Source organism: Arthrobacter sp. ov118 (genome assembly GCF_900116495.1).
In the GTDB taxonomy this organism is placed as follows: domain Bacteria; phylum Actinomycetota; class Actinomycetes; order Actinomycetales; family Micrococcaceae; genus Arthrobacter.
Genome location: NZ_FPAY01000004.1, coordinates 54,685 through 110,731, shown reverse-complemented (window position 1 = coordinate 110,731; position 56,047 = coordinate 54,685). Strand labels below are relative to the sequence as shown.

Genomic DNA, 56,047 nt, shown 5'->3' with positions numbered 1-56,047 from the left:
CTTGTGGGTAGTGCACTGTTAGTAAGTGGATAACGTGCTCGGAACGCCGGGAGCAACGTAAGGCTCCAGGGCGTGGCATACCTGCATCCGTCCGGTTGCGCGGGGCCGGCGAGGTTGGCTGAGTCGTTTACCCGCGTTTTCCACAGCCAATCCACACTGTTAATTACTTTCCGGTCTGGGATTCCCCGCACGCAGATGCTTCCAGTGTCCGGCTGGCGCGGGCTGGGGCCTCAGGACTGGCCGCGGGGCACATTTGGTCTTCTACTTATGAACAGTGTGGATAAGTTTCCCCAGACTTGTGCACAGCTGTGGATAAGGTGGCCCTGCCTGTGCATGGGATGCCTGTGGTGCTGCCGGAATCCTCCCTAGCCAGGCCCAATCCCGCCTTAGTTAGGCCCAAACACCGGAGGATCCGCGGCGGTGGCTGTCCAGCAGATGGGTATCCACCATGCCCACCGCCTCCATGAGCGCGAACATCGTGGTGGGCCCGACAAAGGCGAAGCCCTTCTTCCGCAAAGCTTTGGAAAGCGCGATGGACTCCGCCGAGGTGGTGGCAATCTGGTCAAGCGCGGTGGGCTGTGGCGTGGTGGCCGGCTGAAACGCCCAGACGAAGTCAACCAGGCCGCCGTCGTCCCTCAACGCCACGGTGGCACGGGCATTGGTGATGGCCGCCTGGATCTTGAGCCGGTTCCGGACGATGCCGGCGTCCAGCATGAGCCGCTCCACATCGGCATCGGTGAAGGTGGCCACCGTGTCCGGCTGAAAGTCTTTGAAGGCAGCGCGGAAAGCCGGGCGCTTCCGCAGAATCGTGGCCCAGGACAGCCCCGCCTGGAACCCCTCGAGGCTGATCCGTTCGTAGAGCCCCTGCTCGTCCCGGACAGGCATGCCCCACTCGGTGTCGTAGTACTCCCGCAGCATCGGGTCCGCGGCGGCCCATGCGGGTCGCGCTAGTCCGTCGTCGCCAATAATCGAGCCGCTTACCGCCGGGGTCATCTGCAGTCCTTCTCCTAGGTTCGTGCCGCTCCCAGCATTATCGGTCAAGGGGCCGACGGCCGGATGCCGGGTTTAACGGGGACGGGCCGGCACACCGTGTGTACCGGCCCGTCAGGGGCTTGCGCGGATCAGGAGCTCGCGCCCCGTTATCGGCTTGCGCTGTGCGCCGGGTCAGGAACGCCAGCGCGTGGTCATCAGGAAGCCGATGATCGCGATGCCGAAGCCGGCGACGATGTTCCAGGAGGCCCATGCCTGCACCGGGTAGGCGCCTTCGGTGATGTAGAACGTGATGATCCACAGCAGGCCAATGATCATCAGGCCAAACATGACGGGCTTGAACCAGACCGGGTTGGGCTTGTACGCCTGCGCAGCAGAAGTCGGCGGGGCTACACGGGCAGTCCTTTTACGCGGCTTCGACTCGGGCACTGATCCTCCTTGGCGGGCTGACTCAAGAGCGGCAGCGTTGCTTGATATCCTGCAGGAACTGAGCCCCCGGGCGACCAACGCGCTCTTAGTCAAGTTTGAATTCTTTTGCTCGCACAATTCTAGCTTGTAGATCAGGGCACACCGTTGACCCGCAACCGCCTTGAGGAGAAACGCCTTGCCGCAGTTGGACCAGGAATCCGGCCGGTCCGGCCGCCGCCCGGCACTGCTCGGGCGCGGCGCCCAGATCGCCGGGGAGCTGCTAATGACGGCCGGCGTCGTGCTTCTACTGTTCGTGGCCTGGCAGTTGTGGTGGACGAACGTGGATGCCGACGCCCGGCAGCACGACGTCGTCAAGAACTTTGCGCGAGGGACGGGCGCTGCCGCGGTGGCCGGTTCACCAGCCGCCGTCGGACCGGACACCGTTGGACCGGGTGCCGCAGGCGACTACGGTCCGGCCGCCGTTGCCCCGGAACCGGCCGAAGGCGCGACAATCGGCATCCTGTATGTTCCGCGGTTCGGTGCCGGGTACATACGTCCGATCGTTCAGGGAACCACCCCGGCGCTGCTGGACACCCTGGGCATCGGGCACTACCAGGGCACTGCGATGCCGGGCGCCGTCGGAAACTTTGCCGTGGCCGGCCACAGGCAGACGCACGGCGCGGTCCTGGACAATATTGATGCACTGGTCCCCGGAGACCGGATCTACGTGCAGACCCGCGAGGGCTACTATGTGTACGTGTTCCGAAACAGCCAGATAGTCCTCCCCTCGCGGGCGGACGTACTGCTGCCGGTGCCGACCCAGCCAGGCGTCGCGCCGACGCAGAGCTACCTGACCATGACCACTTGCCACCCGCGGTTTGGCTCCCAGGAACGCTTTGTGGCCTACGCCCTGCTGGAGCGCTGGAAGCCTGCTTCGGCAGGCCCGCCGGCCGAGATCGCTCCGCAGGCAGCCCGCGCGGCCGGGGAGGGCTAAGGCATGTACAGCTGGCTCTTCCGCCACCTTCCTGGTCCCTTATGGCTCAGGATTGCGGCGGCGCTGGTGCTGGCGGCCGGAGCACTGGTATTGATGGTTCAGTTCCTTTTTCCCTGGCTGGCGCAATTCACCCAGTTAACAGATTCAACGATTGGTTCAGCAAGGCATCCATGAGCACAACCAAGATCCTGGTCGTCGACAACTACGACAGCTTCGTCTACACCCTGGTGGGTTATCTGCAGGAACTCGGCGCGGAGACCACTGTGGTCCGCAACGACGACGTCACCCTTGCCGAGGCGATCGACATGGCTGAGGCACGCGACGGCGTCCTCATCTCGCCCGGCCCGGGCAATCCGGCTGAGGCCGGCGTCTGCATTGAGCTCATCAAATGGTGCGGCGGCCACGACAAGCCCATGCTCGGCGTGTGTCTGGGCCATCAGGCGCTGGCGGAGGCCTACGGGGGAACCGTGACGCACGCGCCCGAACTGATGCACGGCAAGACCTCGCTCGTGGAGCACCACGGTTCCAGCGTCTTTGCCGGCCTTCACTCTCCCCTGACGGCTACCCGCTACCACTCGCTGGCCGCAGTGCGCGAGAGCATCCCCGAGATCCTGGAGATCACCGCGGAAACAGGCACCGGCGTTGTGATGGGCCTCCAGCACCGCAGCGCCCCGCTGTGTGGTGTCCAGTTCCACCCCGAATCCGTCCTCACCGAAGGCGGCTACCAGATGCTGGGCAACTGGCTGGAATCGCTGGGCATGACCGGGGCCGCGGAACGGGCAGCCGACCTGAGTCCTCTCATCAAGCACTGACCCGGACGATCAAGCACTGACGCGGACCTTACTAGGGAAACAACCCGTCCAGGACGGCGTCCTCTTTGGCCGTTGTCTTCGTGGGGCTTGGCGTCGGTGACGGGGTGGGCGACGGTGCGGGAGGTGGGGCCGGTGCCTTCGCCACTGTCACCGTGATGGTTTTACCCTGCTCCACGAGTGAATCCGCGGCATCGGCCTGGCCCGTCACCTTGCCCGGGGCCACTTGGGAATTCTCCACTTCGGTGACGTTGAGTTTCAGGCCCTGAGCCGTGAGTTTCGCTTCGGCCTCCGCGACCGGCAGCCCGATCAGCTGCGGCACAACCACTTTTCCGGTGGAGACGACGATTTCCACGGCGTCGGCTACAGCCACTATCTTGCCCGGGGCCGGGTTGGTGGTGATGACAATGCCACCCGGGACCGTGGCGTCGTTTGACAACTTGGTGGTGAGGGCGCCGGTCAGTCCCTTTTGGTGCAGGAGATCCCGGGCTGCCGCCTCCGTCCGTCCGGGCAGGTCCGTCGGGATGGTGACAGAACTGGGGCCCTCGGAGATGTTCAGGATGATGTCCGAGTTGGCTTCCAGGGAGCTTCCCGCCGTCGGCACGGTGTCAATCGCAGTGCCTTTCGGGATGGTCTCGTGCTCCAGCCGTCTGAGTTGCGGTTTGAAGCCGGCATTGTAGAGCCGTTGCAGGGCATCCGATTCCGACATGGAAGTCACCGTGGGCACCAGCACCCTGGTTGCCTGCGGCGGGGCCTGGTTCATGAGGTTATAAAGCCACAGGCCGCCGCCGGCCAGCACCAGCAGCGTGAGGACCACCAACGTCGCGATCCAGGTGTGCCGGCGCGACTTCTGCCCCGGCGTTTGCTCGCGCTCGGCCGGCAATGCCAAGGGCAGGCTGCCGGTGTCCGTGGTGCCATAGAGTTCGGTGCCGTCGGGCTCCAGCAAAGCGTCGTCGTCGGGCGTTTCGGCGGCCGGCCGCAACCGGCCGCCGGGGGCCTCGTCGAGGAACTTCGCGCCGGTCAGCGAGAACGCCGTCGGCGCCGAGGGATCGTACTGGGGAACTTCGTCGGTGGGATCGGTGGGTGCCTCACTGGCGGACGGTGGGGTCACCGGGATGCCGTTGCGGGCGGCCCGCAGGGCGCGGCGGAAGGCCCCTGCGTCCTGGAAACGGTCCGCACGGTTCTTCTGCAGGGCCTTCATCAGCACCGTGTCCAGCGCCAGGGAGACCTCAGGGTTGAGGCTGCTGGCGGGGTCGGGAATCTCACGGACGTGCTGGTAGGCCACAGAAACCGGGCTGTCGCCGATGAACGGCGGCCGGCCGGTCAGCATTTCATACAGCAGGCAGCCAGCCGAGTAGAGATCGCTCCGTGCGTCGACGGTTTCGCCCCGGGCCTGCTCCGGCGACAGATACTGGGCGGTGCCCACCACCGCCTGCGTTTGCGTCATGGTGGCCGCCGAGTCAGCCATGGCGCGGGCTATCCCGAAGTCCATGACTTTGACGCTGTTTGAGTCCGGGCAGAACATCACGTTGGCAGGTTTGATGTCGCGGTGCACGATTCCGGCTTTGTGACTGTAATCGAGCGCGGAGAGCACGCCCAGACTGAAGTCGATGGCCTGGTCTATGCTGACGTCCTTGGCCCGGATCAGGTCACGGATGGTCTTGCCGGAAACGAACTCCATCACAATGTACGGCACGCGGACGCTGTCGTTATGGTCACCGGGAACCGCGTGGTCCCCGGTGTCAAAGACCGCCACGATCGAGGGATGGTTTAGGGCGGCGACAGCCTGAGCCTCGCGCTTGAACCGAGCCTGGAACTGCGGGTCCCGGGCCAGGTCCGGACGAAGCAGTTTGATGGCGACAGTTCGTCCCAGCCGGGTGTCGACGCCGCGGAAGACGTCCGCCATGCCGCCGCGGCCGATCAGTTCACCCAGCTCATAGCGTCCACTGAGGACGCGCTGCGTGTTCACCGGGCGGTCCTCTCTGGACGGCGGTGTGAGGGGTGCGTTGTTCATGGTTGCTTAGGGTCCGGACTTGGTAGTTGAAGGTGACGGCGAAGGTGTTGTGGCCGGAACCTCGGCCAGGTGGTAAGTCACCACGCTGCCGGCGGCCACCTTGCTTCCGGAATCCGGGTCCGAGCTCACGAATGTCCCCGGATCCTGCTTCTTGCTCCGGGGAGTAACGTCCGCTCCCTTGGCCCAGCGCAGTCCGGCGTTCTGGATAGCCTGCTGGACCTCAGCCTCGCTGGCGCCAACGGAAATTGACGGCACCGCCACCAGTTCCGGGCCCTTGGAGTAACTCACGGTGATGGTGGTTCCGGGCTCTACCGAACCGGAGGGGTCAATGTTGGTGACGGTTCCGGGTGTGGCGTCATTGAAGACTTCTTCCCCCTTGACCCCCAGCCCCTTGCCAATCAGTTCGCTGCGGACCTCGTTGTAGGGGCGGCCCAGGTAGGCGTCCGGGATCAGGTTGACGGCTGCCGGGGTGGACTCGGTGGGCGTCGCCGAGCTGGCGGTGGGGGTGGGTGTCGCCGACGCGGACGCGGACGACGCCGACGGGGTGGCGCTGCTCGGCTTCGCGCTGCTGGAGGGGGCAATGCTGGTTGCCGGTGCCTGGGAGGGAAAGAGGTTACCGGCTTGGCTCAGGACCACGCCGGCCAGGGCGAAGACCACCAGCAGGATCAGGGCAATCAGCGGCCAGGTCCACGGGCTGCGCTTGCGGCGCTGCGGCTCCTCTTCCGGCTCGTCATACTCCGGCTCCTCCTCGTCCTGGACCCAGGTGCGCTCGGCCGCCAGGGCATCCGCGCGGTTCAGCGCGTTGCGTGCCCCGTAACCGCTGGCCGCAGCCGCGCCGGCCGCCAGGCCTGCCGCAGCGCCGGCACCGGCGGCGCCGAGGACGGGTAGCGCGGAGGTTGCCGACGTCGACTTGTCCGCCGCGGCGGCGGAGCCGATAACGCTGGTGGCGGCCGTGGGGACATTGACGGGGGCCGTGATGGGTCCGGTTGACGCATCGAAAAGAAGCATCCCCGGGACCGCCGCGTGGGCCGCGGCAATGTCACCATTGCGGATGGCCTCCGCCGCCTCGGACAGCTTGATGGCGTCGGCAGGACGGTTCTTGGGATCCTTGGCCAGCATGGACATCAGGAGGGCCCGGACGGGCCGGGGCAGCGACTCCGGAAGCGGCGGCGGCGCGTCGTTGACCTGGGCCAGGGCGATGGCGATCTGGGATTCACCGGAGAACGGCCGGTGGCCCGTTAGGCACTCATAGCCGATGACGCCAAGCGAGTAGATGTCCGAGGCTCCGGTGGCGGTCTGCCCCGTGGCCTGCTCGGGTGCCAGATACTGGGCCGTCCCCATCACCTGGCCGGTCTGGGTCAGGGGAACCTGGTCGGCCAAACGGGCGATGCCGAAGTCGGTGACCTTGACACGGCCGTCAGGGGTGATGAGAAGGTTGCCCGGCTTTACGTCGCGGTGCACAAGGCCCTGGGCGTGGGCGACGGCGAGGGCGCGCGCCGTCTGGGCCATGATGGAAAGGGTCCGGTCCGGCGAGAGCACCTGTTCGTGTTCGATGATGCTGCTCAGGGGCTGGCCGGGAACAAGTTCCATGACGAGGTAGGCTGAGCCCTCTTCCTCGCCGTAGTCGAAGACGTTGGCGATGCCCACGTGGTTCAGAAGCGCTGTATGGCGTGCCTCGGCCCGGAACCGCTGCAAGAACCCGGGATCGCCCGTGTATTCCTCCTTGAGCACCTTGATGGCGACGATGCGGCCAAGGATCAGGTCTTTGGCCTTCCAGACTTCTCCCATGCCGCCGATCGCTATGCGCGTGGTCAGCTGGAACCTGCCGCCGAGGGTGATTCCTGAAGTAGGCCTCACTTATTCAACACCGCCTCAAAAATCTTCTTCGCGTTCGGACTGGTTAAGTTTGCGCCGGTGGTGATGTCTACGCCTTCCATGACGATGGTGACAGCCACCTGCGGGTCATTCGCCGGGGCAAACCCGGTAAACCATGAGTTGTTCAGGCCATCGCCGAGTTCCGCGGTACCGGTTTTGCCGGCCACCTGCACACCGGGGACGGCCGCCCGGCCGGCGATGCCGTCGTCGACAACGCTGACCATCCACTCGTTAATCTGGCGCGCGATCTCCGGGCTGGTGGACGTGCGCAGGGCCTGGGGCTTCGGCTCGCTGATGGCCCGCAGGTCCGGGGAGCGCACGGTCTTGATCAGGTTCGGCTGCATCTGCACGCCGTCGTTGGCAATCGCGGCCGTCATCGTGTTGATCTGGAGCGGGGTTGCCCGGACGTCCCGCTGGCCGATCGAGGACTGCGCCAGCCCGGCGTCGTCCAGCGGATCCGTCGGGAAGAAGCTCGGAGCGGAGTCCAGCTTGAGCTGGTCGCCGAAGTCCTGCCCGAAACCGAACTTCTCCGCCTGGTCGGCAATGGCCTGCTGCTTCAGGTCCAAAGCGATGCTGGCGAACGGCGTGTTGCACGACTGCTGGAGGGCGAAGGCGAACGACGCCGTGCTGCGGGTGTAGCAGTTGCCTCCGGCATAGTTGGGGAGCTTGTAGTCGATGCCGGGGAAGGGCATCTCCGCCGGGTTGGGCAGGACGCTGTCCTTGTTGTATTTGCCCGAGTTCAGGGCAGCGGCCGTGTCGATGAGCTTGAACACCGATCCGGGGGCCAGCAACGCGCCGGTGGGGCCGCTGACGTTCTGATTCAGATTGATCCCGGGGATCTGGTTCAGCTCAGTGTAATTTGCCTGCTCGGCCGCTGGGTCCTGGGTGGCAATCAGGTTCGGGTCGTAGGACGGTTTGGAGACCATGGCCAGGACGGCGCCCGTCTTCGGGTTGGTGACCACGATGGAGCCGCGTTGGCCGTCCGGGATGAGGTCGTAGGCCAGCTTTTGGATCTTCGGGTCCAGCGTCAGTTCCACGGACGCGCCCTTGGGCTGGTTGCCGAGGAACAGCTGGCCCACGCGGTCCAGGAACTGCTGGTCCGAACTGCCGGCCAGGACGTCGTTCATCGACTTCTCAAGTCCGGTGAGGCCGTAGTTCTTGGAGAAGTATCCGGTGATGCCGGCGTAGAGCTCCGGCTGGGAGTAGGTCCGCTGGAATTTGCAGCTCTCCGTGGCCGGCACGGATTCTGCAACCGGCGTGCCGCCGACAATGATGGCCCCGCGGTCGTTGCAGTAATTCTGCAAGATGGCGCGCCGGTTCCAGGCATTGGCTTTAAGCTCGTCGGCGCCCACCACCTGGACATAGCTGAGCGCACCGAAAACCAGCACGAACATCGCGATGGCGGCGAGCCACGAGTTGCGGATGGCCTGGTTCACAGCTGCTTCACCGCCTCGGTGGGTGCGTCGGTACTGGTTGGGGGAGCGGGGGACTTGGCCGGTCTCGCCGGGAGGTCCTTGTGGAGGCCCGGTTCCTGGCCGGGCGGCAGCGGCGTCGTATCCACCGGGCCGCGTGCCGTGTGCGAAATCATCAGCAGCAGGCCCACGATGATCCAGTTCGCCAGCAGCGAGGATCCGCCGGCGGCGAGGAACGGCGTGGTGAGTCCCGTGAGCGGGATCAGGCGGGTAACGCCACCAATCACCACAAAGCACTGCAGCGCGACCGCGAAGGAGAGCCCGGTGGCGAGCAGCTTGCCGAAGGCGTCGCGGGTGCCCAGTGCGGCGCGGAAACCGCGGGTGAACAGCAGCAGGTACATCAGGACGATCGCGAAGACGCCGATCAGCCCGAGCTCCTCGCCGAAGGAGGCAATGATCATGTCGCTGTTGGCGAAGGGGACGAGATTGGGGCGTCCCTGGCCGAGGCCGGTGCCCACGAGGCCGCCGCTGGCCATGCCGAAGAGGCCTTCGACGATTTGCAGGCTGCCGCCGAACTGCCGGCCGTAAACCTCATCGGTGAAGGCGTTGAGCCAGCCGTCGATCCGCAAGGCGACGTGCGAGAACACGCGGGCGGCCACGAAGCCGCCCACCGCGATCAGGACCAGGCCGATGATGACCCAGCTGATGCGGCTGGTGGCGACGTAGATCATGACGAGGAATAGCCCGAAGAACAGGATTGAGGAGCCGAGATCCCGCTGGAAGACCAGCACCCCGATGCTGACGAGCCAAGCTGTGATCATGGGACCCATGTCCTTGAACCGCGGGAACTGCAGCGGGCCGATCTTGCGGCCCGCCAGCAGGATCAGGTCCCGGTTCGAGGACAGATAGCCGGCAAAGAAGATGGCCAGCGTAATCTTGGCTATTTCACCGGGCTGGAAGGTCATGGAACCGATCTTGATCCAGACGCTCGCGCCCAGCACTTCACCGGCCGAGATTCCGGGGACCAGCGGCAGGATCAGGAGCACGGCACTGATCGCCAGGCAGATGTAAGTGAATCGGCGCAGGATGCGGTGGTCCTTGAGGAACCAAATGACCGCGATCGCGACCGCCATGGCAACCAAAGTCCATCGGAGCTGATTGTTGCCGGTGTCTTCGCCCACCCGGTCGAGCCGGTGAATCATGGCAAGCCCCAGCCCATTGAGGGCGACCACCAGCGGAAGCATTACCGGATCGGCATATTTGGCGCGGATCCGCAACACTACGTGGAAGGCCAGGGCCGCCGCTGCCAGGAGGCCGGACTGGAACCAGAAGTCAGTGTCGAAGGCCTTTTGCCGGTCAACGCCCACGAGCGCCTGGGCGCCGATTCCGACCGCGAGGGCCAGGACCAGCAGGACCAGCTCTACGTTCCGTCGCGGCCGGGCCACGGGATCGATGGGTGTCATTTGGCCACCTCGCAGGTCGTTGTCGGGGTGGCGGAGGGCGAAGGCTTTGCCGCTCCGGAGGACGCCGCGGCGCCGGGGGTCGCCTTCGTGGTCGCCGTCGGGCTTGCGCCGGCCTTGGCACTTGGGCTGGCCGTCGCGGTGGCGGTGGCCTTGGCGCTTGGGCTGGCCGTCGCGCTTGCGGTGGCGCCCTTAGCGCTTGGGCTGGCCGTCGGTGTGGGGGTTGGCGTGAGACACTCGTCCGCCGGCGCGGTTGTGCCGGTGAGCTCAAGGTTCTTGACGATCCGCTGCGCGTCATAGAGATCACGGGCGGGCACGGTCTGACGCACCCGCTGCTGCGAAAATTCGGGAAGGTCGGACATCTTGATGTCAGTCACCGCTTCGAGGGTTGAAAGCTGAATGGGCCCGAGCTGCTGGGAAACCCCGTTGAAGATGGCCACGTGCTGGTCATGCTCGCCGATGTAGTAGCGCGTCTGGGTCCAGGCGTAGCCGATCCACAGTCCCACTGCGAGCAGCGCGACGATGGCGGCGGCAATCGACACCGTCAGCCACCGGCGCGGCCGCCCGGCGGCCTTGAACTCGTCGTCGTCTCGGGCCTGCTCGGACTTGTGCGTCAGGACAGTTGCGGCTCGCCGGGCCACGGTGCGTCCGGCGATTGACGGAATGGACCCTGATTCCGCGGCTGCGACGGCAGCTCCGACCAGTTCGTGAGGGCGGCGGGAAAGTTCGTCGCGCAGGACTTCAGCGGAGAGATGTTCGCCCAGATGCGGGTCGGTGCTGGTCTCGGGCTCCTTGCCGCCGGCAGGCTTGTCGGCTACCTTGCCGTCGCCGGCCGAACCCGGCCCCGGGGCGCCCGGGTTTCCCGCCGTCGCGGCGGCTGCGGACGCGGCGGTGTTGCCAGCGTCGTTTTTGGCGCCTGCCTCACCTGTGGTCCCTGTCTCGCCGGAGGGCTTCTCAGCACGGACCGGGCTGCCGGTCACGGGTCCGGCAGAAGCCGCGGGAGCCGACGGCGCGACGGCAGGGGTTGCCGGCGGGGCGACGACGTCGACGGCGGCGGTCCGGACGTCGTCGGGCGTCTGCTCGGCGATGTCCAGCACTACGACGGTCACGTTATCCGGGGCGCCCGCCTCCAGGGTCAGCTCAATCAGCAGGTCAGCGCATTCGTTCCGGTCCTGCGTCTCCCGCACCGTGCGCTCCACGACGTGGCCCGCCACATAATTCAAGCCGTCCGAGCACAGCAGCCAGCGTTCCCCTGGCTGGACGGCCAGGGTATCGAGGTCCAGCTCCGGGCTGGCATCGACGTCGCCCAACACGCGCATGAGGACGTTCTTGTGCGGATGAGTTTCGGCCTCTTCGGGGCGCAGCCGGCCTTCGTCGATGAGCCGCTGGACGAACGTGTGGTCAATGCTGACCTGTTCGTATTCACCGTTGCGCAGCCGGTAGGCGCGGGAGTCGCCGATGTGGGCGAAGTGCAGCTTGCCCTCGGCCAGCAGCAGGGCCGTGACCGTGGTGCCCATCCCGGCGAGCTTGGGATTGATGTGGACCAGCTCGGACAGCAGGGAATTGGCCGTCTGGATCTCGTCCGCGAGGACGGTGCCGGCGTCGCCGTCGTAGTCATCGTGATCCAGGTGGATCATGTCCAGGACGGTTGCGGCGGAGGCGACATCGCCGCCGGCGTGCCCGCCCATGCCGTCGGCGACGACGGCGAGGTGCCGGCCAACGTAGGCGGAGTCGTCATTCTTGGCGCGCACGCGGCCGACGTGTGAACGCGCGGCGTAGCGCATGATGAGCGGCCGCTTCGGGGCAGTTGTAACGCCTTCGGCCCTGTCGGCGGGAAGATCCGGGGCAGGCACCGCTACGGCCTCAATTCGATGACCGTCTTGCCGATTCTCACGGGGACGCCCAGCTCCACCGGGAGTGCCCGCGTCAGCTGCTGCTCTGCCAGGTAAGTGCCATTAGTGGATCCGAGGTCCTCGATGAACCAGCGGCTCCCCTGTGGAAACAGGCGGGCATGGCGTCCCGAGGCATAGTCGTCCTCCAAGACCAGTGTGGCCTCCTGGGCCCGGCCGAGGAGGATCGGGCTTGCCGCGAGGGGGAGAGTGGTGCCCTTGAGCGGCCCCTCGGTCACGACGAGCTGACGGGCCTGCTGTTTGACGGGCGCCGGCGGGGATTCGGCGAGGGAGGGGTTCCTGCGCACCTCCCGGGCCGTAGGGGCCCCGGCGGCCGCCTTGCGCCCGATCATCAGATCGCGGCGCATGGCGGAGACGATGCCGAAGATCAGCACCCACAGAAGAATTAGGAACCCGAAACGCAGGGCCGTGATAGTCAGTTCGCTCATGCGCGGCCGCCTGTGTGGGCGGGCAGTAGACGGAAGATGATTTTGGTTCGTCCCATCATGATCGTGGCGCCGTCGGTGAGTTCCGAACTGCCCACGACCTTTTGGCCGTTGACATAGCTGCCGTTCGTGGAGCCGAGATCGATCGCCTGCGCTGAACCCGGTCCCGTCCGGATTTCCAAATGGCGGCGTGAAACACCGGTGTCGTCAATGAGGATGTCTGCGTCCGAGGACCGTCCGAGGACGATCGACGGGGCATTCAGCGAGTAGCGCTGACCGTCGATGTCCAGCACGGGTTGCAATTGCGCCGGCTGGCGCGTCGGAGCCGCCGGCACATTGCTGTGAACCGCCTGCGGGGCCGGAACGGAAGGCGCGGAGGCTTTTTCGGTCCGCGAAGTGATATCAAAATTCCCGGCACGGTGCTCTTCGTCCCGGCGGAAACTAATCCGGACCGGCCCTTGGAGGGTGTAGCCCTGGCTCCGGACGTGGTTGATGACAACATCGCACAGTTCTTCCGCCAGCGGTGTTCCCCACTCTTGGGCGCGGTGGAAATCATCGCTGCTGAGGAGCACATCAAAAACGTTGGGGGCCAGCGTGCGTCCGACGGCGATCGTCAGGGCCTTGTTGTCCACTTCGCTGCGGAGGCGGCTCGCGATTTCCACGGGCTCAACTTCGGCGCGTGAACCGGTGGAGAAGACGCCGCGGACGGCCTTTTCGATGCCGCGCTCGACTTTGTCCAGCAATCCCATGGTCCCTCTCCTTTCCTGATGGCTGCTGGGCAGCAGTCGTTCTGGAACTCGGTTTCCAACGTTTGCGAGCCCGCTGTGCGCGGACACTCTTACATCAGATACTACTGGCCGTCTCTGGGAATGGCCTCAATGGACGCTGCGGGACCAGCACCGGGACGGACGCTGACCGAGCGCTGACGTGGGCGGACATCGCGTGCCGACGCCGCCGCAGGCCCTGCCCGTGGGGCCGCCAACAGGTCGGTAAGGACCGGAACATCTCCGAGAAAAAGGAGGGCGCCGCCGTCGATTGGTGTTTTCCGGCAATTGTCCGTTATGCTTGATCTCGCTGCTTTTACGAGGTTGGCGGTCCGGGAAACCGGCCCTCTTCCGGGGTGAAAGAAGTTGCGCGCGAGTGGCGGAACGGCAGACGCGCTGGCTTCAGGTGCCAGTGTCCGAAAGGGCGTGGGGGTTCAAATCCCCCCTCGCGCACGCAAATGAAAGAACCCCGGTCTTCGGACCGGGGTTCTTTTGTTTAGCTGCCTGCTTTAACACAGTCGGCATCCGAAAGGTTGCGGGCGTAGGAAAAATATATAGACCAGTCTATTATCTCGTTTATGACAAAGAGCTCTCAGGGCGTCAAAGGCGCCGCTACGCGGCAACGGATCATCAAGTCGACACTGGCACTGTTTCAGAAGCAGGGGTATTACGGGACAGGGCTGATGTCGATCGTGGAGGCAGCTGGCGCGCCCAAAGGATCCGTCTACTTCCATTTCCCCCGCGGCAAGGAGGAAATCGCCGGTGAAGCGGTGGCCCTTGCTGAGAAGGAGTTCTCCGCCCTGATCACTGAAGCGGCCGCAAGTGCGACCTCGCCCGCAGCGGTCGTCGAGGCGATCATCGAAGCCCTGGCCTCCATGCTGGAAGAGGGCGACTTTCGCGTCGGGTGCCCTGTATCGGTGGTCACCCTCGAAGCTGCCGGATCGAGCGAACCGCTGCGGCAAGCGTGCGCCGCAGCTTATGACGCCTGGCAACAGCCCATCGCCGCCCTTCTGGATGCCAATGGCTGGCAGCAGGAGCAGTCCCGGTCGGTCGCCTCCTCGATGGTGAGCTTGGTGGAAGGCGCCATGATTACGTCCCGCGCCCGCCGCAGCGTCGCCCCGCTGCGGGACGCCGGACGGACGATTGAATTGCTGCTGTCCGTGCGGGGAGGGGGCAACCATTCATGAGGCGGATCGCTAACAGGCATGTAGTGGTTTTCGGCGGTACCGGCTTTATTGGCCGCTGGGTGGTGAAAGTCCTTCTGGGGCAGGGAGCCTCCGTGACCGCGGCCGTGCGCAGTCCCTCCGCAGGAGCTCAACTCATCGCATGGCTGGACGCCCACAGCGTGCGTCAAGAGCGGCTGGCCCTTTTAGACGTCGACCTGTCCATGGACGGCATCAATCTGGTGCCGGCCGCGGTCAAGGAATTGGGGCAGAATGCAGATACGGATGTCATCAATGTGGCCGGCGCCTATGCCTTCGGAATGAGCACAGCCGAGGCCCGCGCCGCCAATGTCGATACATCTCGGCGAATAGTCGAGTTCGCCGCCCGGCTTCCGAGTATTCGGCGGCTTGTCCACGTGTCGGGCTATCGGGTGGGTGGGCAGGATCCGTCCTCCGTGCCCTGGTCCGAGGAAAAGCGCCGGCGCGAATACAGCCGGCTCGGAGCCTACGAGGCTTCAAAGATGGAGAGCGATGCAGTGGTCCAGGCGATGGCCCTCGATCTCGGAATTGCGCTCACGGTCGTGAACCCGGCTTCCGTGATAGGTGACTCGGTGACCGGCGAATCACCGCAGGTCCTCGGCCTGGCCACTACTGTCCGTGATCTGTGGGACGGCAGGCTCGCGGCAATTCCCGGTGACAGATCCACGTTCCTCCCCGTCGTTACCGTCGACTATCTCGCCGGGTTCATTGCCCTAGTTCCGACGGTTGAGGAGACGCGCGGCCAGTCGTACTGGGTGCTCGACGACGGCACCCCGCCATTGGGCGAATTGCTGACCTTGGTAGGAGAACACTTGGGTGTCCGCGTTCCCCGGTTGCGGATTCCGGTCGGTCTCGTGAGAAGCCTCCCTTCTTGGCTTACCCGCGCCGATCCGGAGACCCTGAGCTTCCTATCCTCTGACCGCTATCCGGCCGGCCCGGCCATCGAGCTCGCCCGCGGCCGCGGACTTCACCTACCGGATGTGAGAGTGGCGCTGAAGCGTTGGGCAGACCACATTGTGACGAACAAATAACTGAGAACTGCTGTCGCGCCTCAACCCGGCGGGGGTAATGACATCAGGAAGGTGCCCCGCCCTCTAGGCCGCCCGCAGCGCCCCGAGTCCGGTCAGGAGTGCCTCGAGCCCCAGGCGGAAGGCGGCGTCGGCCGGTTTTTCATGGGTGTCCTCGGCCTGGCGCCGGACGGCGGACGTGAAGTGCGGGGTTGCCTCGGCCATGGTGCCGGAATCGAAGATGTCCGCCGGTGCCGTGGCGTCGTAGGCGGAGCCAAAGATAAAGGACTCGAACGCCACGATGGCCGGGATGATCCGTTCCTGCGGAAAACCTGCGCGGCTGAAGCCCGCACTGACTGCCTCGTACATCGCCAGCGTCTTGGGCGCGTCGGCCACGGGCAGCACTGCGATGACGGGGATCAGCGGCGTGTGCTTGGAGAACACATCACGGTAGCTCCAGGCCCAGTCCCGCACAGCCTGTTCCCAAGGCCCGGCCTCGAAGGCGGTGACGTCCACGAACGAGGTCAGGTGGTCCTGTACGAGGACCAGCACGTCCCGCTTGGAAGAAACGTGGTTGTACAGCGCAGAAGGGGCCACATTGAGCGTCCGGGCCAGCGCGGCCATGGTGAAGCCGTCGTAGCCGCTCTTGCCGATCAGCTGCAGGGCCGCGGTGGTGATGCCGTCCTGGTCCAGGACGGCAGCCGCAGGCCGGCCGACGCGGCGGCGCGGCATGGCTGACGCGCCAATCGGATCGGCGGGGGCGCTGGTTGGTGCCGGCATTGCTGGCCTTTCTTCGCTTGGCTGGCGGTTTCCGGGGTTCTCCCATTCTGCCCCTACTCTACGGCCGAAATTCTTCGGCACCGGGTCTTCCCCCAGCGGGAAGGAAAGGTCTATCATTCTAAATGAACGACATTCATTTAGTGGTCCGCCTCACTCTTCAGCGGCCACGGGGAGGACATCATGCTTGAACTGGACCGCGACGTCGTCATCGCAGGGGCGGGCCCTTCGGGCCTGACCGCAGCCCGCGAATTGAAGAAGGCCGGACTGAGTGTGGCGGTGCTCGAAGCGCGGGACCGCGTGGGCGGCAGGACCTGGACCGACACGATTGACGGTGCCATGCTCGAAATCGGCGGCCAGTGGGTTTCACCGGATCAGACGGCCCTGCTGGCCCTCATCGAGGAGCTCGGATTGCAGACTTACTCCCGCTACCGGGACGGCGAATCCGTCTACATCGGCGCCGACGGCAAGCACACCCTGTACACGGGCGAGACGTTCCCCGTCAGTGAAACCACCGCCGTCGAAATGGACAAGCTCACCACCCTGCTGGACGCCTTGGCCGCGGAGATCGGCCCCGAGGAGCCGTGGGCACATCCCAAGGCGCGCGAGCTGGACACCGTCTCCTTCCACCACTGGCTACGGCAGAACTCAACGGACGAGGAAGCCTGCAACAACATCGGGCTCTTCATCGCCGGCGGCATGCTGACCAAGCCGGCCCACGCCTTCTCCGCCCTGCAAGCTGTCCTGATGGCCGCCTCCGCGGGATCCTTCACCAATCTCACCGATGAGGACTTCATCCTGGACAAGCGGGTTGTCGGCGGGATGCAGCAGGTGTCACTGCTGCAGGCCGCGGAACTGGGCGACGACGTCGTCCTTGACAGTCCGGTCCGCACCATCACCTGGGCCGAAGACGCCGGCGGGGCCCACCGGGTGACCGCTGTGTCCGAACGGGCAACCGTCAACGCCCGGTTCGTCATCATGGCCGTGCCGCCGAACCTTTACTCCCGTGTGTCCTTCAACCCGCCGTTGCCCCGCCGCCAGCACCAGATGCACCAGCACCAGTCGCTCGGCCTGGTCATTAAGGTCCACGCCGTGTACAGCACCCCGTTCTGGCGCGCCGACGGCCTGTCCGGAACCGCCTTCGGCGCCGGCGCTATTGTGCAGGAGGTTTACGACAACACGAACCACGAGGACGCCCGCGGCACCTTGGTGGGCTTCGTCTCGGATGAAAAAGCCGACGCCATGTTCGAGCTCAGCGCCGAGGACCGCCGCCGCGCCATCCTCGAATCAATCGCCGCCTTCCTCGGCCCGAAGGCCCTCGAGCCTGAGGTTTATTACGAGTCCGACTGGGGTTCCGAGGAATGGACCCGGGGAGCCTACGCCGCCAGCTACGACCTCGGCGGACTGCACCGCTACGGCAAGGACCAGCTAAAGCCGGTCGGACCCATTTACTGGTGCTCCTCGGATCTTGCGGCCGAGGGTTACCAGCACGTCGACGGTGCCGTACGGATGGGCCAGATGACTGCGGCCCGGATCGTCACCGCGGCGGACCGCGCGTCCGTCGCCTCGTAGAACCCAGCAGTTCATGCCCGGCAGCGCGGGCTCCCAACAAACCAGAGAGAATCGGCCAAAATGCGGTACGTAGTGGGATACATAGCGAACGCCAGGGGCCACGATGCCGTGAATCTGGCCGTCTCCCTGGCCCGTGGGCGTGGGGCGGCACTGGATCTGGTGGTGGTAGTTCCCGAAGTGCAGCAGTTCGGAGCCGCCCACTCACCCAGAGCCGGATTTGAGAACGCGCTCCAGGAGCAGGCCCAGGAGTGGCTCGACGAGGCGCTGGCGCTGGTGCCGTACGACGTCCCGGCCAAGGTCCACATCCGCACAGGGGATTCGGACGCCCACACGCTGATCGGGGCGGCCGAGGAGCTCGGCGCCGACCTGCTCGTCATCGGGGCAACCAGCGGCGGGATCTTCAAGCGGTTCACGATCGGATCCGTGGCCAGCGCCCTGCTCCACGCCTCGACCGTCCCGGTGGCGCTTGCCCCGCACGGCTACTACCGCCAGGAGGCACTGACCCGGATCAGCTGCGGGCTCGGGAACCGGGCCGGCGCCGAGAAACTGCTCGACTTCGCCGTCGGCATGGCCACCAACCGGGAGGTTCCGCTGCGGGTGGTGTCGCTTCTGGCGCTCGGCGTCGGCGCTGAGGGCGACGCGGCCACGGCTGCCGGCGCGGCCCGGGAGTATGCCGAAAGGCACCTTGCCGCAGCCCTGCCGGCCGGTAAAGCGGAGGTCCGGGCGGAGACGAAGACCGAGGTCGTCGTCGCCCACGGGCGCAGCATCGAGGAAGCCGTGGATCGGCTGGAGTGGGAAGCCGGCGAGGTCTTACTGATTGGCTCCAGCAGGCTTGCCACCAGCCGCTCCATCTTCCTCGGCAGCACCGCCAACCGCATCCTGCGCGCCCTGCCGGTGCCGATGATTGTGGTCCCCAGTGATTACGAACTCAAACAGCTTAACCATTCAGCGTCGAATGACCCGTCCCGAGAGGCACAATCATGAGCACCGAACACGCGATGTCCAGGCCCTCGGGCCCCGGACAGAAGGCCGGACATCAGGCCGGGCAGCGCACCGAAGAGCAGCACGGGCTGAGCGGGAAGGGGCTGAAGGCCGGATCGGTGGGGCTGATTGGCGCCGTCGTGATCGGCATTTCCTGCATCGCGCCGGCCTACACCCTGACGGCGGCCCTGGGCCCCACCGTCTCCGAGGTCGGCGTGCATCTGCCGGCGATCTTCCTGGTCGGCTTCATCCCGATGCTGCTGGTAGCGCTCGGCTACCGCGAGCTGAACAACGCCATGCCCGACGCCGGCACGTCCTTCACCTGGGCCTCGCGGGCGTTTGGCCCGTGGATTGGCTGGATGGGCGGCTGGGGGCTGATTGCCGCGACGATCATCGTGCTCTCGAACCTGGCCGCCGTCGCGGTGGACTTCTTCTACCTGATGCTGGCTCAGCTTTTCGGCAATCCGGAACTGGCCGACCTCACCGCGAACCTGCCGCTGAACATCGCCACGACGCTGGTGTTCATCGCCCTCGCGTGCTGGATTTCCTACCGCGGCATGGAAACCACTAAGTCTGTCCAGTACGTGCTGGTGGGTTTCCAGCTGCTGGTGCTCGGCTGGTTCGCCGTGGCCGCGTTCAGCCACGTCGCCAACGGCACCGCCTTTGACGCCACTGCCATCCAAGCGGACTGGTTCAACCCGTTCGGGGTCGAATCCTTCTCCGCCTTCGCCGCCGGCGTTTCCCTGTCCATCTTCATCTACTGGGGCTGGGACGTCACGCTGACCATGAACGAGGAGACGAAGAACCCGGAGAAAACCCCGGGCCGCGCCGCCACCGTCACGGTGCTGGTCATCGTGATCATCTACATGACCGTCGCCCTGGCCACCCTTTCCTTTGCCGGCGTCGGTGACACCGGACTGGGCGCCGGAAACCCGGAAAACCAGGGCAGCATCTTCGCCGTCCTGGCCGGACCGGTCATGGGGCCGTTCGCCATCCTGATGTCCCTGGCCATCCTGAGCAGCTCGGCCGCGTCCTTGCAGTCCACCTTCGTCTCGCCAGCCCGCACCCTGCTGTCCATGGGCCACTACAAGGCCCTGCCGCAGAAATTCGGAAGGATCAGCCCCACGCACAAGTCGCCGAGCTACGCCACAATCGCCTCCGCTGTGGCTGCCGCGGCGTTCTACGTCATCACCCGCACCACGTCGGAGAACGCACTGTGGGACACCATCACGGCGTTGGGCATGATGATCTGCTTCTACTACGGCATCACCGCCCTGGCCTGCGTCTGGTTCTTCCGCGCCGAGGCGTTCAGGGGTGCGAAGGCGTTCTTCTTCAAGTTCCTCGCCCCCCTCCTGGGCGGTGTCATGCTCCTGGTCATGTTCGTCAAGACCGCCTATGACTCCATGGATCCCGCCTACGGTTCCGGCTCGTCGATCGGCGGCGTGGGCCTGGTCTTCGTCCTCGGCACGGGCGTCATCCTGCTGGGTGTGGTGCTCATGCTGGTCATGGCCAGGATCCGGCCCGAGTTCTTCAAGGGCAGGGTGCTCTCCCGCGGGCACTGAATCCGCGGCCTGCTCTGATCTTGGGAAGGTCTCCCTCGGCAACCCTTGGAAAGTAAGCAAACTTACCAATAGGCTGTTCCCAGGGGGACCTTCCTCCGTTGGAACGAGAACGAGGTGAGAGCATGTCGGATGCCCAAAGCATCAGCAAAGTCACGGACATCATCAACGATTCGCACATCGGAATGTTCACCACCATCAACGAAGAAGGCGCGCTCGTCAGCCGGCCGCTCGCCGTCCAAGAAGTCAAGGACGACGGCGACATGTGGTTCTTTACTTCGGCGAACAGCTCCCAGGTGGCCCACATCCGCGCCAACCCTGCGGTAAACGTCTCATTCGGCCAACGCACCGAATGGGTTTCCGTGGCCGGGACCGCCGAGGTCGTGACCGACCGGCAGCTGATCCACGACAAGTGGAACCAAGTGGTGGAGGCCTGGTTCCCGGACGGACCGGACACCCCGGAAGTGGTCCTGCTCCACGTCGACTCCGATTCCGCTGAATATTGGACCAGCCCGGGCGGCACGGCGGCCACCGTGCTGCAGTGGATCAAATCCAAGGTCACCCACAGCCGGATGAGCGTCGGCGAAAGCGGAACCGTCGAGCTGTAGCGCTCGGTCCAAGATCCCTAGTCGACGACTTTCAGGCCGGTGCCCCAGTTGAAGTTGGGATACGCCGGGTTGGCCTGCAGCGCCATGACCAGCAACTGGAAGCCCTCAAGTTCACGGGCATGGCGCAGTCCGCCCACCTGGAGCGGACGCAGCCCGGCCGCCGCGGCGAAGGCCGCGACCTCGTTGCGGGCCTCTTCGGAGTCCGAGGCGATGAAGACGTCCAGCATCATCCCGCCGGTGGTTCCGGAGGCGAGCGGGCCGGCGAACGTGGTGTTGAACGCTTTCACCACGCGCGCACCGGGCAACAGCGCGGCGATTTCCTCGGCGGCCGATGTCCCGGCGTCAACCACGAGCGAGTCGAAGGTTTCCGTGTTGACCGGGTTGCTGATCTCCACCACGGTCTTGCCGCTGAGCGTGTCGCCGAAATGCGTGGCCACTTCCTTGGCCGGGCCGAAGTAAAGCGCCAGGACCACGATGTCCCCCTCGGGAACCTCGCTCAGGCCGCCGGAGGTAGCGTTGCCGCCAAGATCGGCCGCAAGTTTGGCGGCGTTCTCCGGTGTCCGGTCCAGGACCTGGACGGAACGGCCGGCGGCGGTGGCGCGGGTGCCGATCGCCCGTGCCATGTTGCCGCTGCCGATGATCGTGATGTCAGCCATGATTGATCCTTCCAGGGTTGCCGGGACTGCCGGATCAGCAGTTCAGGGAATCAGTGGCTCGCGGGGCCGGGGCCGGGAAGACCTGCCGTGCCGACGCCTGCCGCGCGTTCGGCGGCAGCCAGGGCGTGTTCGAGGTGGTCCACTGCCGGGGCGTAGGCGGTGTCGGCGCAGGCCCGGTCCGTGCGGCCGCCGAGGCGTTCGGCCGCCCTGATGGCCCGGATCAGGGCCGCCGTTTCCGGTTGCCGGGGGTCGCTCATCGCTGGATAGTCAATCGAAAACCGCGGATCAAGTTCGTATCGTTGCCAGCGGGCAAGGGCGCTCCGATGCCGTGCAGCCGCCGCCTCGTTCAAAAGCAGCGTCTTCCGGCTGGCCCGGCGGGCTTCCTGCCGGCGGAGCAGCCGGGGAGCCGTCGCAAATGCCATCAGGCCGGTCCCGGCGGCCAGTATCCCGAGCGCCAGTCCGGCCCAAGGCCACGTAAACGAGGCAAGGACGACGGCGGGCACCACGACGGCGAGCCCGGCGAAAACGTCCCAGAACGGGCCGTCTGCGCCTTCTGAAAGCGCGTCGTCGGCTGCCAGATGCTTGCGGGCGAAGTAGGCCGAGGCGAAGGCGGCCCCGCCAACCAGGACGGCGAGGGCCAGGAACTGCGAAGCCGCGAGGGCACCTGATGGTGAGAGCGACGTCATTGCACACCTCCCCGGAACCGGCCCCCGGGCGGGTGCAGTTCCGCTAGTTCCATTGGAATCCCTGGCGGCGGGGCCGTCAATGCCCACCCTGCCCCTCCGGCAGCCAGGCAGCCCAGCAGGAAAAGCGGGCCGTGAAGGGCGCCGCCGTGGCCGCTTCCCGCAGGCTTTCCATGGCAATGCGCACGGTTCCTTCGCGGATTCTCCGGGCGTAGCCTAGGGACCATGCGATTGAAAATGTGCAGTATCCATGTCAAGGATCCGGCCTCCGCCCACGAGTTCTACACCGGCATCTTGGGCTTTGAGACCCTGATGGCCATGCCGGAACATAACCTCTTCATCGTCAAGGACCCGGACGGCGCCGGAGGCGCCGGACTGCTGCTGGAGCCCAGTGACAACCCAATCGGGTCGGCCTACATGAACGGCCTTCACGACGCCGGAATTCCAGCCATCGTGTTTGGCGTGCCCGACGTGCGCGCAGAATATGACCGGCTGGCGGCCAAGGGCGTCATGTTCCAGGCAGCGCCATCGGAGGGTCCCGCCGGGACCACAGTGGTGCTGGATGACGGCTGCGGGAACTTCGTGCAGCTGCACCAGGACTGACTGCAGAGCCGGGCCTAGCGGTTCACTTTGTCCTTGTCCGGATGCTCGTCGCCGATATGGCCGGGCGCGTTGGCGGCCAGGACGCGCTCCACGAAGGAACCGTACTCCTCCATGTAATGGCGCAGCAGCCCGGCCGTGACTTCGTCCTTGACCTCGCCGTCCTCGCCGTAGACCTCCGGGACGAATCGGATGTAAGCCTCTGGCGCATTGAGCTGCGGAGCGTCGAGGAAGCTCAGCACGCTGCGGAAGGAGGACTGCATCACTGCCGTGCCGATGCCGCCCGGGGAGGCGCCGATGATCCCGGTGGGCTTGCGGGCGAAGGAGTTGGTGCCCCAGGGCCTGGATCCCCAGTCGATGGCGTTCTTGAGCGCCCCCGGGATGGACCGGTTGTATTCGGGCGAAACGAACAAGATGCCGTCGGAAGCGGCGACGGCCTCTTTGAGGGCCTGCCCCTCGGGCGGAAACGCGGCATCGAAGTCCGGGCTGTACAGCGGCAGGTCCTTGATGGGGATTTCCGTGAATTCGAGCTCCGCTGGTGCAAGCCGGATCAGGGCCTTGGACAAGGTGCGGTTGATCGAGGTGCTTGAAAGGCTCCCGACGAAATATCCGATCTTGAGGACCATGGACTGATTCCTTCCCGATGCTCCGCCGGGCTGGTGGATGGGGAAATGCAGATGAGGAAAAGCGCGCGAAGCGGACCGGCGGTCCCGGCTCACTCGGCGAGCATAGCCCGAGTCCGGGGGATGAAAACAGGGGCGGAATTAACCGGCGCCGCTATTCGGCCTTGGCGCGGGCCTTCTTGGCGTCCTTCTTGGCCGCTTCGTCCTTGACTCTTTTGGCCTCGGTGCGGACGGCGGCGTGGGTGGCGCGCTCGGCAACCAGCCAGGCCGGGGGAGCCTGGAGCAGCGCGGTGATTTCCGCCGTCGTCAGTGCTTCCTCCACACCGCCGCGGGCCAGGCCGCTGATGGAGACGTTGAGCTTCTGCGCCACCACGGGCCGTGGGTGCGGGCCGTTGCGGCGCAGTTCTGCCAGCCACTCCGGCGGGTTGGCCTGAAGCTCGGCGAAATCAGCGCGCGAGATGGTCGAATCCTGAAACTCCTGGGGCGTTGCCGGCAGGTAGATGCCAAGCTTCTTGGCAACGGTGGCCGGTTTCATGGACTGGGAGTTTGCGGAGGTCATGGTTCAAGGGTATCCGGCCCGGGCGCCGCGGGGCACCATGCAAGCTTCCGGCGACGGGACTCCGGCAACGAAAGGAGACCGCCAGCGGTGGCGGTACTGTGAACGTGTGTCCGCCGCAGAAGAAACTCCCCACAATGCACCGTCCGAGCCCGGCGCCCGCGAGCTGCGCTTCGCGTACGTCGCGGGTGTGACGCCCGGAAAATGGATCCGGCGCTGGGAGGAACGGATGCCGGATGTGCCGCTGCACTCCTTTATGTCCGACGACGGCGCGCAGCTCGCCGTGCTCCGCGACGGTTCAGCGGACCTGAGCTTCGTCCGGCTTCCAGTGGAGCGCGAAGGCCTCAGCGTCATCCCGCTCTACGAGGAACAGCCGGTGGTGGTGGCACCCAAGGGGCACGAGATCTCATTGTTCGAGGAAGTGGACCTGGCGGATTTGTCCGCAGAGACCTTCCTCGACGTGCAGGACCTCGGCGGCCCGGCCATGGCCCTGCAGGTGGTGGCCTCCGGCGCCGGCCTGGTGATCCTGCCGATGTCGGTGGCCCGTCACTTCAACGTCAAGGACACCGTGGCCCGCAAACTAACGGGCGCGCCCGGCACCGAGATCGCCCTGGCTTGGCCCACCGACGCCACGGATGAGGTCATCGAGGAATTCATCGGAATTGTCCGTGGACGGACCGCGGCGAGCTCCCGCCAGCCCTCGGCCCGGCAGGAGAAGCCCAAACGCGAGCCCAAACCGGACCGTCGCGGGACCGGAACGGCCGCCAAGAAGCCCAAGGTGGCGCAGCGTTACGCGCCCAACCCGGACAAGGGCCGCGGCAAGGGATCCCGGAAAAAGGGCAAACGCTAAGGCACTGCCCGCTCCCGGCGAGAGTTACTTTGCGCAGGCCTCCTGAAGAGCCTTGATGGATTCGGCCGGAACCTGATTGCCGGAGTCTGCGATCTGGCGCAGCGGCGTGGTGATCTCGGCGGGAGCACCCGCGGTTTCCGCTCCGGCGGCAAGGCCGCCCAGCAGTTCCTTTTCCTTGACGCTGATCAGGCCGTCCTCCACGAGGGCGCAGGCCTGCTTCCTCACTTCACCGCCGGCCGCTGTAGCAACCTGGGATGCCCCGTTGTTGACGGCTTTTTCGGCAGCGTCCTGCACCTGGCCACAGCCGGTAAGGGCGATCAAGAAGGCGGCAGCGGCAAGGGCGGCGAGACGTCGTTTCATTCGTCAACCCTAACAAGCGCGGCTTGTGCCGATGGAGGGAAAAGGGGAAACGCTAGGCCGTAGCCGTGTGAGCACCGGCCCGCATAGGCTCGGTTAGTGGACATCGTCGAGTTCTTGACCGCACGCATTACAGAGGACGAAGCTGCCGCCCTGAAGCTGCTCGGCGACCCCACGCTGGCCGTGTCCGGTGAGTGGTACGAACGCCGCCTGCTCCGTGAGTGCGAGGCCAAACGCCAGCTCATCGGCATCATAGAATCCGCCCGCCAGTCCGTGCTGGCCGCCCTGGTCAGCCAGGAACCCGCCGACGCCGGATGGGTGCCGGACGTCATTGAATGGACCACGCTCTCCCTGCACACCCTGGCCCTGCCGTACGCGGACCACCCCGAATTCCAGGCCCGCTGGCGGATCGCCGGGTAGCGGCGCGGCCGCCTTCACCTGAAGCCGTCGCCGCCTACACCTACGACAGACTTCCCCCGGCCGAACAACAGGCACTTCCCGACGGCTATTGAGAATCGTAGAAATCCGGCGCTGGTTTCCGTCACCGAATGCCTCCGGCCTGTACATTTGTCCTCATCGCCATGCCGGCTGCGGCGGGGCCTGCATTTGGGGGAAAATTGAAGAACACTTTTGCGTGTCTCGGAGTAGCCGCGACGCTTTCGGCAGCATTGCTGGCATCCGCCTGCGTACCCGCTCAAGCGTCAGAGGGAAGAGTTGGCACGCTCAAGGCAATAACCGTCCAGGCGGAATTCGTCAGCCAGTACCCGTATGTGCGTGTCGCCGGCAGCCCGGCCGTCGGTCACGTCCTGCGCGCCGTGCTCGGCAACTGGGTCGCCGGCAACTGGGTCGACGGCCCCTGGGCCGCCGGCACCACAATGACCTACCAGTGGGCCCTCAACGGAGTTCCGATCGCGGGCGCCACCCGCGCCTCATACGTCCCGGTCACCTCTGACCTCAACAAGCGGCTCACCGTCAAAGCCATGGGCACGAAACCTGGCTCACTCTTTCAGTTCTACGTGTCGGACTCGACCAGCCGCGTCTACATTGCGTATATCAAGCCAACAGCTCCAGTCGCTATCTCCGGCTCCCTGACCACCGGATCAATGCTTTCTGCGAGCCAGGGCGCCTGGGACGTTCCCGGTGTCACGCTGTTCCGGCGTTGGATGCGCAACGGGATCGACATCCCCGGCTGGCAAGCTTTCCAGGACAAGTACCGGCTGACCGCCGAAGACCTCGGTGCAAAGATCAGTGTCCGGACCGTTGCCGGGAAGTACAAATACCGGAACAGCGTGCCTGTGGTCTCGGCCGAAACCGGGGTCATCACGAAGGGCCTGATTCTCTCCTTCAAGGCACCGGCGATCACCGGCACCGCCAAGGTCGGTCAGGTCCTGTCGACATCCGCGGGTACCTGGAACGTCCCCGGGCTCACCGTTAAGTATCAGTGGTACGCCGGCGGGGTGGCAGTCCTCGGAGCCACCAGCAAAACGTTCACTCCCGCACTGGCCCAGGCCGGCAAGACGCTGAAGGCGAAGGTGAGCGTCTCCAGGGGCGGCTACATTCCGGCTTTTGCCGTCTCCGCTGTCACCGCAGCCGTCGCCAGATAGCCGTTCGACGGCCGCGTTACGGCTCCACCACAGGCTCGCGCGGCTCGGGCCGTTGCTGCGGCCCGTCAGATCTTATTCATGCCCTGTGATCCTGGTCCCGTTCGTCGGTCCCATCCTCATCGTCGTCTTCATGGCGCTGGTTCCAAGCCGGAGGGCCAGCGGTTCGACAAGCCGACCTGGTAGGCGCGTAGGTCAAACGGCCACCGGGGCTGCACGCTCCGGTGGCCTTTCTCCGTCTTGACGCCGGCGGCTCAGTAAGAATCCAGCAGCCAGGCGGCTATTTGCTGGGCGACGTGTCCGGCGCCGGACATCAGGGGCGGTGCGCGGCCTTGAGCGCCGCCAGCCACGAGAAGCCGACAAATGTGACGCCGGAAACCTGCAGGAAATCTCCGCGGCCTACTCTGGTCACACCGCGGCGTCTGCGGTCCGCCAGCCGGCAGGTTCTCGAAGGGATTCCATCATGCACCTCTTGCCCCGTGAGCAAGAAAAGCTCATGATCGTGGTCGCGGCGGACCTCGCCCGCCGACGCCAGGCCCGCGGACTGAAGCTGAACTTCCCCGAGGCCGTCGCTGTCATCAGCTACGAACTGATCGAGGGCGCCCGGGACGGCTTGACCGTGGCGGAACTGATGAGTTTTGGAACCACCCTCCTGTGCCGCGACGATGTCATGGAGGGCGTGCCGGAAATGATCCACGACGTCCAGGTCGAGGCCACCTTCCCAGACGGCACCAAGCTCGTCACCGTTCACGACCCCATCCGCTAGGGGGCTTCCATGATTCCGGGAGAATACGTTCTCAGCGCCACGCCGCTGGTGATCAACGCCGGCCGTGAGGCGGTGGAGATCACCGTGACCAACACCGGCGACCGCCCCGTCCAGGTGGGTTCGCATTATCACTTTGCTGAAGCGAACCCGGCGCTACACTTTGACCGGCAGGCCGCCTATGGCCGGCGCCTGGACATTCCGGCCGGCACCGCCGCACGGTTCGAACCGGGGGATAGCAGGACCGTCCGACTGATCGAGCTTGCGGGCAACCGTGAAGTGTACGGGCTCAGCAACGCCGTCAACGGACCACTCGGCCAGACCGCACTCCAGGAGACCGGACCCCATGTTTCCGGACTCCACGTTTCCGCACGGAAAGGCGGTGCACTGTGAGTTTCGAGCTGTCCCGCAGGCAGTACGCGGACCTCTACGGCCCCACCACCGGCGACGCCATCCGCCTCGCCGACACCGACCTGTTCCTCGAGATCGAGAAGGACCTCACCGTGTACGGCGAGGAAGTGGTGTTCGGCGGCGGCAAGGTGATCCGCGACGGCATGGGCCAGAACGGCCAGGTGACCCGGGACGGGGACGGCGGTATTGGTTCCGGCGGCGGAGTCCCGGACACCGTGATCACCAACGTCGTGGTACTGGATTACACCGGCATCTACAAGGCCGACGTCGCCCTCCGGGACGGCCACATCTTCCGGATCGGCAAGGCCGGGAACCCGCAGATCACCGAGGGCGTGGACATCGTGATCGGAGCGAGCACGGAGATCATCGCCGGTGAGCGGAAGATCCTCACGGCCGGCGGCGTGGACTCCCACATCCATTTCATTTCCCCGGATCAGGTTTCCGCCGCCCTGTGCAGCGGGGTGACCACGATGGTGGGCGGCGGCACCGGCCCCGCCGAAGGCACCAAGGCCACCACCGTCACCCCCGGCAAATGGCACATCCAGCGGATGCTGCAGGCGGCCGAGGGGCTCCCGATCAACATCGGGCTGTTCGGCAAGGGGCACGCATCCGCCGTCGAGCCCCTGGCCGAACAGATTCGCGCGGGCGCAATCGGGCTCAAGGTCCACGAGGACTGGGGCTCCACCACCGCCTCGATCGACACTTCACTCCAGGTGGCGGACCGCTACGACGTCCAGGTCGCCATCCACACCGACACCCTGAACGAGTGCGGCTTCGTGGAGGACACCATCCGGGCCATCGGCGGCCGCGTGATCCACACGTTCCACACCGAAGGCGCCGGCGGCGGCCACGCCCCGGACATCATCAAGATCGCCGGGCTGCCCAACGTCCTGCCGGCATCCACGAACCCCACCCTGCCGTACACGCGCAACACGATCGAAGAGCACCTGGACATGCTCATGGTGTGCCACCACCTGAACCCGGACATCCCGGAGGATGTGGCATTTGCGGACTCCCGGATCCGGGCCGAGACCATCGCCGCCGAGGACGTCCTGCAGGATCTGGGCATCTTCGCCATCACATCTTCGGACTCCCAGGCCATGGGACGCGTGGGCGAAGTGATCATCCGCACCTGGCAGGTGGCGGACAAGATGAAGAAGCAGCGCGGCGTGCTCAAGGACCCTGATGGCGGCGGCCACGGCGCTACCTCCGGTCTGGGAGCCGAGAGCGACAACTTCCGGCTCAAGCGTTACGTGGCGAAATACACCATCAACCCGGCCATCGCGCAGGGGATGGCCGACTCGATCGGCTCGGTAGAGGTCGGAAAATTCGCCGACCTCGTGCTGTGGGATCCGGCGTTCTTCGGGGTGAAGCCTGAACTGGTGCTTAAGGGCGGCCAGATCGCCTACGCCGTCATGGGCGACGCCAATGCCTCCATACCCACCCCGCAACCGCGCACCATGCGGCCGATGTTCGCCGCCTACGGCAAGGCACTGCAGCAGTCCTCCATCACCTTCCTGTCCCAGGCCGCGATCGACGCCGGGGTCCCGGCGGAACTCGGACTGGAGAAAGTCATCCGGCCGGTGTCAGGCATCCGGACTCTTACGAAGGCGGACCTCAAGTACAACGGCGCCACCCCGCAGATCGAGGTGGACCCGGAAACGTACCAGGTGAGCGTCGACGGCGAGGACGTCACGTGCGAACCGTCCGACGTGCTGCCCATGGCCCAGCGCTACTTCCTTTTCTAGGCCTCCAGAGGAGACGATCATGATCATCGAAAAGGTCCTCGGCAACACGCACGACCTTCCTCCCGGACCGGACCCGTATAGCGGGCTCCACCGGGAAAAGGTGGTGCTGCCAAGTGCCCAGTTGGTTAAGCGGATCCAGCGCGTCACCACCGACCACGGCAACGAGCTGGGCATCCGCCTGCCCTCCGGCTCTTCGGACCTGCGCGACGGCGACATCCTGCACGTGGCCGAGACCAACATGATCGTGGTGTCGGTGCTGCCCACGGATGTCCTGGTGATCGCCCCGCGCTCCATCCACGAGATGGGCGTGGTGGCGCACTCGCTGGGCAACCGGCACCTGCAGGCCCAGTTCTTCGACGCCGCCTCGGAATATGGGGCCGAGGTCATGGTCTGCCAGTACGACCACACCGTGGAGGACTATCTCAAACACGTCGGAGCGCCCTACGACCGCCAGGAGCGCGTGATGCCCGTGCCCTTCCGCCATGCCGAACACAGCCACTAGCTTTTTCTTCCGCGGCTGGGGCGCCGCCCCGGATTTGGGGCCGTGCCCGCTCCGCGGTGCCCGCCACGCCGCGGCCCCAAAATCCGGGTCGGCGGCTTGTAACCTCGCCTTTCGGGGGCGGCTATGACTTACCAGTTGGCATTGCAGCAGCTGACGGATTCAGCCTTGCCTACCGGGGCTTTTGCTCACTCGCTTGGGTTTGAGACGTACATTGAGCGCGGGTTGGTTCGGGATGAGGAGTCGTTTGGCGTGTGGCTGGCGGCTTTTATTTCCCAGCAGCTGACCTACTCGGATGCTCTGGCCATCCGGTTCTTTTATGAGGGCGTTGCCGTTGGCGAGCTGGATCCGTTGCTGACCGCGCAGCTTTTGCCGCGGCAGGTGCGGGAGGCCAGCGTCAAGATGGGAAACCGGGTGCTGGAGATCGGGGCCGAGATTTTTCCGTCACCGGGGCTTGCCGAATACCGGGAGTTGGTGGCGACTGGGCGGGGCGCGGGGCATCAGCCGCTCGCATTCGCGGTTATCGCCCGTTCCCTGGGCGTTCCGCTGTCCGAGGCCCTCACTGCTTACCTGTTCGCCACGGTCACGTCGCTGACGCAGAACGCCGTCAGGGCGATTCCGCTGGGGCAGAACGCCGGCCAGCGGCTTCTGCGGAAGGCGGCCGACGACGTCGCTGCCGCGGCAGAGCGGGTCGGTCACCTCACGCCGGGCGACTTTGGGGCCGTCAGCCCCGGCCTCGAAATTGCGCAGATGCGGCACGAACGCCAGCGTGCCCGCATGTTCATGAGCTGACCACACCTAGCCGAGGAGCTGTACAGGAAATATGTCTGGAGAAGAATATGTCTGAACCCGTTAAGATCGGCATCGGCGGCCCGGTGGGTGCCGGCAAGACCCAGCTCGTGGAGCGCCTCACGCGCCACATGAGCCGGGAAATCTCCATGGCAGCCATCACCAACGACATCTACACCATCGAGGACGCCAAGATCCTCGCCGCCAACGGGATCCTGCCCCTGGACCGGATCATCGGCGTCGAAACCGGCGGCTGCCCGCATACTGCCATCCGTGAAGACACCTCCATGAACACCGCTGCCATCGAGGAGCTGAAGAAACGGCATCCGGACCTGCAGGTGATTTTCGTGGAATCCGGCGGCGACAATCTCTCGGCCACCTTCAGCCCCGAACTGGTGGACTTCTCCATCTACATCATCGACGTGGCCCAGGGCGAGAAAATCCCGCGCAAAGCCGGCCAGGGCATGATCAAGTCAGATCTCTTCATCATCAACAAGACCGACCTCGCCCCGCACGTCGGTGCGGACCTCTCCGTAATGGAAAGGGACTCCAAGGAATTTAGGGGCGAGAAACCCTTCTGCTTCACCAACCTCAAGACCGACGAGGGGCTGGAGCGCGTCATCGAATGGGTGCGGCGGGACGTCCTGATGCTCGACCTGGCCTCATGAGCACGGCGGCGGCTGCACCGACAGCAGTCCCCGGCTCCGCTACAGGTGTCGAGTCGCCGATGGGGGAGCTCCAACTCGTCGTCGCTGAGCGTGGGGGAAGGTCCGTGGCCACGCATCAGTTCCATCGGGGCGCTCTGCGGGTTTTGCGGCCGCACTACCTGGATGACTCCGGGCAGGTTTGTTATGTGCTCGTGAATCCTGGCGGGGCGTATTTGGGGGCTGACCTTTATGTGATTGACGTGGAGGTGGCGGATGGGGCGGCGTTGCTGCTGGCGACGCAGTCGGCCACCAAGATCTACCGGACGCCGGGCTCCTTTGCCGAGCAGCGGATGCGGCTGCGCGTGGGGGAGGGAGCGCGGCTGGAGTTCGCCCCGGACCAGGTGATCGCCTACCGGGAGGCCAACTACCGGCAGAACACCCACGTCACGGTGCATCCGACGTCGAGCCTGGTCATGGCCGAAATCATCACGCCGGGGTGGTCGCCGGACGGGGCCCCGTTCCGGTACGAGGAACTGCGGCTGCGGACCGAGGTCCGGGTCGAGTCCGGGGAAACGGGCGGACTGCTGGCCGTCGACAATTTGCTGATACGGCCGCCGCTGGACGATGTCACGGGCATGGCGTTCATGGAGGGCTTCAGTCATCTGGGGTCGCTGATCGTGGTGGACCCGCGGGTGGACCAGGCCCTCGCCGACGAGCTGCACGAAATCACAGCCGGGTACGCCGCCCAGACCGGCATTTCGCTCACCGAGGCTGTGATGGGCACGGCCGGGCTGGTGCTGCGGTCGCTCTCCAACAGCACGGAGGAACTCCAGCGCGTGGCCGGAGCCGCCACCGCCCTGCTGCGCAAGAGCTGGTTCGGCCAGGACCGGCTGGACCTGAGGAAATATTAATGGCCACGATCGAGCAGATGGCGGCGCTGCACCGGCTGTATCGCCGGCGCGCGCATCTGCCGTTTCGGACCCGGCTGGCGGTGACGTTTGGTGCGGTGGCCGCACTACACGCTGCCGCCGTCGTGCTCCTGCTGGTTGGTGCGGCCGGAGGCGGACAGCCCCTGGGGAACGGGCTGGTGCTCACGGCCTACCTGGCGGGGGTGAAACACAGCTACGACTGGGACCACCTTGCGGCGATCGACAACTCCACCCGGAAGTTCACGGCCGAGCACCGCGACCCGGTCAGCGTGGGCTTTGCCTTCAGCCTGGGCCACAGCTCGGTGGTGGTCCTTGCCGGGGTGCTCGTTGTGACGGGCGCTTCGCTGGTGGGCAGTTTCATGACGGAGGGGTCTCCGGGCAATGTCCTCCTCGGCCTGATCGGCAGCGGGGTGTCCGGGCTGTTCCTGCTGGCAATGGGTGCCTTCAACGGTACGGCTTTCCTGCGGACGCTCACGGCCTACCGCAAGGCGCGGAAGGGTGCCGCAATCTCCTCCGAGGACCTAGCAGCCAGGGGCTTCGTGGCCCGGCTGCTCACGCGTCCGCTGGCCCGGGTCCGGCATCCCCGGAACATCTACGTGATCGGGTTCCTCTTCGGGCTGGGCTTCGACACCGCCACCACCATCGGGCTGCTCGTCATGGCGACGGCGGCTTCGCTGGCCGGCGTTTCCCCCCTCGCCCTGCTCGCGCTGCCGCTGGCCTTTGCGGCGGCCATGACGCTGTGCGACACCACCAACGGGGTGGCCATGATGCGGATGTACCGCTCGGCCCTGGCTGACCCGCGGCGCAAACTCGGCTTCAATGCGGTCATTACGGGCATTTCGGCGGTGTCCGCCCTGGTCATTGCGGTCATCACCCTGGGCGGCACTTTCCATTGGGCGCTCGGCCTCCGGGATCCGCTTACCGTGTGGCTGGCGTCCGTCGAACTCGGCGACGCCGGGCTGCTGCTGATCGCTGTGTTGCTCACCATCTGGGCTGCCGCCTCCCTGCGGTGGCGACTTGGGATCTCGACCCGGAACGGTGACCACAAGCGGCCTTTGAGGGCCGAGAGGGGGCGTGACCGGCTCACAAACCCCCATTGAGGACTAAATGAAGCCGGATAGGGAAGGAAAATCAACTGTGCCCGTTCTGATCCAAGCCCTGGCCGAGACCGCCGTCGAAGCCCTCGTCAACTTCGACGGCGTGTCTCCCACCCGTAACCGGACCTTCCCCGTGGACCTGGTCCTCCGGGCCTCGTGCGGCTGCGCGCCCGTGCCGGCCGCGTCCGTCGCTGTGCCGGCCGCGTCCGTCGCTGTACCGATCCGCTGAGAGGCCCCCGCCCTGCGGAGTTTCCCCACCTTCAACGGCGCGACGCCGCCAAACGTCGGCGGTTCGGCGCAACACGCCGGTCAGAGCCTGCGAAGGTGGGGAACCCCGACGCCGTTGGCCCGCGGGCATAGGCGTTTGTAGTGCGCGTCAGTCTGCCCGTGCTGCTAGCGGGCCGCCGGCTGGTCCTCTGCCGCAGCTGCCGGCTCGCCGGCGATGATGGCGTCGACTTCAGCCCTTTCCTTGGCGCCCCACGTTTCGCGCGTGGTCAGAACACCGATCAGACCAATGACACCCACCAGGACGTACAGCGAGGCACCGCCGGCCCACCCGAAAACGGAAGCCAGGAGCACGGCCAGGAAGGGTGCGAATCCGGAGATGGAGGCGGCCACCTGGTAACCGATGGAGGCGCCGGACGTCCTGGTGTTGGTCCGGAACAGCTCCGCGAACCAGGCGCCCTGCGTGCCGGTAAACGTTGCGTGGATGATGCCGATGCCGATCACGAACGCGAGCACGATCAGGACCGGGTTGCCGGTGTTGCTGAGCAGGAACATCGGGAATCCGAAAACGATCACAGCGATGGTACCGGCGAGGTACAGCTTGCGGCGGCCGATGCGGTCGGTGAGCGCGCCGGCGAGCAGGGTGACGGGGATAGCGAGGAGGCTCGCGATCACGATGCCGGTCAGGCCCACGGACCGGTCAGCCGCGTTGTTCTGCGTGATGTAGGAGAGCAGGAAGGTGGCCGTGACGTAGTAGGCGCAGCTCTCCACGATGCGCAAGGAGATCACCCGCAGGATGTTGCGCCAATCGTTCCTGAAGACGGTGGCCAGGGGGTTCTTGACGATCGCGCCGGTGGCCTTGGTGTGTTCGAACTCGGGGGATTCTTCCAGCCGCATCCGCACCACAAGGCCGACGACGATCAGGACGGCGCTGGCGAGGAACGGCAGCCGCCAGGCCCAGTCCGTCTGCAGGGAAGCGGAGAGCAGGAAGGCGGCGTTGGCCAGGGTGATGCCCAGCGGGTTGCCGGCCTGAGGGATCGCAGCGAAGCGGCCCCGCTTCTTCCAGGGGGCGTGCTCGAACGTCATCATGACCGCGCCGCCCCATTCGGCCCCGAACGCCAGGCCCTGGATCATCCGGATGATGACGAGCAGGATGGGGGCAAGGATGCCGACCTGGCCGTAGGTGGGAAGGCAGCCGATCAGTACGGTGGCGATGCCCATGGTCAGCAGGGCGCCCACGAGCACGGGCTTTCTGCCGAACTTGTCGCCAAGGTAGCCGCCGACCGCTCCGCCGATGGGCCGCATCAGGAAGCCCACCGCCAACGTTGCGAAGGCCAACAGGGTTCCGACGACGGGGTCCGTATTGGGGAAAAAGACCTTGCCGAAGTACAGGGCCGCAGCCGTGCCGTAGGCGACGAAGTCATAGTTTTCCACGCAGGTGCCGGCGGCCGAAGCTATGGCCGTCTTGAACTTTCCGGGTGAACCTTGGGCGGCCTGGCGCGGCCGGTCCGTGATTTCTGCCGTCATGTTTGATATCTCCTTTGATATTGCTGGACAGCCTCGGGCGGGCATGCCGGAGGCCAGGTAAACGTCTGTCGTGCAGGACCGGCTGCGGTGCGGGAACGGCCGGGGTCAGATTTCGGCGGCCAGTTCCCTGGCGCCCTCGAGCTCCATTTCCCGAAGCTTCCGGACCCTTCGGATGGTGTCCTCGTCATTGTCGAACTTCGCGTCCAGGAAGGACTGGAGGACTTCCTTCGCTGTGGCCCTGCCGATGAGCCACGCACCCATGGCGATGACGTTCGCGTCGTCGTGCTCCACGCTCTGATGGGCGGAGTAGACGTCGTGTCCCAGGGCGCAGCGGATGCCCGGGATCTTGTTGGCCGCCATCACGGCGCCAACCCCGGTGCCGCAGACCAGCACGGCCCGCTCGGCCTCGCCGGAGCGGACGAGATCGCAGGTGGCCCTTGTGATGTCCGGGAAATCGACGGGGGCGTCGCTGGGCGCACCGCGGTCGATGACCTCATGGCCGAGATCTTCCAGGACTGATTGGACAAACGACTTCAGCGGGAAGCCGGCGTGATCGTTGCCGAGTGCGATTTTCATGGGTCTCCTTAATTCGGAACGGCTGAGCTGGGCGTTGCAGTGGACGGTGCCGGGGCTTTGGGCGCGGGGAGTTCCGGTGTTGAGGCTTTCGGCGCCGGGAGGTTGTTGGCCGGGGCCTCATCAACCGGGAGTTCATGTTGCCATGGAATCGATTCCATAGCACCGGTGCGTGTGACGGCGAGGGCCGAAGCGCGGGAGGCGCGGACCATTGCGGCTGGCAGGCCGCGCTTGCCGCCTGCCAGGGATGCCGCGAGGTAGCCCACGAAGGTGTCCCCGGCGCCGGTGGTGTCCGCAGCGGTTACTTTCGTGGCCGGCACGTGCACCAGCTCGCCGTCGAGGTCCGTAAAGGACCCTTCCGCGCCGGCGGTGCAGAGGATGGCCGCATCCAGGACAGGGGGGAGGGCCTTGACCAGTTCGCGGTAAGTGCCGGGTACGCCGGCGAGATCTGCCAGGGCCTGGATCTCCTGTTCGTTCACCACGAGGAGGTCGACGTCGTCGAGCAGCCCGTCGATCTGCCGGGGGGCGGGGGCGGCGTTGAGGATGACGAAAGCCCCGCGGCTCTTCGCCGTCCGCGCGGCTTGCCGGACGAGGGCCGTGGGGATCTCCAGCTGCAGGACCAGGACATCGCCGGGCCGCACGGCGGCGAGTCCCCCCTCGACGTCGGCGGCGGTGAGTGCGGAGTTCGCGCCCGGGCTGATGATGATCTGGTTTTCGCCCTGGTCGTCGACGGCGATGATCGCTGTTCCGGTCGCCGCGGTGCTGATGATCTGGACATGGCTCGCGTCGACGTGAGCCCTGGACAGGACCTCCAGAATCCGCCGTCCGTGGGCATCATCGCCGACGGCGCCGGTAAATGTCACCGCGGCGCCGGCCCGGGCCGCCGCTACGGCCTGGTTGCCGCCCTTGCCGCCGGGGCTGAACAATGCGTCCGATCCCCGCACGGTTTCGCCCGCCCGGGGCAGGGAGTGGACGCGGATATTCTGGTCGATATTGAGACTTCCGACCACAAAAACCGTGCTCATTGGACCTGCTCCTTCGGTGGTGTCGAACGGTGCCCCAAGAGGGGTCTGTCGGGCGGCAGTCGATGCTGTCACGGCTGCCCAAGGCTGGGGTCCGGAGTGCCCGAGGAGGCGCGGACAACCAGTTCGCTCGGCAGCACGACTGATTCGGGCTTGTGCCCGTCGATGACCTCGAGAAGGAGCCTGACCGCCGTCCGGCCCATCGCCTCCACATCGTTGGAGATAACCGTCAGCGGCGGATCAAGCAGGGAAAACCACTCGATGTCGTCGAACGCAATAAGGGCCATGTCGTGGCCGATGCGCAGCCCCTTCCGGTTCAGGGTGGCCAGCGCTCCCACGGCCATGGGGCTGTCGGCTGCCAGCAGCGCCGTCGGCGGCTGGGCGAGACCCAGGAGGTGGTGGGCGCCGGCGGAGCCACTGGCCGACTGGAAGTCCCCGATATAGGTCAGGGCAGGGTCGGTGCTGAGCCCGAACTCGCGGGCTGCGCGGGAGAACGACTTGAGCCGGTCCCGTCCGGTGGACGTGCTCTGCGGCCCGGCGATGTAGCCGACGCGCTCGTGGCCCTGCCGGGCGAGATGTTCCACGGCCTGGCGGATGCCGGAATCGCTGTCTGTCGTGACGCTTGGGACGTCGACGCCGTCGACCGTCCGGTCGACGAACACCGTCGGAATGTCCCGTTCCAGCAAGGCATGCAGGCTGGAGCTTCCTTCGCCCTGCGGTGCGGCGATCACGCCGTCCACGCGTTGCGAAATGAACGTATCCAGGTACCGGTCCTGCTGCGGGATGCTTTCGTTGGCGTTTCCCAGCAGGGTGACAAGCCCCTCCGCGAGGGCCGCCTGCTCGGCGGCATGGGCCAGATCGGCGAAGAACGGGTTGCGGACGTCGGAGAGGAGCAGCCCGATGACGTTGGTTCGGGTGGAGCGGAGCGCGCGTGCCTGGGCGTTGGGGTGGAAATCCAGTTCGGCGACGGCGGCGGCCACCTTCTGCCTGGACTCCGCGGAGGTTGCCGGGTTTCCGGACAGCACCCTGGACGCGGTGGCGGGGGAGACGCCGGCGAGTGCTGCGACATCCTTGATGGTGATGGATGGTCCCGTCATTTTCCCGCCTTTCGCCCTTGAACCGTTTCGCTTCCGACGTCGTGGAATCGTTTCCATGGAATCGGTTCCACAAGTATGTGGCGTGACTTACAAACTGTCAACAGGCGTGGCCGTCGAACGCCTTACGGCGGCCGCATCGTGCGGCTCAGGTTGGGCCACCTGCAATATCCGGCGGATCAGGCGGGCGCTGAAGTGCTCTTCCGGACTACCAGTTCGGGTTCTACCACGGTGCTGCCCGGGCCTTTCCCCTCCTTGATGGCGGTCAGCATAACGTCCATACAGCGGCGGCCCAGTTCCTTGAAGTCCTGGCGCACCGTGGTCAGTGGCGGGGTGAAGTAACCCGACTCGGGCTGGTCGTCGAAGCCCACGACGGAGACATCTTCGGGCACGCGGACGCCTGCTTCGTTGAAGGCGCGCAGGAGCCCCAGGGCCATCTGGTCATTGCCCACGAACAGCGCCGTGGCCGTGCGGTCCTCGGCCAGTTTCCTGCCGATCTGGTAGCCGCTGTCCGCGCTCCAATCACCCTCCACTAGGAGATCGGCGTCCAGGCCGGCCGACTGTAGGGCCGACCTCCAGCCCTTGGCCCGCGCGACGCCGTCGATCCAGTCCTGGGGTCCCGCGATGTGCCCGATCCGGCGGTGGCCCTTGTCGATCAGGTGCTGGACGGCGAGCTCCGTCCCACGGAACTGGTCCACCATGACGCCGCTCACGGCGTCGTTTCCCTGCGTCCCGACGGCCACGACGGGAATTCCGAGTGCCACTTCGGCGAGGGCGGCCAGGGTTTCCGAATGCGGCACGATCACCACGATGCCGTCCACGGACTGATCCAAAAAGTGCATGGTGGCGTCGAGGATCGCCTCCCGGCTCACCTCACGCAGGGCCGCAATGCTGACAAAGTAACCGGCGTCGCGCGCAGCCTGCTCGACGCCCAGCAAGGTGTTGGCCGGTCCATACTGGGACATCTCACTGCCCAGCACTCCGATCGTCTGGGACCGCCGGGTGACAAGGCTCCGCGCCGCGGTGTTGCGCCGGTAGCCCAGCTCGGCGATGGCCGCCTCTACCTTCCCCCGCGTGGAGGCGCTCACGTTGGGATGATTATTGACCACCCTGGACACAGTCTGGTGCGAGACTCCCGCGCGGTCCGCCACATCCTCAAGCCGTGGCAGGCGACGTTCATTCCTTTGTGTCATGTGGCTATTCTGCGTCATTCGCGCGGGCGGGCGGTCGAGGACCGGACAACGAGGACCGGATTTACGACTGATGCAGCGCTCGAACCTCCACCGCCCGGGTTGGATTCGCTGGCCATCTCGGAAAGGAGCATCTGCATGCAGCGGCCCCCAAGTTCCTTGAAGCCCTGATTGACGGTGGTTAGCGGTGGGACAAAGTAGGCTGCCTCGGGCTGGTCGTCATAGCCAACCACGCTGATATCCTCCGGAACGCGCAGCCCCGCTTCATCGAAGGCGCGCAGCGCTCCCAGGGCCATTTGGTCATTGGCCGCGAACAAGGCGGTGGCGGTACGCCCGACCGCCAGCTCGAGGCCGGCCCGGTACCCGCTTTCAGCGCTCCAGTCGCCCCTGATCAGTGACGTAGCCGGCAGTCCGGCCTCGACCAAGGTATGCCGCCACCCGTCGATGCGGGCGGCGGCATCGATCCAGTCCGGCGGACCGGAAACATGCGCGATCGCGGTGTGGCCAAGATCCACCAGGTGCTGCACGGCAAGGCTGGCGCCCATCCGCTGGTCCACCGCGGCGATGCTCAGCCCCTCATCAACACCGAACCCGACGGCTACCAGCGGAACGGCGATTCTGATGGTGCGAAGCGAACGGAACATCGCCTCGTGGGGCACGATGACCACGATCCCGTCCACTGACTGCAGCATGAAATGCTCGAGCGCATCCCGGATGGCGGCAGGAGTCACGTTGCTAAGGCTCGCCATGCTCACGGAATAGCCTTTGTGCCGCGCTGCCTGCTGGACTCCCAGCAGCACATTGGCAGGGCCATACTCGGACATGCCGCTGCCCAGGACCCCGATGGTCTGGGAGCGCCGCGTCACCAGGCTGCGGGCTGCCGTATTGCGGCGATAGCCCAAGTCGGCGATGGCCTTTTCGACCCGCTCGCGTGTCTGCACACTGACGTGGGGATGCTTGTTGAGGACCCGTGAAACCGTCTGGTGGGAGACGCCGGCGAGCCTCGCCACGTCCTCCATCACCGGCGGGCGCCTTGCAGTTGAGTCTGCTTGCATCCCTCTCCTTTCTCGCGCACGTCCCGTGCACCTCTCGTGCACGGTTAAGCGGCGAAAATGCGCCAGGACGCCTCGTGCGATGTGCCGGGTCCCAGCTCCACCACGTCCTGACCGCTGTTGAACGCGTCGGGCGGGCATGTCATGGGTTCCACGGCAAGCCCGAGCCGACTGGGTGCAGGCGGCAGCTTGTCGGCGGTGTGGATCTGGAGCCAGCGGCACTTCCGGTCCCAGGCCATTCCGACGCCGGTCCCGCCCGGGTCGCGGACGAGTACGCGGGCCTGCCCGTCGCCGTCGAAAGCAATGTCGGTAAACGCGTGGTCGATCTCGATGGCACCGATGGCGCGCCCGGCCCGGAAGTCGAACTGGTGGCCTGCCACGGAGCGCGTTCCCCTCGGCAACAGCCTGTCCGGGGTGACCTCCAGAAATGACGCGGCCGGGGCTTCGAGGATCCAGTTCTCGAGGGGCGCCGGCCCCGCCACCAGGTAGGGGTGCGGGCAGACCCCATACGGAGCCGTGGACCCGCCCACGTTGCTTGCGATGACGCTACAGCGCAGGCCCTTGTCGTCCAGGACGTACTGTGCCTGGAGCTCGAGCTCAAACGGGTAGCCGGCAGTGGGCCCCACGGTGCACGCCAGCGTCAGCGAGCCGCCGTCGTGCTCAGTCGGGGTCCAGTCGAGCGCAAAAGCCAGCCCGTGCAGAGACGTCTTCCGCTCGGGTTCGTTGATCTGCAGCCGGTGTATCTCGCCTTCGAAGCTGTAAGTGCCGTCGGCGATGCGGTTTGGCCAGGGCGCGGCGATGATGCCCCGGAAATCGGGAATCGGGCCGCCTTCCGGGAACGGGACGACCAGGTCCCGTCCCCGGTGAAGCAGTTGGCGCAGCGCCGCCCCCCGCGCGCTGATGAAGGCGACGTAGCCTCCTGCGCGAATTTCGTACTCGTTCACAGTCCGCCGGCGAGTTTGTAGTAAGCGGCGTTCCAGGCGAGTTCTTTCTTGAACGCCCTGATGGTGGTGCCGTCGTCGATGGTGAGGAGCTCCGTTTGCGCGATGTCGGCGAAGTCCTCGAAGACGTCCATGCCGACCTGGGTGCTCAGCACCGTGTGGTGCGCGGCTCCCGCGGTCAGCCAGGCCGCGGCCGACGTCGCGAAGTCCGGCTTCGGCGACCACAGGGCGCGGGCCACCGGCAGGTTGGGCAGCGGTTCGTCGAGGTCGACGACGTCGACGGCGTTCGCCACGAGGCGGAAGCGGTCGCGCATGTCGGACAGTGCCACCACGACGCCGGGGCCGGCGTCGGTATCAAAGACCAGCCGGACCGGGTCTTCCTTGCCGCCGATGCCGAGCGGGTGGATTTCCACGCGGGGTTTGGTGGCGGTCAGGGAGGGGCAGACCTCGAGCATGTGCGCGCCAAGAATCTTCTCCTGTCCCGGGACCAGGTGGTAGGTGTAGTCCTCCATGAGCGACGCGCCGCCGGGAAGGCCGGCGCCCATGACCTTGGCCGCGCGGACCAGGATGGCGGTCTTCCAGTCGCCCTCGGCGCCGAACCCGTAGCCGTCGGCCATCAGGCGCTGGACGGCCATGCCGGGCAGCTGGCGCAGCGCGCCGAGGTCCTCGAAGGAGGTGGTGAACGCGGCGGAACCGTTGGCTTCGAGGAAACTGCGCAGGCCAAGCTCGATCCGTGCACTGTAGCGCAGCGACTCGTGCCGGCCCCCGCCCGCTTGCAGCTCGGGGGCTACCTCATAAAGGCGCCCGTACTCGGCGACGAGGGCGTCGACGTCGGACTCTGCGGCGCCATGCACGGCGTCGGCGAGCTCGTTCACGGACCAGGTGTTCACGGACACGCCGAAGCGCAGTTCGGCCTCGGTCTTGTCGCCTTCGGTGACGGCGACGTTGCGCATGTTGTCCCCGAAGCGGGTGAGCTTGAGGGTCCGGACGGCGGCCCAGCCGGCGGAGGCGCGCTGCCAGGCACCCACCTGGCGGGTGACCTCCGGGTTGGAGACATGCCCCACCACGGTTTTGCGCGGGATGCCCAGCCGGGACTGGATATAGCCGAATTCGCGGTCGCCGTGGGCGGCCTGGTTCAGGTTCATGAAGTCGAAGTCGATGTCAGCCCACGGCAGTTCGACGTTGGCCTGGGTGTGCAGGTGCAGCAGCGGCTTGCGCAGCAGGTCCAGGCCCTGGATCCACATCTTGGCGGGGGAAAACGTGTGCATCCAGGCGGTCACGCCGATCACGGCGTCGTCGGAGTTCGCGTCGAGGGCGGTGCGGCGGATGGCGTCGGAGTCGGTGAGGACCGGCTTCCAGATGACCTTGACCGGGACGGCGGAGGACGCATTCAGCGCGTCCGCAATCTCCTGCGACTGCGCTGCCACCTGCTTGAGGACGTCCTCGCCGTAGAGGTGCTGGCTGCCGGTCAGGAACCAGACTTCGTACTGCTCAAGGGACGTGCTGTTGGCGGAGGTGCTGCTGGATTGAGGCATGGGTTTCTCCTGGAGATTCTGGGGAAAATTTCGTGGGGCCTAGCGGCCGTAGACGTTCTGGTAGCGGTCGTAGAGCGACTCGATCTGGCCCGGGTCGATGGGCAGCGGCTCACCGAGCTGGCGTGAGACGTGGACCGTCCGGGCCACTTCCTCGCACATCACGGCCGCCTTCACGGCCGAGCGGGCGTCTTTGCCGATGGTGAAAGGGCCGTGGTTCTGCATCAGAACGGCCGGGGAATTTGAGTTCCGGAGCGTCTCGACGATTCCCTTGCCGATGGAGTCGTCCCCGATCAGTGCGAACGGGCCTGCGGGGATGGGTCCGCCGAATTCGTCGCCCATCATGGTGAGCACGCACGGAATGTCTTCCCCGCGCGCGGCCCAGGCCGTGGCGTAGGTGGAGTGGGTGTGCACCACGCCGCCGACGTCGGGCATGTTCCGGTAGACGTAGGCGTGCGCGGCCGTGTCCGACGACGGCGTGAGGTCCGGGTTCTCCCAGCGGGCCGGGACGGCGTCGGCGCTGATGCTGCTGACCGGCGTGCCGTACAGGTCGGTGACCACCATGAGATCGGGGGTCAGGTCGTCATAGGACACCCCCGAGGGCTTGATGACCATGAGGTCGTGGCCGGGGATGCGGCCGGAGACGTTGCCGGCCGTCCAGACCACCAGCCCGTACCGGGTCAGCTCGGCATGCAGTTCGCAGACCTCGCGGCGGATACGGGCAATGGATTCGAGCAGCGTGCTCATGCGGAAACTCCTTCCAGGGCGGCGGTGCGTGCCTCCTGTGCGGAGCGCTGGATTGCTTTGAGTCGGTGCATCACGTCGTTGCTGCCCCGGCCGAAGTAGTCGTGCAGTGCCCGGTATTCCTGGAAGAGCGCCTCATACGCGGTCACGTTGTCCGGGATCGGGGTATACACCTCGCCGGGGGCGGCGCCCATGAGTTCGGCGGCAGCACGGATGTCCGGGTAAGTGCCGGCAGCCACGGCGGCGTGGATGGCCGAACCCAGGGCGGGACCCTGCGCGGAGCCGATAGTGGAGAGCTGCAGCCCGGTGACGTCGGCGTAGATCTGCATCAGCAGCCTGTTCTTCAGAAGCCCCCCGGCGACAATGAATTCCGTCACCGGCACACCGGCGTTCCGGAAGGCGTCAACGATGGTGCGGGTGCCGAAAGCCGTGGCCTCAAGGAGTGCCCGGTAGGTGTCCTCGGGCTTGGTCGCCAGGGTCTGGCCTACGACGATTCCGGACAATTCATGGTCCACCAGCACCGACCGGTTGCCCGAGTGCCAGTCCAGGGCAAGAAGCCCGTGTTCGCCGATGACCTGGGCGGAGGCCAGCTCGGTGAGGTATTCGTGGATGCCTTGCCCGGCCGCGGCGGCGGCCTGGTGGTAGGCGGGCGGCACGCCGTTCTTGGTGAACCAGCCGAAAATGTCGCCGACTCCGCTCTGCCCGGCCTCATAGCCCCAGAGCCCGTCGACGATTCCGCCGTCCACCACACCGCACATTCCGGGGACTTCGTGCAGTTCGGCGCCGTTCAGAACGTGGCAGGTGGAGGTGCCCATGATGGCCACGAGCTGGCCAGGATCCACGGCCTTTGCCGCGGGGGCGGTGACGTGGGCGTCGACGTTGCCCACGGCGACGGCGATGCCCTCCGGAAGCCCGGTCCAGGCGGCCGCTTCGGCGGTCAGGTGGCCGGCGGCGTTGCCGAGCCGGCCGATGGTGTGCTCCAGCTTGCTGCCGACGAAATCCTCGAAGTCCGGGTTGAGGGCGGCGAGGAAGTCCCCGGACGGGTAGCGGCCGTCCTGGTAGATGCCCTTGTAGCCGGCTGTGCAGGCGTTGCGGACGTAGTTTCCGCACAGCTGCCAGACGATCCAGTCGGCCGCCTCCACCCAGTGGTCCATGGCCGCGTAGGCTTCCGGGTCTTCCTCGAGCAACTGCAGGCCCTTGGCGAACTCCCATTCCGAGGAGATGAGCCCGCCGTAGCGCGGCAGCCAGCTTTCGCCGCGTTCCGCGGCCAGGGCGTTGATGCGGTCCGCCTGCGGCTGCGCGGCGTGGTGGCGCCAGAGTTTCACGTATGCGTGCGGGCGGTCCGCGAAGCCGGGTACCTCGTTCAGCGGAGTCCCGTCAGCCTTGACCGGCACCATGGTGCAGGCCGTGAAGTCGGTGCCAATGCCGACGACGGCGGCGGGGTCGATCCCCGCGTCGGCGATTGCTGCCGGGACAGCATGCCGGAGCACCTCCCGGTAGTCGTCGGGCACCTGAAGCGCCCAATCCCCGGGAAGGCGGGCGGCTGTTCCGTCTGCGACACCCGCCCCGTCAGCAGGAAGAACGTCTGTCACGACGGCGTGCGGGTACTCGAAGACTCCGCTGCCCACTTCCTTGCCGTCACGGACCCGAACCACCACGGCCCGCCCGGAAAGCGTGCCGTAGTCCACACCAATGACGTAGCGCTCAGTGCTGGTGTCGAAGCCGAGGGCATGGTTTGTATCTGCCATGAAACTGCCTCCATCCGGGAGGCGTCGGCCTCATTACCGGGGTTGTAGGGAAAGATCAGTCCAATTGTGAACGCTAACAAATTGGAAGTCAATGCTTTGGCGTCCTCGCCACGCCCGGTGCTGCCGATGGCAACGGGCGCACTCCGGCATCCTGAGTAGGAGCCGGAAAAATACCTCTTGTTAGCGTTCACAATCGCGTTTATATTGGTACGAACACATCACCAATGTGCCGACGGTCAGGAAGCATAGACGCTACTCGGCCCAACAACACTCGCGGCAATGTTGCCGCGGAAGGAGCAGATCGTGCGAATCAAGAAACTCCTCGGCGCGTTCGTCGTCGCCCTCACACTGGCGGCGGGAGCCACCGGTTGCGGTGCCCGAGGCGCAGCCAGCGAACCCAGCGGTACCGCCAACCCCAGCGATTCGCTGGTGGGAATTTCCATGCCCACCCAGACCTCCGAACGGTGGATCGCGGACGGCAAGAACGTCTCCGAGTCCTTGGCGAAGCTCGGCTACAAAACGGACCTTCAGTACGCCAATGACGACATCCCCACCCAGGTCTCCCAGATCGAAAACATGCTGACCAAGGGCGCCAAGGCCCTGGTTATCGCCGCCATCGACGGAACCACCCTGACCGATGTGCTCGCCAAGGCCAAGGAGCAGAACGTCAAGGTCATCGCCTATGACCGCCTCATCAACGGCACCCCAAACGTTGACTATTACACGACCTTCGACAACTACACTGTGGGCGTCCAGCAGGCGACGTCCCTCCTGACCGGACTGGGCCTGGTCGATGCCAGCGGCAAGAAGGTGGAGGGCAAGGGCCCCTTCAACATTGAACTCTTCGCCGGCAGCCCGGATGACAACAACGCCAATTTCTTCTGGACCGGCGCCATGGACACCCTCAAGCCGTACCTGGATGCCGGAACGCTCAAGGTTCCCAGCGGCCAGACCAAGTTTGAGCAGGCCGCCATCCTGCGCTGGCAGGCTCCCGTGGCCCAGAAGCGCATGGAAGACATCCTCACGGCCGCGTACAGCTCCGGCACCAAGCTGGACGGCGTCCTGTCCCCGTATGACGGGCTGTCGATCGGTATCATCTCGGCGCTGACCAGCACCGGCGGCTATGCCAAGGGAAGCCTGCCGGTGGTCACCGGCCAGGATGCTGAAAAGGGTTCGGTGAAGTCCATCATTGCCGGCGAACAGTACTCCACGATCTTCAAGGACACCCGCCAGCTCGGGGCGCAGGCGGTCAAGATGGTTGACGCCGTCCTGAAGGGCCAAACTCCGGAGGTCAACGACTCCAAGACCTATGACAACAAGGTCAAAGTCGTCCCGGCCTATCTGCTGAAGTCCGTGATCATCACGGCGGACAACTACCAGAAGGAACTCATCGACTCCGGGTACTACACGGCAGCCGACGTCAAGTAGCCAAGCGGGGGTTGTGGCCGGGCCTCCCGCGCGGCCACAACCCCTCCCGCAGGCACCCTGCAGCCGCAGGAAAGCCCAGCTTCGACCAGTCAGTGGGAATTGACGATGAATACACCCATTCTTCAAATGCGAGGAATCACCAAGACCTTCCCCGGCGTGAAGGCCCTCCAGGATGTCACGCTGGATGTGAACCGCGGCGAGGTGCATGCCATTTGCGGTGAAAACGGCGCCGGCAAATCCACCCTCATGAAAGTTCTGTCCGGCGTCTATCCGCACAGCTCCTTCGAGGGAGACATCCTGTTCGAAAATGAACCGTGCGACTTCTCCAGCATCTCGGACAGCGAGAAGCGGGGCATTGTGATCATCCACCAGGAACTGGCGCTCAGCCCGTTCCTGTCCATCGCCGAGAACATCTACCTGGGCAACGAACAGGCCAGGAACGGCTGGGTGGACTGGCGGAAAACCAACCTCGAAGCGAGCAAACTGCTGGCCCGGGTGGGCCTCAGCGAGAACCCTGTCACCCCCGTCCAGCACATCAGCGTCGGCAAGCAGCAATTGGTGGAGATCGCCAAAGCACTCTCCAAAGAGGTCAAGCTGCTGATCCTGGACGAGCCCACCGCCGCGCTCAATGACGAGGACTCCGGCCACCTGCTGGACCTGATCCTCCACCTGAAGGGGCAAGGCGTCACCAGCATCATCATCAGCCACAAATTGAACGAGATCCGCAAGGTCGCGGACGCCGTCACGATCATCCGCGACGGCAAAACCATCGAGACCCTCCGGCTGGACGAAGGCCAGATCACCCAGGAACGCATCATCCGCGGCATGGTGGGCCGGGACCTTGAAAGCCTGTATCCGGACCGGGAGCCGAACATCGGTGAGGAGGTCCTGCGGATTGAGGACTGGTCAGTGCGGCACCCCCAGGACTTCACCCGGATGGTCGTCAACAACGCCAGTCTGAATGTCCGGAAGGGCGAAGTGGTGGGACTCGCCGGCCTGATGGGTGCCGGCAGGACAGAGCTCGCCATGAGCGTCTTCGGCAGGACCTACGGCACTGCGACCTCGGGGAAAGTCTTCAAGTACGGTCAGGAAATCAACACCGGCACCGTCGCGGGTGCCATCAAGCACGGCATCGCGTACGCCACCGAAGACCGCAAACACTACGGTCTGAACCTCATCGAAGACATCAAGCGAAATATCTCCATGGCGGCGCTCCGCAAGCTCGTCAAGGGCGGCTGGGTGGACAAGAACGAGGAGACCGTCGTGGCGAACGGCTACCGGAAGAGCATGAACATCAAGGCTCCTTCGGTGGCTGCCGTCACCGGCAAGCTCTCCGGCGGGAACCAGCAGAAAGTGGTGCTGAGCAAATGGATGTTCTCCGACCCGGACGTGCTCATCCTTGATGAACCCACCCGCGGGATCGACGTCGGCGCAAAATTTGAGATCTACACGATCATCGCCAAGCTCGCGGCCGAAGGAAAAGCGGTCATCGTGATCTCGTCCGAACTGCCCGAACTCCTCGGCATCTGCGACCGCATCTACACCCTGTCCGCCGGGCACGTCACCGGCGAGGTGCCCATCGCGGAAGCATCCCAGGAGACCCTCATGCACTACATGACACTAGAGAAGGAATAGCGAACATGTCCGCCCTACGAGAATCCCTCGGCTTCCTGACAAGCCGCCTCCGCCAGGTTGGCATCTTCGTCGCCCTGATCCTGATCGTCCTGCTTTTCCAGGGACTTACCGGCGGAATCCTCCTGGAACCACAGAACGTCACCAACCTCGTTGTCCAGAACAGCTACATCCTTATTCTCGCCATCGGCATGGTCATGGTTATCATCGCCGGCCACATCGACCTTTCCGTGGGATCCGTCGCCGGTTTCGTCGGAGCCATTGCCGGCGTCATGATCGTGCATTGGGGCTGGCCCTGGTGGCTCGCCATCCCGGCCTGCCTTCTGGTCGGCGCCCTCGTCGGGGCCTGGCAGGGTTACTGGATCGCCCACGTCGGAATCCCTGCCTTCATCGTTACCCTCGCCGGCATGCTGATCTTCCGTGGACTAACCCTGATCGTGCTCAAGAACCAGCAGATCACCCCCTTTCCTGCCGAGCTGCGGGCCCTGGGCGGAGGCTTCCTTCCGGACATCTCGGGCGGCACGTCGGTGCTGGAGTGGCTCACTGTCATTCTCGGCGTCGGAGCAACCCTTGCCCTGCTGATCCAGGCGGTCAAGGAGCGCCGGATCCGCAAGAAGTTCGACCTTGAAAGCGAACCCACGGTCTGGTTCGTCGTCAAGACCGCCTTCATCGCGCTGCTCATGCTGACCATCACGTTCCTGCTCGCCTCCTACCGGGGCACCCCGATCGTCCTGATCGTGCTTGCCGTCCTGGTGATCGTGTACACGGCCCTCATGAACAACAGCGTCTTCGGCCGGCACACCTACGCCATCGGCGGCAACCTCCACGCGGCCGAACTCTCCGGCATCAAGACAAAGGCGGTCACCTTCCGGCTCTTCGTCAACATGGGCGTCCTCGCCGCCCTCGCAGGCCTCGTTTTCACGGCCCGGCTAAATTCGGCACAGCCCGCCGGCGGCACCGGCTTCGAGCTGGACGCCATCGCGGCGGCGTTTATTGGCGGCGCAGCGGTCACGGGCGGCATCGGAACCGTGGCGGGAGCCATGGTTGGCGGCCTCATCATGGGCGTGCTCAACAACGGCATGTCGATCCTCGGGCTCGGCACCGACTACCAGCAACTCATCAAGGGCCTGGTGCTCCTCCTGGCCGTCGCTTTCGACATCTTCAACAAAAACCGCAGCGGCGGCGAAAGCATCCTCGGGAAGCAATTCAAGCGCAAGACCACACCTCCGCCCGTCCCGGAGAAGACCACACCCGCCCAGAGCGAAACCGTGGGTGCGAACACCAAATAGTCCTCCGGCACCGAAGCTGAATCGGGCCCCAACCGCGGCATCAAAACTCTCGGCACCGTCCCAACGCTGGACCGTGCCGAGAGTTTTTGCGTGCAGAGCGGGGGGCAGCAAGGGAGTCGGGCTCAGTCCCCGTGGACCGCGGCCTGCCGCTCCTCTGACCGGTCGAGGTAGGCCAGCAGCAAGTCACCGGCGCGGTCCGGGTCCCCGGCTTCCAGAGCCTGGCAGATCTCCTCGTTATCCGGAAGCCAGCCCCGGTAGAAGTGCGCGTCCACGGTGGCCTTGTGGAAGAACAGCCGCATCTCGGCCAGGACCTGAGCCATGATCGTGTCCAGCCGCCTGCTGCCTGCCATCGCCACTATGGCGCGGTGGAAGTGCTGGTTGGCCGTGCCCAGTGCTTCTTCGTCGTCCGCCGCGGCCGCGGCTTTGCCCTCCTCGACGGCGGCCCGTACCGCGGCTACCCGTTCAGGACTGCCCCCCGCGCGGATCGCGCTGACTTCAACCGCTCGGCGCACTGTATAGACGTCGTGGATGTCGCCCGACTCCAGGCTGGCCACAAAGACGCCCCGGTTCGGATGCCGGACCACCAGCCGCTCGGCCGCCAGTTCGGCGAAGGCCTCCCGGACCGTGTTGCGGGAAACGCCCAGGTCTTCGGCAATGGCCGATTCCGTGAGCCGGGCGCCCGGCAGGAGCGCACCCTCGGCCAGCTGCAGACGCAGTTCGGCCGCCACCCGGTCCGCTACGGAGGGAACGGCCACGCGCAGGCGCGCCGCAGCAGCGCCCAGGGCGGAGCCGGCAGCTGCATCGGGAGTCGTCATAGTGCCGAATCTACACGATTGTCCAAATATTGAATCGTCGGATTGTTGAACAATCGCCCAATGTGATGCATCCTTGTAGGGGGCTATCATGAGACGAGGATCACAAATGGCAACCATTGACCTGAACAGCGACGTTGGCGAGTCTTTCGGCCGCTGGACGCTGGGCGACGACACGGCGATGTTCCGCTCGGTCTCCAGCGCCAACGTGGCGTGCGGCTTCCACGCCGGTGATCCCAGCGTCATCCGCCGGACCTGCCGTGAGGCGGTGGCTGCCGGTGTCGTGATCGGCGCCCACGTCGGTTACCGGGACCTTGCGGGCTTTGGCCGCCGGTTCCTGGACATCGATCCGCTCGAACTGGCGGACGACGTCGTCTACCAGATCGGCGCCCTGCAGGCGTTGGCCGCCGTCGAGGGCGGCACGGTCAGGTACGTGAAGCCGCACGGCGGCCTCTACAACGCCATCGTCTCGCACACCGCCCAAGCGAAGGCCGTCGTCGACGCGGTGAAATCCGTTGACCCGAAGCTGCCGATCCTGGGCCTGCCGGGCTCGGAAGTGCTGCGCCTCGCCGAGGCCGCCGGCCTCCGCGCGGTCACCGAAGCTTTTGCCGACCGCGCCTACAACCCGGACGGCACCCTGGTATCCCGTACGCTCCCCGGAGCCGTGCTGGAAGACGCCGCTCTCGTCACTGAGCACGTCCTCCGAATGGCCACCGATTCCGCTGTCCGCACCATCGACGGCTCCATCCTGAAGATCCACGCAGAGAGCATCTGCGTGCACGGCGACTCCCCGGGCGCCGTCACCATGGCCGCCGCTGTCCGCGAAGCGCTCAATGCCGCGGACATCACCACCGCCGCCTTCGTCTGAGCTGACGCAACACCTGCTTCATCCCCGGTTCCGCCGGGATGACCCGCACTTTAACCCGAGCAACAGGCAGCATCCCGCACACCTGGAGGAAAACCATGACTGCAGCACCGCATCAGGCCACCCCGGCCGCCGGCAAGAGGAGGATGCCGCCCGGCGCCCTCAAGGCCTACGTCGCGAGCCTCACCGGGACTTCGCTGGAGTACTACGACTTCGCGATTTACTCCGTGGCCTCGGCCCTGGTATTCCCCAAGGTCTTCTTCCCGGGCAACGACGAATACGTCGGGCTGCTGCTGTCCTTCTCGACCTTTGCGGTGGGCTACCTCGCCCGTCCCATCGGCGGCGTAATCTTCGGCCGGCTCGGTGACAAGATCGGCCGCAAGCACGTCCTCGTGACCACCCTGCTGCTCATCGGCATCGCCACAGTGCTGATCGGCGCGCTCCCGGGCTACGCCACCATCGGGATAGCAGCTCCCGTCATCCTCGTGCTGCTGCGCCTGGCGCAGGGCATCGGCGTCGGCGGCGAGTGGGGCGGTGCCGTCCTGCTCTCAAGCGAATTCGGCGACGCCAAGCGGCGGGGCTTCTGGTCCTCCGCGGCGCAGATCGGCCCGCCCGCCGGCAACCTGATGGCCAACGGCGTCCTGGCTATTCTCGCCGCGACACTCAGCAACGAAGACTTCCTCTCCTGGGGCTGGCGTGTGGCCTTCCTCGCCTCGGCCTTGTTGGTGGGCTTCGGCCTGCTCATCCGGCTGAAGCTCGAGGAAACCCCTGTCTTCAAGGCCATCCAGGCCCACGGCGAACAGCCCAAGGCCCCCATCAAGGAGGTCTTCACCAAGGAGCCGCGCGCCCTCGTGTCCGCCGCACTGTCCCGCATCAGCCCGGACGTGCTGTACTCCCTGCTCACCGTCTTCATGGCCGTCTACGCCACCAAGGAACTGGGCATGAGTACCAGCAACGTCCTGAGCGCCATCCTGATCGGCTCCGCTTTCCAGCTGGTCCTGATCCCCGCGGCCGGCGCCCTCACGGACCGCATTAACCGCCGCCTTCTCTACGGCATCGCCGCCGTCGGAACCGCCGTTTACATCCCGCTGTTCTTCGTCATGATCCAGGACAAATCGGTGACCACACTGACCGTCGGCATCGTGATCGGGCTGGCCTTCCACGCCTTCATGTACGGCCCGCAGGCCGCGTACATCACCGAGCAGTTCCCTGCCCGGCTGCGCTATGCCGGCAGTTCGCTGGCTTACACCCTGGCCGGCGTGGTCGGCGGCGCCATCGCGCCGCTGGTCTTCACCGCCCTCTTCGCCGCCAGCGGCAACTGGTTCCTCATCGCCGGCTACCTCGCGGTCGCCTCGATCGTGACGGTGATCGGGCTCGCCATCGGCCGCAACCCGCATACCGACGAAGAAGAGCGGCTCCTTCAGGAAGCCCGCGCCTGAGCACTTCGGGTCTTCCTCAGCGGATCCTGTCCGCCGGCATGATTTCATCGGAACAACGATTGAGGCACCTCGTGATTGAGACAGCAGGGGAACCCCTGAAGGTACAAGAGGCCGCAGCTCACAAGGTCCGCTCCGTGCGGGCCGTGGGAACGCGCGCGGTCCTGGCCGAGCTCTCCGGCACCCAGGATGTGCTTGCCCTGCAGGCGCTGCTGCGGGAGAAGCCGCTCCCGGGCCAGCAGGACGTCCTGGCCGCGGCCGAGACCGTCCTGGTCACGGCAGATTCCCCGGCCTCGGCCCGGCGCATCGCCGCCCGGCTGCTGCAGCTCGACCTCACCGCGCCCGTGCAGCTCGACGGCGAGCTTGTGGTCATCGACACGGTGTACGACGGCGAAGACCTCGCCGAGGTGGGGCGGCTCACCGGGCTCGGCGTGGAGGGCGTGATCGCCGCCCATTCCGGCCAGGTGTGGACTGTGGCCTTCGCCGGCTTCGCGCCCGGATTCGGGTACATGGTGGGGGAGAACCAGCAGCTGGAAGTGCCCCGCCGCAGCTCGCCCCGGACCGCCGTGCCCGCAGGTTCCGTGGCGCTGGCCGGCAACTATTCGGCCGTGTACCCCCGGCGTTCCCCTGGCGGCTGGCAGCTGATCGGGCGCACCAACGCCCGGATGTGGGACCTGGACCGGGAGCAGCCCGCGCTGGCCGCCCCGGGACACCGGGTGCAGTTCCGGCAGGTCCGGGATGAAGTCACGCTCGCCGCGGAACCCGCCGAAGGGTCCGCCGCGCCTGCCGTGGCGACTTCCGCCGAGAGTGCCGGCAGCACGCCGGAACCGGCTGCCGGGCAGGACACCGCCGCGGGACAGGACATCCCTTTAGGACAGGACATCGCTTCGGGACTGCGGATCGTTGCGCCGGGCCTTCAGAGCCTGGTCGAGGACCTGGGCCGGCATGGCCACTCCGGCCTCGGCGTCTCCGCCGCCGGCGCGCTGGACCGGGCCTCACTGCGCCGGGCCAACCGCCTCGTCGGGAACGCGCCGTCGGCCGCCGTCATCGAGACCGTCGCCGGCGGGCTCAAGATTCGGGCCGTCGGGGACCAGGTCCTCGCGGTCACCGGGGCGCCGTCGGACCTGGACATCGAATCGGCGCCGGACAGCTCCGGCGGAACGTGGCACCGGGCGGTGCCGATGGCCGCCCCGTTCGCCCTGCTGGCGGGCGAAACGCTCCGCGTCGGTGCGCCGCAGAGCGGGTTCCGCAGCTATCTCGCGGTCCGCGGCGGGGTGAATGTTGCCCCGGTGCTGGGCAGCCGCTCCACGGACACCATGTCAGGGATCGGCCCTGCACCGCTGGCCGCCGGGCAGCTCGTGGCTGCCGGCGCAGAGGCCGAGTCCGGCGTCGTGGGGGCTCCCGAACTGCAGCCGGACTACCCGGGCACCGGGGTGACCGTCCTCGACGTCGTTCCCGGCCCCCGCGCCGACTGGTTCGATCAGGCGGCGCTGGACTCCTTCGCCGCGCAGGAGTGGGAAGTGGGAACGCAGTCCAACCGGGTGGGCATGCGGCTCGCGGGCACACCGCTGCAGCGCACCCGCCAGGGCGAACTGCCCAGTGAAGGCACCGTGGCGGGCGCCCTGCAAGTCCCGCCGGAGGGCCTGCCCGTGCTCTTCCTGGCCGACCATCCGATCACCGGCGGCTACCCGGTGATCGCCGTGGTGGTCGACTCCCAGCTGGACCTCGCCGCACAGGTCCCGATCGGCGGCAGGATCCGCTTCCGCTGGGCAGAAGCCGCCACCGAAAATGCCGCCCCCGACGAAGAAGTGAGTAACTGATGCGCAAGGTCCTGATCGCCAACCGTGGAGAAATCGCCGTCCGCATAGCCCGGGCCTGCGACGACGCGCAGCTGGCATCGGTCGCCGTGTATGCCGACATCGACGCCGACGCCCTGCACGTCTCCGCCGCCGATGAAGCCTTCAGCCTGAACGGCAACTCGCCCGCGGACACCTACCTGAACATCCCCAAGCTCCTCGCCGTGGCGGCCCAGTCCGGTGCGGACGCCGTCCACCCCGGCTACGGGTTCCTTTCCGAGAACGCCGACTTCGCTCAGGCCGTCCTGGACGCCGGGCTGACCTGGATCGGTCCCAGCCCCGACGCCATCCGGCTGCTCGGGAACAAGATCACCGCCCGCGACGCGGCCCTCCGGGCCGGTGCGCCGCTGGTTGCCGGCAGCGACGGCCCCCTGGCGGCGGCCGCCGAGGCCCGCGCCTTCGCCGAACAGCACGGCCTGCCGATCGCCATCAAGGCCGCCTTCGGCGGCGGCGGGCGCGGCATGAAAGTGGTCCGGGTCCTCGACGAGGTCGGGGAAGCCTTCGACTCCGCCGTCCGCGAGGCCGTCGTTGCCTTCGGCCGCGGTGAGTGCTTCGTGGAGCGTTACCTCGACCGGCCCCGCCACGTCGAGGCGCAGGTCCTGGCGGACAGGCACGGCAACGTGGTGGTGGTCGGAACCCGGGACTGCTCCCTGCAGCGCCGGCACCAGAAGCTCCTCGAGGAGGCGCCCGCGCCGTTCCTGAGCGAGGAGCAAACCACGCTGATTTACGACGCCGCCAAGGCCGTCTGCCGGGAAGCCGGCTACTCCGGCGCCGGCACTGTGGAATTTCTGGTCGCGGCCGACGGCACCGTCGCCTTCCTCGAGGTCAACACCCGGCTCCAGGTGGAGCATCCCATCACCGAGGAAACCACCGGGATCGACCTCGTCCAGGAGCAGTTCAGAATTGCCGCCGGCGAGCCGCTGCGGCTCGCCGGGGATCCCGCGCCGCGCGGGCACGCCTTCGAATTCCGGCTCAACGCGGAGGACGTGGGCCGCGGCTTCCTGCCCTCGCCCGGCACGATCGGCGAGTTCGCCGGCCCCACCGGCCCGGGCATCCGGCTCGACACCGGGGTCCGCTCCGGCTCCTTCGTGGCCCCGCAGTTCGATTCCCTGCTCGCCAAGCTGATCGTCACCGGCGCGGACCGGCAGCAGGCACTGCGCCGCGCCCGCCGCGCCCTGGCCGAGATGCGCATCACCGGGGTGGCCACCGTGCTGCCCTTCCACCGGGCCGTGCTGGAGTCCCCGGACTTCGCCTCCGAGGACGGCCTGCGCATCCACACGCGCTGGATCGAGACCGACTTCGCCGGCAAGATTTCAGCGGACCCCGGGTACAGCACCACCGCCCCCGACGGCGGACGTCGCACCATCACCGTCGACGTCGACGGGCGGCGACTCGCCGTCGGACTGCCGGCCGATCTGCTGGACGGCTGGGCACGTTCCAACCGGACGCTTCCAGGCGGTGTGACCTTGGCATCCGACGGCACTGCTGCCGTGGCGGATCCGGCC

Annotated in this window: 55 protein-coding genes and 1 tRNA gene (1 of these 56 cut by a window edge); 30 read left to right on the top strand and 26 right to left on the bottom strand. The window is 66.1% G+C overall.

The annotated features are described in order from the left end of the window. Positions 1-390 precede the first annotated feature (390 nt). Together BM372_RS10180 and BM372_RS10175 are read right to left on the bottom strand one after the other, a co-directional pair. Positions 391-993 carry a DNA-3-methyladenine glycosylase I gene (locus BM372_RS10180; protein WP_090954791.1) on the bottom strand — a complete coding sequence of 201 codons (603 nt, stop codon included), beginning with the start codon at positions 991-993 and terminating at the stop codon, positions 391-393. A 171-nt stretch (positions 994-1,164) separates the two neighbouring features. Beyond that, complete coding sequence (locus BM372_RS10175) at positions 1,165-1,419, bottom strand: cell division protein CrgA (RefSeq protein WP_090954789.1); 255 nt, start codon at positions 1,417-1,419, stop codon at positions 1,165-1,167. 184 nt (positions 1,420-1,603) lie between these two features. On the opposite strand from BM372_RS10175, the gene BM372_RS10170 reads away from it, so the two are divergent. Genes BM372_RS10170 through BM372_RS10165 form a run of 3 tightly spaced genes read left to right on the top strand, consistent with a single transcriptional unit; the run spans position 1,604 to position 3,204 of the window. Continuing rightward, positions 1,604-2,392 (top strand): class E sortase, encoded by a 789-nt coding sequence (locus tag BM372_RS10170; RefSeq protein WP_256214197.1) that lies wholly within the window; start codon positions 1,604-1,606, stop codon positions 2,390-2,392. A 3-nt stretch (positions 2,393-2,395) separates the two neighbouring features. Further along, on the top strand, positions 2,396-2,566 hold the full coding sequence (locus BM372_RS20645) for a hypothetical protein (protein ID WP_177235957.1): 171 nt from the start codon (positions 2,396-2,398) through the stop codon (positions 2,564-2,566). Continuing rightward, positions 2,563-3,204 carry an anthranilate synthase component II gene (locus tag BM372_RS10165; protein ID WP_090954787.1) on the top strand — a complete coding sequence of 214 codons (642 nt, stop codon included), beginning with the start codon at positions 2,563-2,565 and terminating at the stop codon, positions 3,202-3,204. Before BM372_RS20645 ends, BM372_RS10165 begins: the two co-directional genes overlap by 4 nt. Positions 3,205-3,235: 31 nt before the next feature. Here BM372_RS10165 and pknB read toward each other — a convergent pair whose 3' ends face one another. Genes pknB through BM372_RS10130 form a run of 7 tightly spaced genes read right to left on the bottom strand, consistent with a single transcriptional unit; the run spans position 3,236 to position 13,046 of the window. Beyond that, positions 3,236-5,215, bottom strand: coding sequence for a Stk1 family PASTA domain-containing Ser/Thr kinase (gene pknB, locus BM372_RS10160; RefSeq protein ID WP_090954785.1), 1,980 nt, complete (start codon positions 5,213-5,215; stop codon positions 3,236-3,238). 6 nt (positions 5,216-5,221) lie between these two features. Then, positions 5,222-7,072 (bottom strand): protein kinase domain-containing protein, encoded by a 1,851-nt coding sequence (locus BM372_RS10155; protein WP_090954783.1) that lies wholly within the window; start codon positions 7,070-7,072, stop codon positions 5,222-5,224. Then, positions 7,069-8,526: a peptidoglycan D,D-transpeptidase FtsI family protein gene (locus BM372_RS10150; protein WP_090954781.1), complete on the bottom strand. Its 1,458-nt coding sequence runs from the start codon at positions 8,524-8,526 to the stop codon at positions 7,069-7,071. The genes BM372_RS10155 and BM372_RS10150 overlap by 4 nt, the downstream gene beginning before the upstream one ends. Beyond that, the gene (locus tag BM372_RS10145; RefSeq protein WP_090954779.1) at positions 8,523-9,965 is read right to left on the bottom strand and encodes an FtsW/RodA/SpoVE family cell cycle protein; all 1,443 of its coding nucleotides are present in this window, start codon (positions 9,963-9,965) and stop codon (positions 8,523-8,525) included. Before BM372_RS10145 ends, BM372_RS10150 begins: the two co-directional genes overlap by 4 nt. After that, complete coding sequence (locus tag BM372_RS10140) at positions 9,962-11,815, bottom strand: PP2C family protein-serine/threonine phosphatase (RefSeq protein WP_371261720.1); 1,854 nt, start codon at positions 11,813-11,815, stop codon at positions 9,962-9,964. The genes BM372_RS10145 and BM372_RS10140 overlap by 4 nt, the downstream gene beginning before the upstream one ends. A gap of 2 nt (positions 11,816-11,817) precedes the next feature. Continuing rightward, on the bottom strand, positions 11,818-12,300 hold the full coding sequence (locus tag BM372_RS10135; RefSeq protein WP_090954777.1) for an FHA domain-containing protein FhaB/FipA: 483 nt from the start codon (positions 12,298-12,300) through the stop codon (positions 11,818-11,820). Further along, complete coding sequence (locus BM372_RS10130; protein ID WP_090954775.1) at positions 12,297-13,046, bottom strand: FhaA domain-containing protein; 750 nt, start codon at positions 13,044-13,046, stop codon at positions 12,297-12,299. Before BM372_RS10130 ends, BM372_RS10135 begins: the two co-directional genes overlap by 4 nt. A 385-nt stretch (positions 13,047-13,431) precedes the next feature. On the opposite strand from BM372_RS10130, the gene BM372_RS10125 reads away from it, so the two are divergent. From BM372_RS10125 to BM372_RS10115, 3 genes are all read left to right on the top strand, one after another. Next, positions 13,432-13,514: transfer RNA gene (locus BM372_RS10125), tRNA-Leu, on the top strand. 125 nt (positions 13,515-13,639) lie between these two features. Further along, on the top strand, positions 13,640-14,248 hold the full coding sequence (locus BM372_RS10120; RefSeq protein WP_090954774.1) for a TetR/AcrR family transcriptional regulator: 609 nt from the start codon (positions 13,640-13,642) through the stop codon (positions 14,246-14,248). Continuing rightward, positions 14,245-15,294, top strand: coding sequence for an SDR family oxidoreductase (locus BM372_RS10115; RefSeq protein ID WP_256214173.1), 1,050 nt, complete (start codon positions 14,245-14,247; stop codon positions 15,292-15,294). Before BM372_RS10120 ends, BM372_RS10115 begins: the two co-directional genes overlap by 4 nt. 63 nt (positions 15,295-15,357) lie before the next feature. Here the strand turns inward: BM372_RS10115 and BM372_RS10110 are convergent, their stop codons facing one another. After that, on the bottom strand, positions 15,358-16,050 hold the full coding sequence (locus BM372_RS10110) for a TetR/AcrR family transcriptional regulator (RefSeq protein WP_090954772.1): 693 nt from the start codon (positions 16,048-16,050) through the stop codon (positions 15,358-15,360). A gap of 180 nt (positions 16,051-16,230) precedes the next feature. On the opposite strand from BM372_RS10110, the gene BM372_RS10105 reads away from it, so the two are divergent. The 4 genes from BM372_RS10105 to BM372_RS10090 all read left to right on the top strand — a co-directional run bounded on the left by BM372_RS10105 (position 16,231) and on the right by BM372_RS10090 (position 20,767). Continuing rightward, complete coding sequence (locus BM372_RS10105; RefSeq protein ID WP_090954770.1) at positions 16,231-17,619, top strand: flavin monoamine oxidase family protein; 1,389 nt, start codon at positions 16,231-16,233, stop codon at positions 17,617-17,619. Positions 17,620-17,679: 60 nt separating this feature from the next. Continuing rightward, the gene (locus BM372_RS10100) at positions 17,680-18,603 is read left to right on the top strand and encodes a universal stress protein (protein ID WP_090954768.1); all 924 of its coding nucleotides are present in this window, start codon (positions 17,680-17,682) and stop codon (positions 18,601-18,603) included. Beyond that, on the top strand, positions 18,600-20,162 hold the full coding sequence (locus tag BM372_RS10095; protein WP_256214172.1) for an APC family permease: 1,563 nt from the start codon (positions 18,600-18,602) through the stop codon (positions 20,160-20,162). The genes BM372_RS10100 and BM372_RS10095 overlap by 4 nt, the downstream gene beginning before the upstream one ends. A 122-nt stretch (positions 20,163-20,284) precedes the next feature. Next, positions 20,285-20,767, top strand: a complete 483-nt coding sequence (locus tag BM372_RS10090) for a pyridoxamine 5'-phosphate oxidase family protein (protein WP_090954766.1) — start codon at positions 20,285-20,287, stop codon at positions 20,765-20,767. A 17-nt stretch (positions 20,768-20,784) separates the two neighbouring features. On the opposite strand, the gene BM372_RS10085 is transcribed toward BM372_RS10090, so the two are convergent. Beyond that, positions 20,785-21,423, bottom strand: coding sequence for an NADPH-dependent F420 reductase (locus tag BM372_RS10085; RefSeq protein WP_090954765.1), 639 nt, complete (start codon positions 21,421-21,423; stop codon positions 20,785-20,787). Between the two features lie 50 nt (positions 21,424-21,473). Then, positions 21,474-22,109, bottom strand: coding sequence for a hypothetical protein (locus BM372_RS10080; protein ID WP_090954764.1), 636 nt, complete (start codon positions 22,107-22,109; stop codon positions 21,474-21,476). Between the two features lie 222 nt (positions 22,110-22,331). Between BM372_RS10080 and BM372_RS10075 the strand changes: the two genes are divergently transcribed. Beyond that, a complete protein-coding gene (locus BM372_RS10075; RefSeq protein ID WP_090954762.1) occupies positions 22,332-22,709 on the top strand; it encodes a VOC family protein in 378 nt (125 codons plus the stop codon). 14 nt (positions 22,710-22,723) lie between these two features. Here BM372_RS10075 and BM372_RS10070 read toward each other — a convergent pair whose 3' ends face one another. Then, positions 22,724-23,332 (bottom strand): NADPH-dependent FMN reductase, encoded by a 609-nt coding sequence (locus BM372_RS10070; protein ID WP_090954760.1) that lies wholly within the window; start codon positions 23,330-23,332, stop codon positions 22,724-22,726. Positions 23,333-23,483: 151 nt separating this feature from the next. After that, a complete protein-coding gene (locus tag BM372_RS10065; protein ID WP_090954758.1) occupies positions 23,484-23,888 on the bottom strand; it encodes a DUF5997 family protein in 405 nt (134 codons plus the stop codon). A gap of 106 nt (positions 23,889-23,994) precedes the next feature. Here BM372_RS10065 and BM372_RS10060 point away from each other — a divergent pair, with 106 nt between their 5' ends. After that, positions 23,995-24,735 carry a LysR family substrate-binding domain-containing protein gene (locus BM372_RS10060; RefSeq protein ID WP_090954757.1) on the top strand — a complete coding sequence of 247 codons (741 nt, stop codon included), beginning with the start codon at positions 23,995-23,997 and terminating at the stop codon, positions 24,733-24,735. Between the two features lie 24 nt (positions 24,736-24,759). Here the strand turns inward: BM372_RS10060 and BM372_RS10055 are convergent, their stop codons facing one another. Then, on the bottom strand, positions 24,760-25,095 hold the full coding sequence (locus BM372_RS10055) for a hypothetical protein (protein WP_090954754.1): 336 nt from the start codon (positions 25,093-25,095) through the stop codon (positions 24,760-24,762). Positions 25,096-25,191: 96 nt separating this feature from the next. Here BM372_RS10055 and BM372_RS10050 point away from each other — a divergent pair, with 96 nt between their 5' ends. The 11 genes from BM372_RS10050 (at position 25,192) to BM372_RS10000 (ending at position 33,805) form a co-directional block, all read left to right on the top strand. After that, positions 25,192-25,512: a DUF6221 family protein gene (locus BM372_RS10050; RefSeq protein ID WP_090954752.1), complete on the top strand. Its 321-nt coding sequence runs from the start codon at positions 25,192-25,194 to the stop codon at positions 25,510-25,512. A 350-nt stretch (positions 25,513-25,862) separates the two neighbouring features. Next, a complete protein-coding gene (locus tag BM372_RS10045) occupies positions 25,863-26,696 on the top strand; it encodes a hypothetical protein (protein ID WP_090954750.1) in 834 nt (277 codons plus the stop codon). A gap of 460 nt (positions 26,697-27,156) precedes the next feature. Then, positions 27,157-27,459 (top strand): urease subunit gamma, encoded by a 303-nt coding sequence (locus BM372_RS10040; RefSeq protein WP_090954748.1) that lies wholly within the window; start codon positions 27,157-27,159, stop codon positions 27,457-27,459. A gap of 9 nt (positions 27,460-27,468) precedes the next feature. Next, positions 27,469-27,849, top strand: coding sequence for an urease subunit beta (locus tag BM372_RS10035; RefSeq protein WP_090954746.1), 381 nt, complete (start codon positions 27,469-27,471; stop codon positions 27,847-27,849). Further along, a complete protein-coding gene (ureC, locus tag BM372_RS10030; protein WP_090954745.1) occupies positions 27,846-29,615 on the top strand; it encodes an urease subunit alpha in 1,770 nt (589 codons plus the stop codon). The genes BM372_RS10035 and ureC overlap by 4 nt, the downstream gene beginning before the upstream one ends. Positions 29,616-29,634: 19 nt before the next feature. Next, positions 29,635-30,117: an urease accessory protein UreE gene (gene ureE, locus BM372_RS10025; protein WP_090954744.1), complete on the top strand. Its 483-nt coding sequence runs from the start codon at positions 29,635-29,637 to the stop codon at positions 30,115-30,117. A 123-nt stretch (positions 30,118-30,240) separates the two neighbouring features. Further along, positions 30,241-30,906 (top strand): urease accessory protein UreF, encoded by a 666-nt coding sequence (locus tag BM372_RS10020; protein WP_090954742.1) that lies wholly within the window; start codon positions 30,241-30,243, stop codon positions 30,904-30,906. A 47-nt stretch (positions 30,907-30,953) separates the two neighbouring features. Beyond that, entirely contained in the window at positions 30,954-31,571 is a 618-nt protein-coding gene (gene ureG, locus BM372_RS10015; RefSeq protein ID WP_090954740.1) for an urease accessory protein UreG, read from the top strand. Continuing rightward, positions 31,568-32,461: an urease accessory protein UreD gene (locus BM372_RS10010; RefSeq protein WP_090954738.1), complete on the top strand. Its 894-nt coding sequence runs from the start codon at positions 31,568-31,570 to the stop codon at positions 32,459-32,461. Before ureG ends, BM372_RS10010 begins: the two co-directional genes overlap by 4 nt. Beyond that, complete coding sequence (locus tag BM372_RS10005; protein ID WP_256214171.1) at positions 32,461-33,579, top strand: HoxN/HupN/NixA family nickel/cobalt transporter; 1,119 nt, start codon at positions 32,461-32,463, stop codon at positions 33,577-33,579. Before BM372_RS10010 ends, BM372_RS10005 begins: the two co-directional genes overlap by 1 nt. Positions 33,580-33,616: 37 nt before the next feature. Further along, the gene (locus tag BM372_RS10000) at positions 33,617-33,805 is read left to right on the top strand and encodes a hypothetical protein (protein WP_177235956.1); all 189 of its coding nucleotides are present in this window, start codon (positions 33,617-33,619) and stop codon (positions 33,803-33,805) included. Between the two features lie 164 nt (positions 33,806-33,969). On the opposite strand, the gene BM372_RS09995 is transcribed toward BM372_RS10000, so the two are convergent. From BM372_RS09995 to araB, 10 genes are all read right to left on the bottom strand, one after another. After that, on the bottom strand, positions 33,970-35,328 hold the full coding sequence (locus tag BM372_RS09995; protein ID WP_090954736.1) for an MFS transporter: 1,359 nt from the start codon (positions 35,326-35,328) through the stop codon (positions 33,970-33,972). A gap of 105 nt (positions 35,329-35,433) precedes the next feature. Further along, complete coding sequence (locus BM372_RS09990; protein ID WP_090954734.1) at positions 35,434-35,904, bottom strand: RpiB/LacA/LacB family sugar-phosphate isomerase; 471 nt, start codon at positions 35,902-35,904, stop codon at positions 35,434-35,436. 8 nt (positions 35,905-35,912) lie between these two features. Next, entirely contained in the window at positions 35,913-36,926 is a 1,014-nt protein-coding gene (locus BM372_RS09985; RefSeq protein ID WP_090954732.1) for a ribokinase, read from the bottom strand. Positions 36,927-36,994: 68 nt separating this feature from the next. Beyond that, on the bottom strand, positions 36,995-38,020 hold the full coding sequence (locus BM372_RS09980; RefSeq protein ID WP_090954730.1) for a LacI family DNA-binding transcriptional regulator: 1,026 nt from the start codon (positions 38,018-38,020) through the stop codon (positions 36,995-36,997). A gap of 176 nt (positions 38,021-38,196) precedes the next feature. Further along, positions 38,197-39,210 carry a LacI family DNA-binding transcriptional regulator gene (locus BM372_RS09975; protein ID WP_090954728.1) on the bottom strand — a complete coding sequence of 338 codons (1,014 nt, stop codon included), beginning with the start codon at positions 39,208-39,210 and terminating at the stop codon, positions 38,197-38,199. Positions 39,211-39,224: 14 nt separating this feature from the next. Continuing rightward, a complete protein-coding gene (locus BM372_RS09970; RefSeq protein ID WP_090954726.1) occupies positions 39,225-40,262 on the bottom strand; it encodes a LacI family DNA-binding transcriptional regulator in 1,038 nt (345 codons plus the stop codon). 44 nt (positions 40,263-40,306) lie between these two features. Beyond that, positions 40,307-41,203 carry an aldose 1-epimerase family protein gene (locus BM372_RS09965; RefSeq protein ID WP_090954724.1) on the bottom strand — a complete coding sequence of 299 codons (897 nt, stop codon included), beginning with the start codon at positions 41,201-41,203 and terminating at the stop codon, positions 40,307-40,309. Then, positions 41,200-42,735 (bottom strand): L-arabinose isomerase, encoded by a 1,536-nt coding sequence (araA, locus tag BM372_RS09960; protein ID WP_090954722.1) that lies wholly within the window; start codon positions 42,733-42,735, stop codon positions 41,200-41,202. The genes BM372_RS09965 and araA overlap by 4 nt, the downstream gene beginning before the upstream one ends. Before the next feature lie 39 nt (positions 42,736-42,774). After that, positions 42,775-43,479, bottom strand: coding sequence for an L-ribulose-5-phosphate 4-epimerase (locus BM372_RS09955; RefSeq protein ID WP_090954719.1), 705 nt, complete (start codon positions 43,477-43,479; stop codon positions 42,775-42,777). Next, on the bottom strand, positions 43,476-45,224 hold the full coding sequence (araB, locus tag BM372_RS09950) for a ribulokinase (protein WP_090954717.1): 1,749 nt from the start codon (positions 45,222-45,224) through the stop codon (positions 43,476-43,478). The genes BM372_RS09955 and araB overlap by 4 nt, the downstream gene beginning before the upstream one ends. Before the next feature lie 279 nt (positions 45,225-45,503). Here araB and chvE point away from each other — a divergent pair, with 279 nt between their 5' ends. The 3 genes from chvE (at position 45,504) to mmsB (ending at position 49,573) form a co-directional block, all read left to right on the top strand. Then, positions 45,504-46,652, top strand: coding sequence for a multiple monosaccharide ABC transporter substrate-binding protein (gene chvE, locus BM372_RS09945; RefSeq protein ID WP_090954715.1), 1,149 nt, complete (start codon positions 45,504-45,506; stop codon positions 46,650-46,652). Between the two features lie 105 nt (positions 46,653-46,757). Further along, positions 46,758-48,287 carry a multiple monosaccharide ABC transporter ATP-binding protein gene (gene mmsA, locus BM372_RS09940; protein WP_090954713.1) on the top strand — a complete coding sequence of 510 codons (1,530 nt, stop codon included), beginning with the start codon at positions 46,758-46,760 and terminating at the stop codon, positions 48,285-48,287. Between the two features lie 5 nt (positions 48,288-48,292). Next, the gene (mmsB, locus tag BM372_RS09935; RefSeq protein WP_090954711.1) at positions 48,293-49,573 is read left to right on the top strand and encodes a multiple monosaccharide ABC transporter permease; all 1,281 of its coding nucleotides are present in this window, start codon (positions 48,293-48,295) and stop codon (positions 49,571-49,573) included. 122 nt (positions 49,574-49,695) lie between these two features. Here the strand turns inward: mmsB and BM372_RS09930 are convergent, their stop codons facing one another. Further along, complete coding sequence (locus tag BM372_RS09930; protein WP_090954709.1) at positions 49,696-50,388, bottom strand: GntR family transcriptional regulator; 693 nt, start codon at positions 50,386-50,388, stop codon at positions 49,696-49,698. Between the two features lie 106 nt (positions 50,389-50,494). Between BM372_RS09930 and BM372_RS09925 the strand changes: the two genes are divergently transcribed. The 4 genes from BM372_RS09925 to BM372_RS09910 all read left to right on the top strand — a co-directional run. Further along, positions 50,495-51,253, top strand: coding sequence for a LamB/YcsF family protein (locus tag BM372_RS09925; RefSeq protein WP_090954707.1), 759 nt, complete (start codon positions 50,495-50,497; stop codon positions 51,251-51,253). Between the two features lie 95 nt (positions 51,254-51,348). Then, positions 51,349-52,689 (top strand): MFS transporter, encoded by a 1,341-nt coding sequence (locus BM372_RS09920; RefSeq protein WP_090954705.1) that lies wholly within the window; start codon positions 51,349-51,351, stop codon positions 52,687-52,689. Between the two features lie 74 nt (positions 52,690-52,763). Then, positions 52,764-54,506: a 5-oxoprolinase subunit B/C family protein gene (locus BM372_RS09915; RefSeq protein ID WP_371261728.1), complete on the top strand. Its 1,743-nt coding sequence runs from the start codon at positions 52,764-52,766 to the stop codon at positions 54,504-54,506. Further along, positions 54,506-56,047: the 5' portion of an acetyl/propionyl/methylcrotonyl-CoA carboxylase subunit alpha gene (locus BM372_RS09910; protein WP_090954701.1), read on the top strand. Its footprint extends 207 nt past the window's final position; 1,542 of the gene's 1,749 nt are visible here — the first part of the coding sequence; it begins with the start codon at positions 54,506-54,508; its stop codon lies beyond the right edge, outside the window. Before BM372_RS09915 ends, BM372_RS09910 begins: the two co-directional genes overlap by 1 nt.

Bases quoted from the DNA above. Each gene is read 5' to 3' on its own strand.
- BM372_RS10180 (WP_090954791.1), bottom strand. From the start codon at position 993: ATGACCCCGGCGGTAAGCGGCTCGATTATTGGCGACGACGGACTAGCG.
- BM372_RS20645 (WP_177235957.1), top strand. From the start codon at position 2,396: ATGTACAGCTGGCTCTTCCGCCACCTTCCTGGTCCCTTATGGCTCAGG.
- BM372_RS10165 (WP_090954787.1), top strand. From the start codon at position 2,563: ATGAGCACAACCAAGATCCTGGTCGTCGACAACTACGACAGCTTCGTC.
- pknB (WP_090954785.1), bottom strand. From the start codon at position 5,215: ATGAACAACGCACCCCTCACACCGCCGTCCAGAGAGGACCGCCCGGTG.
- BM372_RS10145 (WP_090954779.1), bottom strand. From the start codon at position 9,965: ATGACACCCATCGATCCCGTGGCCCGGCCGCGACGGAACGTAGAGCTG.
- BM372_RS10135 (WP_090954777.1), bottom strand. From the start codon at position 12,300: ATGAGCGAACTGACTATCACGGCCCTGCGTTTCGGGTTCCTAATTCTT.
- BM372_RS10130 (WP_090954775.1), bottom strand. From the start codon at position 13,046: ATGGGATTGCTGGACAAAGTCGAGCGCGGCATCGAAAAGGCCGTCCGC.
- BM372_RS10120 (WP_090954774.1), top strand. From the start codon at position 13,640: ATGACAAAGAGCTCTCAGGGCGTCAAAGGCGCCGCTACGCGGCAACGG.
- BM372_RS10115 (WP_256214173.1), top strand. From the start codon at position 14,245: ATGAGGCGGATCGCTAACAGGCATGTAGTGGTTTTCGGCGGTACCGGC.
- BM372_RS10110 (WP_090954772.1), bottom strand. From the start codon at position 16,050: ATGCCGGCACCAACCAGCGCCCCCGCCGATCCGATTGGCGCGTCAGCC.
- BM372_RS10105 (WP_090954770.1), top strand. From the start codon at position 16,231: ATGCTTGAACTGGACCGCGACGTCGTCATCGCAGGGGCGGGCCCTTCG.
- BM372_RS10100 (WP_090954768.1), top strand. From the start codon at position 17,680: ATGCGGTACGTAGTGGGATACATAGCGAACGCCAGGGGCCACGATGCC.
- BM372_RS10095 (WP_256214172.1), top strand. From the start codon at position 18,600: ATGAGCACCGAACACGCGATGTCCAGGCCCTCGGGCCCCGGACAGAAG.
- BM372_RS10090 (WP_090954766.1), top strand. From the start codon at position 20,285: ATGTCGGATGCCCAAAGCATCAGCAAAGTCACGGACATCATCAACGAT.
- BM372_RS10085 (WP_090954765.1), bottom strand. From the start codon at position 21,423: ATGGCTGACATCACGATCATCGGCAGCGGCAACATGGCACGGGCGATC.
- BM372_RS10080 (WP_090954764.1), bottom strand. From the start codon at position 22,109: ATGACGTCGCTCTCACCATCAGGTGCCCTCGCGGCTTCGCAGTTCCTG.
- BM372_RS10075 (WP_090954762.1), top strand. From the start codon at position 22,332: ATGCGATTGAAAATGTGCAGTATCCATGTCAAGGATCCGGCCTCCGCC.
- BM372_RS10070 (WP_090954760.1), bottom strand. From the start codon at position 23,332: ATGGTCCTCAAGATCGGATATTTCGTCGGGAGCCTTTCAAGCACCTCG.
- BM372_RS10065 (WP_090954758.1), bottom strand. From the start codon at position 23,888: ATGACCTCCGCAAACTCCCAGTCCATGAAACCGGCCACCGTTGCCAAG.
- BM372_RS10055 (WP_090954754.1), bottom strand. From the start codon at position 25,095: ATGAAACGACGTCTCGCCGCCCTTGCCGCTGCCGCCTTCTTGATCGCC.
- BM372_RS10040 (WP_090954748.1), top strand. From the start codon at position 27,157: ATGCACCTCTTGCCCCGTGAGCAAGAAAAGCTCATGATCGTGGTCGCG.
- BM372_RS10035 (WP_090954746.1), top strand. From the start codon at position 27,469: ATGATTCCGGGAGAATACGTTCTCAGCGCCACGCCGCTGGTGATCAAC.
- ureE (WP_090954744.1), top strand. From the start codon at position 29,635: ATGATCATCGAAAAGGTCCTCGGCAACACGCACGACCTTCCTCCCGGA.
- BM372_RS10020 (WP_090954742.1), top strand. From the start codon at position 30,241: ATGACTTACCAGTTGGCATTGCAGCAGCTGACGGATTCAGCCTTGCCT.
- ureG (WP_090954740.1), top strand. From the start codon at position 30,954: ATGTCTGAACCCGTTAAGATCGGCATCGGCGGCCCGGTGGGTGCCGGC.
- BM372_RS10010 (WP_090954738.1), top strand. From the start codon at position 31,568: ATGAGCACGGCGGCGGCTGCACCGACAGCAGTCCCCGGCTCCGCTACA.
- BM372_RS10005 (WP_256214171.1), top strand. From the start codon at position 32,461: ATGGCCACGATCGAGCAGATGGCGGCGCTGCACCGGCTGTATCGCCGG.
- BM372_RS09995 (WP_090954736.1), bottom strand. From the start codon at position 35,328: ATGACGGCAGAAATCACGGACCGGCCGCGCCAGGCCGCCCAAGGTTCA.
- BM372_RS09990 (WP_090954734.1), bottom strand. From the start codon at position 35,904: ATGAAAATCGCACTCGGCAACGATCACGCCGGCTTCCCGCTGAAGTCG.
- BM372_RS09985 (WP_090954732.1), bottom strand. From the start codon at position 36,926: ATGAGCACGGTTTTTGTGGTCGGAAGTCTCAATATCGACCAGAATATC.
- BM372_RS09980 (WP_090954730.1), bottom strand. From the start codon at position 38,020: ATGACGGGACCATCCATCACCATCAAGGATGTCGCAGCACTCGCCGGC.
- BM372_RS09975 (WP_090954728.1), bottom strand. From the start codon at position 39,210: ATGACACAAAGGAATGAACGTCGCCTGCCACGGCTTGAGGATGTGGCG.
- BM372_RS09970 (WP_090954726.1), bottom strand. From the start codon at position 40,262: ATGCAAGCAGACTCAACTGCAAGGCGCCCGCCGGTGATGGAGGACGTG.
- araA (WP_090954722.1), bottom strand. From the start codon at position 42,735: ATGCCTCAATCCAGCAGCACCTCCGCCAACAGCACGTCCCTTGAGCAG.
- BM372_RS09955 (WP_090954719.1), bottom strand. From the start codon at position 43,479: ATGAGCACGCTGCTCGAATCCATTGCCCGTATCCGCCGCGAGGTCTGC.
- araB (WP_090954717.1), bottom strand. From the start codon at position 45,224: ATGGCAGATACAAACCATGCCCTCGGCTTCGACACCAGCACTGAGCGC.
- chvE (WP_090954715.1), top strand. From the start codon at position 45,504: ATGTTGCCGCGGAAGGAGCAGATCGTGCGAATCAAGAAACTCCTCGGC.
- mmsA (WP_090954713.1), top strand. From the start codon at position 46,758: ATGAATACACCCATTCTTCAAATGCGAGGAATCACCAAGACCTTCCCC.
- mmsB (WP_090954711.1), top strand. From the start codon at position 48,293: ATGTCCGCCCTACGAGAATCCCTCGGCTTCCTGACAAGCCGCCTCCGC.
- BM372_RS09930 (WP_090954709.1), bottom strand. From the start codon at position 50,388: ATGACGACTCCCGATGCAGCTGCCGGCTCCGCCCTGGGCGCTGCTGCG.
- BM372_RS09925 (WP_090954707.1), top strand. From the start codon at position 50,495: ATGGCAACCATTGACCTGAACAGCGACGTTGGCGAGTCTTTCGGCCGC.
- BM372_RS09920 (WP_090954705.1), top strand. From the start codon at position 51,349: ATGACTGCAGCACCGCATCAGGCCACCCCGGCCGCCGGCAAGAGGAGG.